Below are 52057 nucleotides of genomic sequence, written 5' to 3' on the forward strand. Positions count from 1 at the left end.
AGAATCGTCTGCATGCTCATTTCCTTCCAAGGATGGCTCTGACCAAATTGACCACGAACGCGCCGATAGAGCCTCTCGCGGGGTTCGTCAGTGAAGGCTTCCTGGAATCGTCGCCGGCCGGGCTCTTTGCGATTTTCGTTCCTGCAAAGCTGATCCCCGGATCGAGCTCCATCATCGCGATCATGAGCGCCGCGCATCCCAGTTGCGGATCGACCTTGCCGGGATCGTAAACGCCGTCCCGCACGTACTTGCCGGCGCGATATTGGTTGGTGCCCGCCCAGAGATAAGGCGAAGGCACGCCGCGGGCGGCGTAACCGATGCCGTTGTATGTCTCGAGGGCCGTCAGTGCCGCGGCAATCGACCAGTCCTTGTGACGGGCGAGAAACGGCGGACATTTGACCAGCGCATCGATTGCGGCGGCTTCCCACGACGCAAATGGTCCTCGTCCGGCCGGAACGTGAACCGAGACGCGGTTCCAGGGATCGCCCTGCGCCAGCGAAGCCCTCCAATCCTGGGAGGATTCCCTCTCGTGAATGACCGCGATGGCCGTCCAGGGGACTCCCGTCTCCCGCTCGACGGCTTGGTACCGCTGCCTGGCCTTGTAGAGGCGCAAGGCAACATTGGCGGCCTCGGCTTTCCGGGTCGGTTTGGCGCCCGCCCAGCGCTTCGCATTCGCCGCAGAAAGGGCGTTCAGGTCTACCATGGGTTGACTCGGTTGGGGGTTAAAGCGATACGTTCCGACGCAAATTGGAAATACTTCGACAAATGAGTGAGCGGACTAGATTCCTTTGGCGCGCACTTCGATCCAGGTTCCGCGATCACAGGGCGGAGCTATCCGCTATCCTCAATCACGTTCGGCCTGGTGATATCGTTTGCGATGTTGGAGCGAACAAAGGCAGCTTCCTCTATTGGCTTTCTAGATGGAGTGCCCATGGTCGAGCAGTCGCGTTCGAGCCGCAGCAGGATTTGGCCGATTATCTGACAAGAATGTGTGCAGTTTTGCCGCTGCAAAACGTCACGATCGAAGCCAAGGCAGTTTTCTCCCAAACAGGACGCGGAGAGCTTTTCGTTCCAAAGGGGCACAAGCCCGGCGCTTCCCTTTCTAAAAACGGCCTATCGTACGCTACGATCGAAACCGTTCCTGTGCCCGTGGTCGCGCTAGATGACTACTTCAGCACGAATGACCGAATTTCCGTCGTGAAGATCGATGTTGAAGGCGCAGAGATTGGTGTTTTTGAAGGAGCGGAACGTATAGTTAAAAGAGACAAGCCGCTTTTGGTCTTCGAATGTGAGAGCAGGCATCTCGTAGGGCGAAGCATCAGCGATGTATTTCTTTATCTAGAAAAGCTGGGTTATCGCGGCTCTTTCATACAGCGTGGAAGAGTATTTCCTGTCTCTCAATTTCGAGAGGATGTACATCAGAGCAATGACGGCCAATGGTTTTGGAAAAAGGCCGATTACTGCTCCAACTTCATATTCAACCCTGTCAAATAATCCGCAGTAGCTTATTGGCGATAATTGTGGGTGCGACAATAGTAAAGGGTGTACTCGTGCCTCCCTGCGCCGCACCAGCGAATGTCGATGCAACCTGCGATGCTGTCGGTGCGCTTCCATTGTTGGAGGTACCAACGCCATTGCCGTTAGAGAAAGTCGAGCCTGGAGAAAGCACGCTCGCAGGGCTGATAGTTATCGCTCCGTTAGTAATCGTACCGGCGGGCGTGTAAGGCGGCAAGTTCGTGGTAACCAGCGATTTCGTTTCGCTGCCTCCATAACCGCCGAGCATTGTGGCTCCTCCCGTCGTGATGCTAGTCGCACTTAGCCGCGAAGCAGCACTTCCGCCCATATCATCCCTCCCAGCCACAACGCGCCCACGAAGGTCTGGGATGTTGAAAGTGGTAGAACCGTCCCCCGGACCATAGGTCGTCCCGAGCAAACCAAACAGAGCGGCGTAAGTTGTCCGCGAGATTGCCTGCCCGTAGGCCAGAGCGAAGGAGCTGTTCGGTGCTGATGCTCCCCAGAAGTCGATGCTTGATCCAATCGGGATGAGATATGGATTGCCGAACACATTGTGGAAATTGAACTCCGACGTTGTTGGGCTATAGATTACCGAGTAGGGAGTGCTCTGAACCAATGTGCCGGCAACTAGCTCAGTGTTGCTGATTTGCCGAAGCGGAATTGCACCCAACCCATCAACGTTGAGAGTGCACGCTCCTCCGTTAGTCGTATGCGGCACAAATGCAATGAGCTGCCCCCGAAGTTGGCTCGGATTGCCGAAGCCTTGATAGCTTGTAAGCGTATAGGCCGTACTGGTGCCGCTCGTCACGATCGCGCCAGCGGTATCGTCTCGATATTTCGCGATCGCCGCCATCATCGCGCGCGCCGAGTCGTTGACGCTGGAGGGCGGCTGTCCTTCCGCCCAGTTGATCGTCGAATCCGCCGTGGCGTCGGCGGAGGCCAGTTGGGACCATTTGTAGAGAGTCATCTTGTATCCTCGATGTGGAGAGGCGGAGTCATGGACCGCCATCGCATGGTTCGAAGGAGTCGTTGCTGCGCCGTCAATCCGGCGCCTTGGCCTCTGTGCCGCACAGCTCGATGTACTGAGCGCAGCGGCAGGACGGCGCCCGGGCCGTCAGGAGGTTGCGGATCACGCCCGCGGGGACGCCGGGGCTCTCGCTGGCGATCCTGGACACACGCGCATCGATGATGCCGTCGATTTCGGCGCGCAGCTCCGAGATTCGGTCCTCAAGCGTTGTCGTGCGCTGTTGTTTCATTGCCGCTGACCTTTTCGTCCTTCGTTTGAGCTTCGCATGCCGCCAGCTTCTGCCGGGCGGATGCAGCGTCGTTCTGCGCACGCCGGAGCGCGCGCTCGCGTTGGGCTTCATGCGACGCGAGATGAAGCTGAATGTCGTGGGGCAGCTCCGCGAAGCGCAGCTTGAACCGCTCGGGCCAGGACCGTGGAGGCGGGATAGCCGCAATCACGTTCATCGCGGTAGCCGCCGAACCACCGAGGGTCGGATCTGCAAGTCCGAGCGACACATGCATCCGCGATATGTCCTGCACCGCGGGCCAAAGCCGGTTCATGCCCAGCGACGCGCAATCGGTTACAAAGCGCGCCACGGACGCAGGGGTGGCCGGGCACGCGGTCACACCGTTGAGTTCGCACCATTTGGCGAACATCGGCGCATCGCGCAGCCGGGCCTGCGCGAGCGCCGTAAGCAATGGATGGGTCATCGCCTGGCTTTGCGCAACGCCTCGTGAAGATCGCCCATGCGCCGGCGCAGATCGACGAGCTGGACGCGCTTCCGCAGGCTGTGCGGGCTCGAGTCGATGTCACCCTGCAGTTCGGCATCGAACCTCTCAAGCGCGGTCATGCGCTTCTTCAGGCCGTAGAGCGCGAAGTTCTCCGCGATCCGCTCCGTCGACATCGGATCACCGTACAGATTTGCGCTGATCGATTCGGCGCGTTCAATGAAATTCCGGTTGTCGTCACTCATGATACGATTTCCCTTGGCAATTTCGCTTTGAACGGTTGATCAGTACGTCGGGAAGAAGATCGGCGGAGCAATCCGATGCTCCGGTCGATCAACCGGCAGCGCTGGTGGCGCGGCCTGCCCTTCCGCCCCCGCCCGGACTCCAGTCGCGGCAACCGCGTTCATTTCGTCCATTGGATAGCCAAGCGCCGGGTATGGGTTGAGCTCGTGCCGGATCCTGTGATCCGGCAGGGACCAGATGAATTTCCCCTGCTCGTTCGGACCTGGAAGAATCCCTGTCCCGTACCCCTCCGTCACGACGTACAGATCGTCGCCTCTCTGGGCGATCGAGCGAAAGACGTTGCCGGGATGGAGAACATGATCAGGCATCGTGGTGTTCACGATCGTCAATCGGTCGTCGTCCACGTGCTGCCGGATCCGACCCAAGCCCGGGATATCCAAGACCGCTCCGTCGGTGCTATTCTGGTCGCCCTGAAAGGGTATTGCGTGCCTTTTGAGCGCTTCAAACGCGGATTGGGGGTTGTTGCCCTGCCGGGTATTTCCGACCCACTGTTCCCTTTGGTAGTGGTGCGGCCCGCTCGGCACCGTGATCTGCCGGCCGCCTGAAAGGGGAATTCCATATTGTGTTGGCGATTGCATCGTGGGATCCACGCGAAATACTCCGCTTGCTTGCAATAACAATTGAACGCGCAACGTCTCGATACGCGCGAGTTCGATAATCGACGATTGGAGATCGGTTATGTAAGTGGCCCGCCGGGACCTGATGGTTGGCAATGGCAATGTGTGGCCTCGCCATCAGGCCGATCACCGCAACGACATGCGGCTAACGAACCTCAGAACGCATCACATCATGCTTGAAGGTTGAACGTGAAGATCTCGGCGAAGGCGAGCACGATTGGCCAGCTTAACCGCATGACGCGGATTCATCGACGCGCCCTTCGGGTTTGAGCCGCCTGATCAGACGACCTGTGGCGGCAACCGCGAGTGGCCCTACGAGATTGGTCGCGGCCAGGACAAGAGCCACGACGATGGGTCCATCTGCGGTTCTGGGAATGTCGTTCGGGCCGGGCCACATCAACACGACAAGGACACCGACAAACAACATATTGGCGAGCACCACGCTGACTGCGAACTTCGGCATCGGCGACAATGAGACGCCAAACAGCTCTGGCGCCACGACAAGGGTTGCTCCCAGGAAGAGACAGACGAAATGTAACAGCGATAGAGAGATGGCTGCCATCGCGAGCGAAGCGATGGATATGAGACCAAAGGTCACGAACAGGCCCACAGCCGTCAGAAGCACGAACTTGATGACAACATCGACGAGAATGATCGAAATCCACTGAGACGCCGAGAAATTCAATTCGTCCTCCTCGAGTGCCATACCGACCGGGAGTGCAGCCGACCTTATCTCCGCTGAGACGGCTTGCAACGTTCAACATAGACAACCTCAATGAGGTTCGAACAAAACAAGAACAATGTCAAGTCTCTGTGGAGCGCTGAGAACGTCTCCCTCATTCTCCGCGCGTTCTCCTCGCTTGATACAGCGCGACCGCGTCCTTGAGATCGCCCGAACTCGAAAGGCGTGCGCTCAGCGTTCGCAAATCATGCCCGTCCCGTTCACCTCGGCCCGCCGCCATTCCCGGCCGCTGCACCGGCGGCATCGGCTTTGCCGTGACGGCATCCCTCGCTTTCATCATCAGGCGGTACTTGCCGGCGTCGTACATCATGCGTTGGAACGTTGCATTGCGCATCAACGGTTCGTTGTCGAAGAGGCGCTGGAGCTCCTCCGGAGCGACGCCGCTGGCCTTGGCGGAGGACATGATCTCCTGTGCGACCGCCTGCCGGACATCCCTCGCCTCCTCCTTCAGCATGGTTTCCAGCCGGGCGTCCTCCGCTTTCGCATAGTTCTGAAAGTTACGACGCGAGGCCTCGGCCGTTCGCTGCATCTCCTCGTTCTGCCGTGCGCGCAGCTGCTCGCTGCCCGCAACAATCGCCTGGATGCGCGACAGCTTTCCAGGATCCTGCTGCGCCATTTGTGCGAGAGCGTCCGGAAGCCGCTCCGGAGCCAGCCCGGCCAATTCGGGAAACTGGCTGATAAAGCTCGCTTGTGCGATCTGCATGGCCGCATCAAGCCCATCGACATAACCCCGCCGCGCCCGCTCCACCTCGCCGACCTTTTCTTCAAGTGCGAGGCGCACCTGCGGGTGCTGCATGATCTGCTCGATATCCGGATCGAGTTCGGCAGGGCGTTTTCCTTGTCCCTCAGCCACGTTCGAAGGATCTTCGATCGCTTCATCACGCTTATCGCGACCCTCGGCCTGCTCGAAGCCGTAAAACTCGGCCGCACCGGGATCGTTGGCCGCCACTTCCGTGCGTAGCGCATCGATCCTGGCGGCAAGGGCTTCCGAGGACTCGATCTCGGCGGTCTGCCTGTCACCGGCCGCTGCGCCCGCATAATCCCGCGCAGCGCGTGCAAGGGTTACAGCCTCGTTTGCAGCGGCGGGCTTTCCTTCTGCATCCGTGTATTGCCTGACCACGATGTCGGGCTGTGTATCGGACCGCCGGTCGGCGGCATCGCGCAGCGATGCACTGTCGCTATCGATTGACTCGCATTCTACTGCCTTGTCCGGGTCCGGCATTTCCGCATAGCCTGCATTGGCCAGGTCGAAAGCGGCGCCGGTCAATTCCGTATTGGTTTGCACCGTCATGTCTAACCTCCCCATGTGCCTTTGAACGGGGTAAGCAGGCTGCTGATACCGCCTGCGATCGTCGCGAACTGATCGGCTCCGGACTTCTGCTGTGTCCCCGTCGTCGTGCCGTTACTCTGAGTTCCAAGCTGAGCGATAGGCACGCCGATCTGCGCGAGCAGGCTCAACGCCTGCACGGGAATACCGCGGCGTTGTGCCTCCGCCGCGAGAGTGGCGTTGGCGCCGTAGTTCTGGGCATCGAGCGCCGATTGCGCGGCCGTGACACCCTGGCCGCGATTGACGAGATCGCTCTGCTGCATCTGCGTCAACGCATTGGCCGTCGTGTTGCCGGCATTGTACAACGCATTCGTAGCGGCAAGCTGGTTCGCCACATCCTGGTTGTATTGCGCAGCGATGATTGGTGCCTCGGCCGCCGTGACGCCCCTGCCAAGGGCCATCAGATTGGCGCCACTGAAATCGCGGCCGGCGGCCGCGAACTGCGAGTTCACGTCATTGCCGACGTCAGACCGGATCTGTGCAAGCTGCGCTGTCAGAGCCGGATTGTTGCCGATCATGCTGCCGTTCGCGTACGGGGTCAGCAAATTGCGATAAGCTGCGAGATTGTCCTGCACATTGCCGGCCTGCGCGGTGGCGCCGCCGCCGTTCAGAAGCGACCGCGCATTACCTGAGATCTGGTCCGCGTAGGGATTGCCCGCCGCAGCGTTGTTCTTCAACGTGTCAAGCGCCGAGCTCTCCGCCGACGTCAGGCCGGTGTTGCTGAGCCCCGTATTGATCTGGCCCAGCATCGTCTGCAGCGCGGGCTGCGCGGCTGCCCAGGGTGTAGTCTGCGATTGTTGGGTCTGTGTGGAGGTGGATTGTCCGCCCATTGACGATATTCCTTCTTCTGAGCCTGGATGTGTGATTTATCGTTGCGAACGATGTACGTCGTAGGCAAGCACATCGCGTCAACGCGTCTGCGGCAAGCGCTTGTCGATGATCGCGTGAGTTTCTTCGTACCCCTTGAGAACGCGTGTCCAGCCTTTCCGTCCGAAGATCCGTGTGCATCGGCACCCCTCCGCTTCGGCGTAGGCCTCGATGCCCTGGATCAGAGATAGCCAGCGCGTCATGCCGCCACCGGCGCAGGCTGTGATGACGCAGACTTTGCCCGCCTCGGTTTGCTGGAGACTCGTCGATGCGACCGCCTCGATGGCGCGGCCATTCCAGGCAACCCAGAGCAGCGACATGCCGGCAAGAATGTCGCGCTCGATCGGCGCGAACGCCGACAACCCTGTCTTGACGACAGCCTGCTTGAGCAGAGGAGCGACCATCGACCAGATCTCGCAGACGCGCGCAGGATCGACGCAGACGAGCTGGATGTCGCGAGCCCGCTGATCCCGCCGGAAATCGGCTGTACTCGGCATTTCAGAAGGGGCGCAGCGCCGCAAGCTCGTCCGGCGTCCCCTTCAAATCGGGCCGATGTCTTGCCAGCATGTCGAGCCAGGTCCCGCGAAGAAACTGGCCGGCATCCAAGGCGCTCGAAAGATCGTTCGTGGCATTTGCTCTGCCTCCGCTTTCCACTCTCACGATCTGGTTGGTCACCGGCCCCATTACCTTCATTGCACTCGGCCGATAGGCAGCTTGCTCTTGCTGAAAGTCGTGCATTCTGCCGATCAAGCCCGCCGCAGCACCGCCGAAGGCTTGCGGATCAAGCACGATCGGCTCGCCAGTCGTCGGATCGGCCCTATTGTCCATTTGCCCCGTGATGGCCAACAGTCTGCTAAGCAAACCGCTGGCACCCGAGTACGTTTCGCTAGCAAATGCGTTACTATCGCGGAAACCCATTTCCAACTCCGTATTGGGGTCCAAAAGCTAAAAGCAAGTCCGCGGCGTCAGCGCCAGCGGGCGCTGTTGCAATGTGGGGCGATCCATCTATAGCTCGGCGCCACCACTAAAAAATGTAACGGATAAATCTGCTACCCATCGCGCTCCCCCTGATCGTTAGTTGCACGGCTGTCTTGGCCGTCGATTTCCGCTGGACTCTCGGCTACGGCCAAGGGCCCCTCGAGGCAAACATCGAGAACGGTGTTGGATCCACCTTCAGCATCTATTGTCCGGCCGGCAGCGAAAACAAGACGCCGGGCATATTCATCTCTGTCGCGCGGATCAAGCCTCAGACCAAGGAAACAGTCACCGCGCAGATTATCATCGACGGCAAGAACCACCCCTTCCTGCTCGACGGAAGCCAGTTCAAGGCAGAGGGACGCCAGAACCAATCGGATTTCAGGCAACTCGTCATGGCATTGACCACGACCAGACAGAAATCCTTCGTCGTCGAATTCCCCGAGTATCAGACCCAGGAGACGTTTTCGCTGCTCGACGTCCGAAAGACCTCGGGAACTGCGAAGAAGACCATCGTCCGGGATTGAGACGACGGGGCGTGATGCGGCATGGCATCCTAAGTCGCTTCAAGTGGAGCGATCGTCGGAGTCATCCGGTGGCACAGCCATCGAGACAGGGAAAACGAAGAACGACGTGCCAAATCCTGGAATAGCCTAAAGCTTATCGGGCGCAGTCTCACAAGTCCTCGGCTCTCCAATCGACTCCATCAATAATAATCCTTGTTCCCGGAGGTACCTCGGCCTTCGCACGCTCGTAATCGCGTATCCTTCCGAGTTTCTTGAGACACAACGCTCGTCTCAAGCGAGCGTCGTGAAGAAAGAAAGCTTCATTCACGGCCAAGGATAAGCCTCCTCCTCTGTCATGGGAGCCGGGCCCGCAACAACACGAGAGGCATCGACCATATCTTGGATGGTTTGGGGTAAATCCCTCAATGCCTTGATTTGGGCGAAGAGGCTAAACGGGGTTGGATGGTCCCAAACATCTTGAAATCGCTCCGAGAATGAACGGCGCGGGCGTTCAGGTTGATCAACATACGACATCGAATTTTCCTCACAGGATTCTGTCAACGGGCTATGGACCGCAATCCAGATCGATCGTTTGGGTCAATCTTCCACGGTCGAAGTTCGAGCGTCCCTGCACGCGCGGGGATCAGAACTTGATGTTGGTTTGGCTACGCGCGATGAACGAACACTAGGGATCTGATGACGGGGAACCTCTCACCCCACCACGGCCCACAAAAACGTCCGCCCCGCCGTCGCGGAGTTCGCATGCGTGATCGTGAACGCACCATTCGTAACCGCGCTCACATACATCGTCCCGTTGCCGGCCTCCGCCGCAGCGTTCGCTGACGCCGGCACCAGGATCGGCACCGAACCGATCGCGCAATTCGCCGTCGTCACCGTCGTGCTCGGTGCGCTCGTCACCAGCGTCACGCTGCCAACGGCATTCGACCGTCCGGCTGCGAGCTGCTGGATCGCGAGCACGATCTTCTTCAGATCTGTTTCGGTGATTCCCGGAACGTAAGCCGTCATAGCGTGCCGTTCGGTGTGAGATCCGGAACGATTCCGGCACAGAAGGACCACGACGTCGCAGCGGGAATACGAACCTTGAAGCGCGAATAGCGGGTGTCGCGACGGACGTCGCAGCGGCCGGTCCGCGCATTGACCAGGACCTCCGCACCCGGCGTTGCCACCGCTGCCGGCGTATCGCGCCAGGACACCGAGCCGAACAGCGTCGCGGCATCGGTCACCGGGCGGAAGCCGCGGATGGTGATACGGTTTTCGTCCGTGCCCTGCTCCGGACTTTCCAGCGTCGCCTCGAGGCTGGGTCCGCGGAAGAAGCCGAGCACGTGGCCGTTCGAGAACTGCGCGATCTCCGGCTGAACCGCGGTCGCATAGGCATCGAGGCTCAGTGTCAGCGCATCCAGCGACGACGAAATGCTATCGAGGTTTTCGAGCGTCAGACCGGTCTGCGAGATGCCCAGCAGATACTCGCCGGTTACCGCGACCGGAAAGAAGCGATCGAGCACGAAATCATAACCGAGCAGCTTGTCGTAGGCGCCGACCGTACCCGACACCGATTTGTAGGCCCAATAGACGCGCGTGGAGCGCGGGTCGGCGGCGCCCATGAAGAGCTGGAGATTGCCCTTGTCGAGATCGGCGAGGAAACTTCGGTCGACCTTCTCGCGCCCGATCTGTTGCGGCACGCCGCCCGGCTCGATCGTGTGAAAGCCCTGGCCGGCATAGAAGAAGATGCGCTCGCCGGCGCGGATGATCGAGTAAGGAGCGTAAAGGCCCTTGTCTTGGGTGATGCGATCGATCTGGAAAATGATCGGCGAACCCGGCACATAGGACATGCGCCGGATTGCCTGATCCTGGAAGACGATGCCGGATTCGCCGCCGGCTACGCCGCGGACGATGCCGCCGTCCGGAAAGTCCTGGAAGTCGGACGACTTGACGCCGCTGGTCCAGCTGTCCGCGGCGTTGAAATTGTTCAGCCCCGACCACTGAATCCGGTACGGCGTCGACAACAGCCCCGACAGCACCAGGAAACGTCCGACGACGCTGATATAGGCGGCAGGCGGCGGCGAACCGAGCGCATCGGCAAAAGCCGTCGAGGACGAAAGGTCGAAGATCTGCAGGACCGAATTGGCCTGCGTCGCAAAGACGAAATTCCCGGTCTGGGCGAATTGCCAATTGGCAGCGATGGAGCCGAAGGTCGGCGCCGTGTACGTCCCGCCGCCTTTCGAGACATCGACCCAACTGAAGTCCGTGTTGTTCAATCGGTAGAGTTTCGTTGCCGTCGCCGCGAACGTAATGACCGATCCATCGGATTTGAGCGCATAGAACGCACCACGGCATGGCGCTGGCAATGCCGACGAGTAGGCCGAGAAAGATGGAAACGGTCCGTAACCATCGCCGCGCGGAATGACGTTGAGAATATTGCGCGTGGCCTGGCCTTCATAGTCGCTGACGTCGGGGCGATATTCGCCATAGGAAAGAAGCGGCATTATTTGGTCGTCCAAGGTTCGGGGTCAATCAAAGCAGGCGTCCACGCATTGGACGGCTGCACATCAGCTCCCCATACATTTGCGGGAGCTGCGGCATTGCTCCAGGCTAATGGCAGCAACGTCGCTTCTGTCTGCCATGACATCGTATCGAAAGGCCGTCGGACCCAGGCCTCGTGGTCGCGGTCGTAGGTCGAATCGCTGCCCGCCCAGCTAAACGCACCGCGTCCTGAGGCAAGCGATACCAAGAACGGGAGCAACGTCGCCGACATCAAAAACGCACCTGGTGCAGCAATTTCTCGAACTGTGTTCTTCGTCGCTGCGCCAGTCACCACGAACGACCCACTGAGACACGCCTGTGCCGGTTTGAATGCCGTTGCATTTCCAACGAACGCAAAGCCCGCTGGATTCACCGGTTCCGTCACTCTGAAGCCCGCCGCGATCCCCGTTCTCAGGAAGCCCGCCGCTGTTGCCGGCTCGGATATCGCGAATGTTGCCGCTTGCCCTGCGAGAGCGACTGAGCCCCGTACCGTCAAAAGCGCGAAATTGCCGTTGCCTGGGAGTTGCGCCAGCGCCCATCGGCCAAGCGCGTCGAAGCCGAGAAGGGACATGGCTATATTCTCGCATTAGCGGTCACCAGGCCCGGGTTGTACCAGGCGCCAGATGCGACCGAGCTTTGATACGACGTGATCGAATTGGGCGTGGCAATTTGCACTGCGCCGGTCGCAACGGCCCCTGTTGGCGTTGCGCGCATCAGCACAGGTAGCGGCGTAACGCATGACAACTGCACAGCACTGCCAGTGAAATTGTAGGCTTGCGGCGACGGAATGACCTTCACCCAATAGCGCTGGCACAACAGCAGCTCCGATGCATAGTCCGGGCACTGGAACGGCGGAGCCGTCGCGCCTTCGTAAAGTCCCGCGTCGAACAGCTCGAACACGTTCCCGTTGGTCGCAAAGATGTTCGCGCCGGTGTTCTGCATCAGGTAGACGTAGACATACATCCCATTGGTGTTGTCTTGCGCCCAGGTGCCCGACGTCGCGCCGGCGAACGTCACCGCCTTGACGACGTCGGTATTGAGCTCGCCCGCGGTGACCGTGAATGACCCCGACAATGTCGTATCCGTCGCATTGTTTTGCAGCAGGCACGAATAGGCGCCGGCAACGGGTGCCTTCACGCCGACCTGCAGGGTGACGGTCTTCGCATTCACCGTCCCGAATTTCAGATCCGCGGCGCGAAGGCCTTCGATCTTCTGCTGGAGAAAACAGACGCTGCTTCCCACCGTCGCCTGCGCCGCAGTAACCGTCACGCGAATGCGATGGGTCGACCCACCAGGCGTGGGCGATGCGACCTGCGCGCAACTATATGTTCCGCCCGAAAGCGTGTTCTGAATATACCACTGATCGGCCGGGTAGTAGATGTTCGAGCCGCTCGCCGTCGTGCCGTTCTCCTGACTGATCTGCATCCCGCCATTCACGAGGTAATTCTTCTTCGTCACGCCGATGTTGGCACGCGCCTGCGCCATCTGTGTCGCGGTGAAGGCGTTCGTCTCCTCGATCGAGATCAAATCTTCCTTCACGCCGACGATCGCGACGTTGGGCGCGACGGTGAAATTGATCTTGGCGCCGGCGCCGCTCTGACCCGAGGCCGCCCCCGAGCCAGATGAATTGTAGAGCACGGTGGTGCGCGCAAACGTTCCGCTAGCAGCCGTATAGCTGCCCTCCGCGATCTCCCATTGGGTCAGGTCAGTGCTGATCGCGAGAAATTTGTATTTGCGACCATCGACGGCGCCGGCGAGCGTCGGCGACTGGCATCCGCCGACCGTGGACGCAAAGACCCAGTCGGTCGTCCCGCCGGAGGCAGGAATGAATCGGCAGTTGTTGAGAAAAGCGGCCATGTCAGGTGATCGTCAAAATGCCGTTGGTCTGGTCGAGATCGATGGTGAAGGTATTGCCGTTCGTCAGCGTGATCGCGGTGCCGTAATCCCACCAGCCGATCAGCGGCTTCGTCGACGACGTCGAATTGTAGAGCACGGCATATTGAAACGGCCCGATCGAGCCGCCCGACGCCGTCCATGCCGGATCGGTCCCGCCGACGAACTTGAACGTGCCCGTGGTCTGCGCGCCACTGATGGTGCCGACGCTGTTGCCGCCCGCGGTATAGCCGTTGCCGGCCGCGAGATCCGCGGGCGTATTGTAGACGGTATTGGTGACGACAGGCGCGGAACTGGTCAGGTAGACCTTGTACACCTGCGCCGTGCCGGTCTTCATATCGTGCAGCGCGTTCGCGACATCCTGCACGAAGCAATAGAATTTATTGAAGCTTGCCATTGTCGCCTCCTAGACGATCTGCCCTGAAACGCGCACCGTCATCGGCCCCGCGTTGAATGTCGACGTCAGTCCGAGATTGTTCAGGTCGGCGAGCGCCGACGTGAACCCCAGCCCCCAGGTCTGGATTCGCGCGTCTTCCTTGATGTATGGCGCACACTCCAGCAGCGCGGCATAGAGATAGAGATCGGGCGCCATGGTCAGCAGCCAATTGCTGCCATTCGATGCGAGTGGCGGAATGCTCTGCCGATAGACCATTTCGATCGTGTAGGCTGCGTCAGGGGTTGGTGCGAGCTCGAGCTCGTTGCCGAATACGGTGAAATAGCGGGGTCGAGCGGCAATATCGGATGTCGCGAAGCGGTATTCGTCCATCTGCGTTCCCGACTTGAATTCGAGGCACGGCTTCCCTGTCGCACTCGACAGCCGAACCCTGCGCATGGACTGGAAGTCTGACGGCAGCGAAATGAATTCCGGTTCATCCGAGCCGAGGTCGACGAGCGCCGTCGCCCGTTGCTCCATCTGCCTCACGAAGAGCTGACGGTTGAACTTTGCTTCCGCAAGCTGAATGAAGGTCGGGATCCGTGCGATCAAGGTCGCATCCTGGTCGCGCGCAAGATATTCGGTCACCGCGACTTGCAGCGACGTGTTATCGGTTATCTCAGTCATTTGAGCTCCGCTGACCAGCCCGCTTGCAGTTTCGGCCTGTCGGTTCGCAAATAGGCCCATTCGGGATCGTCGAGCTTCCGCTGGACGATCGCATCGAATTCGGGCGTGAACAGCCGCAGCGAGGTGTTACCCCTCGCATGCTCCTCGTTGAGCCATTGGACGTAGATGACGTTGGGAATACGCGCGACGTGCCGCCCCCAGTCGCCGGATTGCTCGTCCTGGCGCGCCTGCCTGTTCCATTCCAGGATCGGCGCGACGTCCTGGACATGCTCGATCGCGAGCTCCCTGCCGTTGCTATCGAGATGGGGCCTGATCAGGACGCCGTCCATCACGACATCTCCGTCACCCATAAAGTGCCGGCGGTTGCGGTAACGAGGCCATTGGTCGCGGCCTTTAGCGCGGCAATGCGCTGGCCGGGACTGACCGTGATGTATTCGACGGCGTTGGCCGGCAGATAAGGATCGGAAATCGTCGCGGTCTGTGCGCCATCGCCGATCCGGTAGTAACAACCGGAATTGGCGACCAAGCGCAGCTGGTAGGTTTCCGGCCCGAACGGGTTGGTAGCACCGACGCTGGCATCATACGCGATCGTCTGGGTCGGCCCGACGCGCGAGGAGTTTTGCTTGGAGAAGAACGGCATGTCAGGCGGCCCTCACGGAGATTGAGAAGTGCATGGGGATCGTCGCGCCGGAGGCACCCGAGGGTGTCAGCACGATCACGTCGTCCTCGTTGAGATAGGTCGGTGACGGCGGTACGGCCGAGAACAGCTGGCCTGCGGCCGATCCCGCCTGCGTCACGGTGAACGTCGACAGCGTCGCCGCATTGGCCGAGACGGTGATGGTGCCATCGGTGGTCGTGATCGCGCCGCCGAGGATGCCGGCGACTTTCAGCATACGGCAACGAAAGGGAATGCGAACATAGGCGGCGACGGGGCTCGCGCCGCAGGACGGCGTGTAGGCCGTGAGATCGGCGGTATTGAGCGTGCGATTGCCGGGAAGCGGCATCATGGTTCTCCAAAAAGATGGGGCAGCCCGAAGGCTGCCCCAAAGGGTGGACAGGGGTGGACGGATGATCCTGATCGCTCAGGAGGTGGTGTTGTCGAACACGCCGCCGGAAGCCTTCTCGTTGCGGGCCACCAGCGAATATTCGGCCAGGATCTGCCGGCGATCGGAGTCGCCGGTCTTGGCCAGCGGGATCGAGATCATGTTGCGGCCGTTGAGATAGGCTACCGCCCATTTGTCCAGCTCGAGCACCAGCACGTCGCGCGGGCGCTGGAAACGGTTGGCGACCACCTTCAGCTTGCCGAAGTCGGATTCATAGGCATCGACGGATGCGACGATCTTCTTCGACTTGGACTCCTCGATCGCTGTGGAGCGGCCGGTAAAGGTCGAGAACACCTGCTTGTTGAAGGCGCCGGTCATGATCGTGCCGGGCTTGCCGCCATTGGTCCAGATCGAGGACAGCACCGTCTTCAGGCGCACTTCGGTGAAGGCGAGCTGAGTGCCGTCCGTTCGCGTGCCGGCGCCGTCGGCGGTGGCCGGGTCCGCAGCACCGCCCGCCGTTCCCTTCGAGGTGTTGGAAACGACCCAGGAGAGGACGGAAGCGGTCTTGCGCGCGGTCGTGGTGTTGCCAACCACCTTGGCCTGGTTGGCACCGCACAGGATGGTTTCGAGGTCGCGCTTGAGCTCGAGACCCTTCAGCATCTCCTGGTACGCCAATTCGTTGTCGCGGCCCGCGTGATCGACCGCCTGCTGCGTGCCCGAGACCCGCGCGACCTTGTAGGAGATCTGGCAGAGATTGCCGAGGCGAACGGTCGGTGTGGTCGTGTTGGTGTTGGGATCGTCGCCTTCGAGCTGGGCGTTGTTGGCATCGGCGCCGGCGAGAGCCTGCGTCTGCCATTCGTGGTTGACGGCAGTCGCCTTCTCCTTGTCGACGCCGCTCATGAACGGCGTGTCGACCGGATCGATGCGATAGATCATGTCGCTGAGGTCTTCGCGGTTGCCGACCGCGGAATAGGTAACGAAAGTGGAAGTCGGTAGAGTCATCGATGTTTCCTTGTAGTGGCCATGCGGTTCCGACAGCGCAGCGATAGAGCTGCGCCTGTCCTGGAAACGGCGGCCTGGTTGGCTGGTGGTCTCAGTTCTCGTTCATGCGATGGCGCGGAAACGGCAGCTTCCGGTTCGCGGGTTCACGAGACATCTCGGCCGGGAGCCTAGGCGGGTCGCACAGGGGCGGCGTCGTTACGAGCCTGGTCGGTAGCGTTGCGCCACATCAGCGCGGCTGCACACGTGTTAAGCGCCGGATGGGCGACTTGTCTTGAGAAGGATCGTGGGCAAGCGCCCCGTATCCCGGCGGGGCAAGCGCGGCTGTGGGGACGGACGGCAGGGATGCATCCCCGGTATCGAAAACGGATGATTGCGGTCGATCGCCGTTCGGCTGTTGCTGACGCCGGATATTGTCGATGATGATCCTCCGCCGGAAGTTAAAAATCCGCTCTCGTTGGAAGATCAGTCGGGCGCTTTGCAAGCCGGCGGCAGCAAGACGTACAGGCCTTTCGAGCCGTCCGGACTGAAACGTGCAACGGTCGCAATGTCGTCGTCACGGCTCAGCTCGAGCACTTGCCGGCAAAAATCAGAGTAAGGCGCACTCTCGGCCTTCCTGAGCGGCATCGTGAACCAGATATGACCAAAATGGTCGTAGGTACGACACGACGCGCGCGCGATGGCATCGTAGCCGTCCCCCAGTTTCGATGAGTCATCTCGGTTACAGGCAAATCGCCGTTTTGCCTTCTCATCGATGGAAAGCGTCTCGTCATGCCCCAAAAACAATCCGATCAGCGCCGCAATCCCGGCAGGCTCGCTATCAGCGGTCAGGACACCAGCAGGCATCCGAGGCGACGCCAGCGAGCTGATCGGCTGCAGGACCATTGGGTCGGGCACGGGAAGATCAAGTGCTTCCAGCAGCGTCTTTGAACCGCGGAAGGTAAATCTTCCCGCCTTGCGGTTGCGCTCGAGCCAGAGAGAAAATTCGTCGAAAGAGAGCGTCGCTATTGCGTTCCCATCAACCGAAAGCAACTGGTGGAGCGGCGAATGCTTTCGATAGATCGAGAGAAGCGCCATTCGTTCCGCAACTTCGTCTGCTCGTTCCGGGATCCTCGCGTCAAGCTCGTGACTTTCGCGTGCCAGGCGGACCCTGGATGCGTGAGCGGCGCGAAAATCAATTTCGGCGATGTCTTCGTGCATGACATAGCGGACCACGCCGCCAAGACATTTCACAAGCATGGCCGGATTGGAGTGTCGAGCAGACACGGCGAAATCGCCGAAGACGTAGTCGATTTGATAGGGTCGGGACAATTCACACGGCGCGACGTCGGGAAGCCGGCGGGCATTGAGCAACAACGCATCCAGTATTTCCTGATGGATATGCTGATCGTACATCGATAGTTCGGGAGACATGGCAAGATGGATGCCGAGAATTCTCGTTTCCGCCTCTTGTGACGAGACTGGCGGGCTCGCAAGGGCGAGCGACATGCAGATTGCGCCGATGCGCGTGAAGTTTCGTATGAGCATGCTATTCGCCTCGCCAAAGCAGCCAGGAGAAGAAGCCAGGCATGAAGTAGCCTGGATAGCCAAGGATCGGATTCTGCCGATCGCGGTCGGTCGGTATCTCATTCATCTTCAATACGCCACGCCTTCAATTCATGGGATGGAAAACGAATTGGTTCACTTCGCCGTCGAGCGAGCGCCCGGTCTACGGATCGTAAATCACCCTCATGTCGAGACGCAGCCGGGCGACCATCTCGTCCACCTCGGCCTGCCCTTCCGGATAGGACTCATAGACGATCTTGGTCTTGAACAATCTCGCGAAGTATCTGGGGTGAAGAGTCCACCCGATATGATGGTAAGCATGAGTATCGGGATAGAGGGATTTAACGACCCTTCGCAGATAGCGATTGTCCGGCGGCGGCTCAAAGTGCGGGTCGACCATACGCTCCTTGTAAAACCCGGTCTGGGCCAGCAAGATCTCCCGCCATTGAGCCTCGTCAGCCGGCAAAGGCCGACAGGAGCCGCGCTGCAGGCGATAATCTCCATCTCGCGTCTTTTCCATCGCAAATTTGGCGCATGACGGAAGCGCGGGATCGCTGCTTTCATAGTCCCAGGCGACCAGGGAGCCCTTGAGCACATAGGCCCGATCGGATGCGATCAGAAGATAGTTGGCGCAGCTCGACAGACACTGGTCATACACAACGACCGTCGCGCGCCGTTCACGTAGTTCCTCGGCAAGAGCAATTGCGAACGCTATGTCGCCTCCTGCGCTTCGGACGACGAAGAGACCGCCTTCCTTCAGCTTCTTCGCCAGCGATACGTCGACATCCTTCTCGATCCGGCCGTCGAGACACAGGATCGCCTGATCGTCGCTGAGCGCAATTGGGCGGACGACAACACTACGGCAATAGTCCGCCGCGCGATGGAATGCCTCCTTGTCGAACAAGTTCTCTTGGGCGCCTGACGGACCGAAAAGGAGGAGAGTGAAAGTGCAGAACAAGAGCAGTCCTGTGAGCGAACGAAAGACCGCGCTTTTGACCTGGAACATTCTCAAGCTCTCCCGATCGAACCATCGCCTCTTACAAACCCTGTCGCGGGACGATCGCATTGGCTGGCGCGACGACAATCGACGATTTGCAGACCGGGCGTAGCTGCCGGAATCGGAGTGCCAAGCGGAACCCTGAAATCCTGGCCCGCATGAAATTTTTCCTTGCCCTTAAACGGATCGCTTCGCATGCCATAACCGGAGCCTTGGCGAAACGGGGGCCCGGGGTTGTAGGGATTATTCAGCCTCCAAGACAGCACTGCCGTGGCGGCTGATGGGGACACATACAGCCGAGGGATGCTTCGACCGGCTAGCCGGGTGAACTCCTGTCGGAACAACAGACGAAATGAATCATCGCGAAGCTCCACCGCATAACGCGCATAGAGCACGCTTGAATCGTCGTCAGGCAGCCTCGGTCGATCGATCGGACCGACGATGCCAATCAATCCCTTGCCACCGCCCGCAGCCTGCTCAACGCGCTCCTTCAGTTGCACACATCGCCAATCTGCGATGCGGCATCTCACAAGATCACCGATGCCCTGAATGTCGTCCGAGACGAGAAACAGAAACAGTGACTTCTGTTCAGCGTCAAACCACCCTGCGGTCACACCCGCATATTTTCGAATCTTGCCTCCTCCGATGCTCTTGCCCTGCGCGTCCAGGACATCGACTGTATCGGAGTAAGCCACGAAGAACTTCGAGCTGTCGGGAGACCAAACGATTTTGTAGACTCGTTGCCCAAACGTCGCGGGGACTCTGATCGTGCGCAACTCTCCAGCTTCGGCCGTCAATTGCAGCAACTGGTCCGAAGCCACGGTCTTCATGTCCGGGGAGAATGCTATGCCAATGCCCTGACGTGACGGGCCGTCGAACGTCGCCAGGATCGCGCTCTTGCCGGTCTCGAGCTCGAACTTCCTCACACGCCCGTCATCTTCCTCGGGAAAAATGATGTATTGGCCATCCGCTCCGCATTGGACCCATCTGGACCCCGTAGGAGATGGGGCGGAGATCTTCGTGCTTCCATCGTAGGCGTCGATATACTGACCATCCGTCGCGAGCAAATAACGCTCCCGATCCCCGCACCACGCGATGAACTCGCCTTTCGGCAGCGGTGTGTGCGGCAGTTTCTCGAAGGTCGGAACGACTGGAGGCTTCGCTGACGGCGCAGGCAAAGCTCCCTCGGCGAGGCAGACGGTCGTCGTAGCGAGCAACCCGAACGCAATCCAAAAGAACGAAGAACGCAGATCAACATCAACCGGCCAGAAGCGCATGCATTCACTCAATCATTGGGCGAGGCCAAAAGTACGACGACCCGCCACCGGCCGCGGAACAAACAAGGAACATTCTTGACTACTCTCGCCTTGGTTGCAACAACTAAATGATCCCGAACCGCTTCCGCCGCTCCGCCGTCTCTGCAAGCTCCTTCAACTCCGCCCGCGCCAGCTTGCCGTTGGCAACCACGCCCGCGAGATGATCGCGCACCTTGCCGACGATGTTGATGGCGAGGAAGAGCTTCTCGCGGCCGACGGCATCGTCCACCGTGGTGGCGCGCCAGGCTGCGATATAGCTCTTCTCTAGTGTCGCGAACGCCTCGTTCAGAATCTCATCGTCGAGCAATGCTTCGGCCCGCACTGCCCTTGCCGCCGCCCGCTCCAGGGCGCTCTCGTCAGACATGGCTCCCCTCCCCATTGCTCGGGCGCGCCTTCATCTCGTGACGCGCCGCGGATGCCGCGAGCTCGAGCGCGGCTTCGTTCACATCCATCCGATGCTGCTCCTGCGCATGCTGAAGCTTCTGCTCGTGACCGAGTGCCTTCAAATGCGCGTCGAGCACCGCGATCTTCGCGTCAAGACCCGCCCTGATCCTCGCAATCTCGATTTCAGCCTGCATCTTCACCTGCTGGTGGATCGTATCGGCCTGCGCCTTCTCGCGCTCGATCTGCGCCTTGTGCGCGGCGGCGAGCTGATCGGCCTGGAGCCGCGCCTGGAGCGCAAGCAGTTTCGGATCTGGCGGCGGCTGCGGCGGTGCCGGCGGCGGATGCAGGAGCTGACCGGTCTGCGGATTGACGGCCGTGGGATCGTTGAAGAACTGGTCGGGATTCCTGTGTCCCATGATCCGCGTCAGCTCTGCCGCCGTGTTGTAGAGCTGCTGGTCGCCGACGAGGTTGATCTTGCCGCCGGCAAGCAGTTCCTTCTGCACGTTGGCGATCGCCATGGTCTGGGCGAATTGCTGCGCCTTGCCGCCGGAACCGAGGCCGACATTGATGGTCATGTCGTCGCGGGTCTTCCAGTTGCGCGGATTGACATCGACCCAGGCGTTGCGCAAGCGCACCGTCTCCTGGCGATGACCGTGCTTGTGAAGCGTCCCGTGCAGCAGCGCAAAAATGTCGCGCACGCCTTCGGCCATGATGCGCGCGATCAGCTTGATGCGCATCTGCGAGGCCGAGAACACCTGCGCGACCGCGGTCGCCGACTGGTTCTGCAACGCGTTGGCATCGATGCCCTGCGTCTGCTTGCCGAGACCGGTGCGGATCTCGAGCTCGGCGTCGATATATTGCAGCATCGGATAGATCGACGTGGTGATATCAGGCACCACCTGCCAGTTCAGCCCGCCCGCCGTCTTGGTACGCACGACGCCGCCGGGCCGCGACACCAGGAGATCGTCCAGCGTATTCGGCCCGGCATTCTGCTCGGCGACCTCGACGCGCGGATTGTTGTGCAGATAGAGATTGTCGAGCGCGCCACGCTTGAGGGCCGTCTTCTCGCGCTGTAGCGGCATCACGAGATCGGCGATCGAGCGGCCGAAGAAGCGATGGGTCACCGGCACCGGCGTGGTCGCGGCAAACGGCATCTCGTCGAACGGCGTGATGCAGTCCTTGCCGTCCTTGCGCAGGATCTCGGCCTGGTCGCCGCCGGTGATCACCTGGTAGAGGCAGGGACGGCCCGAGCCTTCAAAATCCATTCGAACATAGTGCTCGGTGATGCGCACCAGCCGCGCCGCCGAATTGGCGCTGCCGCCGCCGGCGGTCGCGGACAGATGCTCCTCCACGGTGTCGCGCGCCAGCGTCTCGATCTCGGTCGTTCCGGTATGCGGCCGCAACGCCCTGACCTGGCCGGCATCAAAACCTTCCGCGATCAACTGCGCCTCGGTCTTGGTGACGACCTCGTGGAAGCAATAATTGCAATCGCGGATGCTGCGCGCACCGCGTTCGATACCGAATTCTTCCGGCGGCACACCCATCACCCGCGCCTGCGCAAGCTTGCGCGTGGTGACGATGGTGACGTCGTGCGTGACGGGAGACCCCATCGGCGCGGGTGGCGCCGGGGCTAGCAAGGGAACGGGCATGTTGATTGAACTTTCAGTTCGGTATGCGGGCGCCCGACGCGGGGCGGAAAATCGCGCTAGTAGGCGTTGTTGCGCATATAGTCCTGGATCATTCCGAGCAATCCGCCGACTGATCCGCCAGTCGCGCTCATCGCATCGCTGCGAGCATCAAATCCTCGCATTGACGATGCCATGGCAGAGTTGGGCTCATTTGCGAACACACCGATTGGCCCGCTGGCCTGCGACGGTTGCGGTTCGCCAGGCGGTCCGCCCCAGTCGCCAAATCGATCGTTAAACGCTGCGGAAGGATATGCCGCCGGCGCGCTTCCTGATACAGGGGCAGCGCCGGTGCTTGATGCATTCACGCGCGTGAGACGTCGAATATCTCCCCGAGGAACGGGACCTGCTTCCGCATTCCTTCCACCCTCTGGTTCGGGATAGCCATACTCCCACACGTTTCGCGGGCTCGGCAGACCTGCTCCGTCAACGGAATCTCTGATCAGCCCCTTGATCCATGGTTGCGAGTAGTCCTGTGAGAAATCGAGTGGGCCAAATCCATAGGTGACGCCCACGCCGGGCGTGCCAAAGCCGACGCCGGTTTCGCTGCCTACCGTCGCCACGTTCGCGCCAATCCACCCTCTCCCGATGCTTCCCGCTGCCGATGGTCCGGTCAGCAGAGCGCCCAGATCATTGGTATATCCTGCCGACGCACCGAACCGAGGCGTACCGTAATAGAGCTGCGGATAAAGCCTGCCGGAATTGTCCATATAGGCTCCAAAGCCCACTCCTCCCAACGGGGTCGGAAATCCAACCGTGAACCCGCCATAAGTCCCCTTGTCGCTCATTGGTTCTGCTCATCATCCTGGGCCTGGGCCCGCTTGCAATTCTGCTCGTAAATTCTCGAACACCTGATTGCGTCAAATACGCTGTAGACAAAGGCCGCCGATAACAACACGCCGAAGACCATCGCGTCTGCCCGACCAGATGAGAGGCAGGCCAATGCGCCGGCGAGCACCGTAAGGCTGGATCCTTTGACAAATCGGACATACTCCGCCTGCACAGGAAGCGGAGTCGGATGCCGCAACGCCCACACCGAAAATGCATAACGCGCATTCTCGTAGTCCTGAAACTGAGGTGGAAGATACTCGCGTACGGCGTTGGACACGTGCAGGCCCGTGGCGGTTGTCCAGATGAGGCCGATACCCGCCAAAACCGTGAAGAGCGCTACCATGATGTCCTCTTGTGGGCCATTGATGTCCTCTCCGTAAACCAAGCTTCACAAGACAAACGTAAGTGCCCCGCTCTTTGCCGACAAGCCAGCTTGGTTGGCCTGCCGCCAGGGAGTGGGACGGCTCTGCGCACCGTGGATGCCGCCGTCACGTTGAATCGCCGGGAAGCGAGTACTTGATATTCTGGGCGGGCAAGTACTGCTCCAGGTTAGCCAGGCCAGATTATTGGCGTTCATCCGACGGAAACAACGGAATTGACATCGTTCCGACGAACGGTGGCTCGACCGAGCCTGCTTTTCATGACCGGCCTGATCAATACGAGCTTTGGGAATATGTCGGCTGGGAAGCCGACGATCGTCTATCGCTCAAAGTGACCTGGCGCCCCAAGGCCGAGTCCGAACTCGTCGACTGGCCCGCGGAAGCCGTTCGCGTCAACGGACAATGGCAATTGCGTCGGTGGCCTCCGGGTTCGCCGCGACCTTGAACATCTCGCAAAAAATCCCCCTCGTTCATTTTAGCCAGCCAGCGGGATTGTCGGCCCAAACCGATGCGATCCCCACGTTCATCTTGCAAATGCTACCTGGCATGATCGCTCGGCGCTCGACTTGATGGTCGCTGGTATCGTGACCATTATCCTGCTCTGCTCCCGGTCCTTGCGTTGTTAGGCGTCACGCGAGTGTCCGCAGTCCTGCCAGTCTAGTAGCCGTTGCTGCGCATGTAGTCCTGGATCACGCCCAGCAGTCCGCCGGCAGGTACCCGATCGGGGCTGGACGGATCGCCTCCAGCGACTGAGGCCTTTGGATTCGCCAGACCGATCGCGACACCTTGCACAGCTGAAGGAGCACTCCTCCCGCGCAGAGACGATGCCCATTCGTTCAATCCGCGGCTGGGGTCAGGCGCAAGCAATGCCTCGAGCGGAAAACGCGCAGGTGCGAGCGACGGCGTACCGCCGCTGATCTCCGATGCCGTCCCACGCTGCATCAGCTTCGAGGGATCGACATCCATCCGCGCAAATTGCTCGTTGCGCACGCCGAAACTATTGCCGTCGCCGGTCCGACCAAGGCCGCCACTTCCGCCCGAGTTCGCCGGTCCGAACACACCGCTAACTCCGCGCCAATTGCCGAAGCGATCGGAAAGGCCCCAGGGTGCGGACCCCGGAGCCGGAAGCGAATTGTCGAGCGCCTGTTGCGCCCGCGTCGCTCCGTCAACGAAGGGGACGGGCGCGGTGCTCGGTGCTCCGGTAATGCGACGGGCCGCATCCGGCGACAATACGTTGGGCGAAGCGGGACGCCGCATGTCCCTGGCTGCTCCATCAGGGAAACCAGCACCAGTAGCATCCAGATATCGCTGATGCTCTTCGAGGTATTGCTCCCAGACACTATGCGGGTTCAACACGTTCCCCGCAGAATCTCCGATCTCGTAATGGACGTGATGATCTTTTGTTCCGCTGTTGCCCATCGTGCCGATCTTTTCGCCGGCAAAGACCTTCTGCCCCGCAGTTACAAACTGATCTTTTGTATGAAGTATGTCATGGACGATTCCGTTTGCGTCCTCGATGGAAATGCGTTTGCTCTTTCCATACCCGGCCTTCCTCACAGTTCCGGACACCGGCGAGTGCACATCCGGGTGCCTGAGATTGATCCCCGATTGCCCGCCGAAGTAATTCATGTCGACCCCGGTGTGGGGTATTGATGATGGACTATGTCTGCCTTGCGCCTCTCCGGCTCCAAAATCTCCGGATGGCACGGTGGTGTGAACTCCCACGCCGTTGATCGGCGGGAGCATCAGATCCTGAACGTCTTTGAACCGCATTCACAATATCCTCGCAAAACCGACCCGCAATCTGATTCAAGTTGACCGATCGGAAATGAAATAGAGAAACCAGCATCCGTTCATGCGCTTAAAAAGATAGAGGACATTGACTCCGGTGTCCGGGACCCACGCGCGGACGACCACTTGAGCGGCGTCGCTTACGATCTCTTCCGGAAAAACGTTTTCGTCATTGGCCGCCTTGGAATTCTTGATCGTGATGATTTCCGTCTTGATTCCATGCTTTCGCATATACAATGGCGTTGGAAGCACCGTCCGGTTCTTCGAATCATAGTTCGGTATCTTTTCGAACGAATACATCATGCTGGTCTTATAAACTTCGTCCGCCCCCCAAACCCCGAACTTGAACGGTAAGCGCGTGTACCGCCGCTGCAAATCGGGGCTCGCAGAGAAGATAGGCAAGAATTTCGTGAAATCGGCAGCAGGACACGTCTCGCTCGCCGCAACGGCCTTGACGCCTGATACTGAGGGCTGGGCTACAGCGTGGTCAAACGAGAAGAGCAGCCCTGTGAGCAGACCTGCTGCCCACCAAACAAGGCCGAAACGCCACTTCCGTTGGTGCCAGATGGAGATAATCTCATGGGCCGTCTCCATCAGGCTGCTTAGAACCGTGACCGAACCATCGTCGTTTGTGTAAACTCGCGTAAGTCCATTCTGAACTACGGATACTGCCCTTTCCATTCGAAACCTCTAAAGAGTTCACTGCTGCGACGTGACCGAGCTTGCCTTCCATTACAGACCTGATCAATACGAGCTTTGGGAATATGTCGGCTGGGACGGCGACGATCGTCTATCGCTCAAAGTGACCTGGCGCCCCAAGGCCGAGTCCGAACTCGCCGACTGGCCCGCGGAAGCCGTTCGCGTCAACGGACAATGGCAATTGCGTCGGTGGCCTCCCGGATCACCGCGGCCTTGAACAGCGTGTAAGAGCTCCACTCGTACATTTTGTGCCAGTCGGCGGAATTGTCGGCCCAGCCAAATCCAGAAAGCACGTCGCCGCTTACTCCTGCCGCAGGAGCGGCTTGATCCAGCGCGCGAACCATTCCTCGGCTTCGTTTTGGCCGCCGCCACGGTTCTCAAATCCAAATCCCCAGATCGGCGGCGAAATGGAATGGCTCGGCTCTCGCGCGAACATTCCATCGGCCTCACTGGCCGGCGCATTTCCCGGCGCGAGAGCGTTGCCCGAATTCGAAGCATTCATGCGCGTGAGGCGCCGCACCTCGTCCGCAGGCGCGGCGCCCGCAGAACCAGGAGAAAAGCGCAACGACTGCGGAGGGGCACGCAACGAACCCGGATCGAACATCAATTGAGGAACGCTCGGCAGCCCGTAGCCGCGCGAGGGAGGTGCAGCGTCCCCCGGAGTTGCCGGATGGCCACCTTGTCCCAACGCGTTCCAGCGATCCTCGAATAAGAGGGGCGCCCTACCCGCGCCCGGAGCAACGCTAGCTCTCCAATCACCGCAACCATTGCCGCTGCCGGTCGAACCGATCCCTCCGAGCTCGGCGGGGGCTGGCACGACCGGAGACGCAATTGGTCCACCGAATGAAGGCGGCAGTGGTGGGGCGGCAGTTGGCCCTGAACGCGCGGGAGCACGCGAACGCACAGCAGGCTCCAATGGAGCTTGACCATCTGGCCCGCCAAGCGACGTAGGGCCCGCTGCACGAGGGACGGCCTTGCCCGGCAAGCCTCGCGGCGGTGCGACCGCGGCGGGACCGCTTGGCGCTCCGACAGGACCGAATGGCCACCTCGCTGAATCGAGAGGGTTCGGCTGATCGACATCTTCAGGACGCGCACTTGCATTCGGCGCATCTCCAGAGCGGGGCGCACCGATGTTGAACTGACGCTGGATATCCTGAATGTCCCTGGGGTCCAGCAACATGCTCCCTGCGCCTGGCATCACCGAAGCGCCGCCAGGCATCGGCGGCTCGGACCGCCCCATGGCAGCAATCAACGTGCTGTTAACTGAATTGCTGTTTTGCCCGAGCCCCATCCATGGATAATGGAGGCTCCGCGCGTTTATCTTGTCGAGGGCAGCCCTGCCGGCATTCCATATCTTCGTGATCTCGGCCTGATCGCCGGAGGCCAACTCGGCCTGAGCATAATCGGGCCGGTAAAAATGCTGGTCGACATACCCTCTCAATTCATCCGACGGCAAATGTCCGATCGGCTTGGGACGTCCGTCGGCGCCCGTTGCGAGGCCGTGCAATTCTTCGACGACTTTGCCATTGGGATCAATCAGCACAAGGAAATTGTGGCCGGCAAGTCCGCCAATGAGAGGATGCTGCGCTTTGACAATGCGATATTGGCCTTCCGACATCATTCACCTGCTCATTCGTCGGGAACGTAGCGCTTGTAAGCTTGCACGACGGCGTCATGCGGCTTCAGATAAGAGAGTCGCACGTCGACGTGATAAACTGCTCGTGCTCCGTAGGCGGGACTATCTCGCCGGACATATCGCTGGTCGCTTCGAACCCAGTATTCGCCCGAATAGCTGCACTCCTTGCTGGGCGCCGGGGCGCACCGCAAACCGAGGGCTTGCGCATCTTCCCGAGAGATGCCCTTGGCAGACGTCTGCTTGATGACGAACTCTTTCGTCAATTCCCGCAGGTGATCGGCGCCATAGTAAGTGTTGCGGCCGATGAATTCTGCCAGCTCGCCTTCGCCCAAGCCCTCCGTATTGAGGTCGATGCGAGGCCACGGCCCGGACCAGAAACATCCTGATGTCATGAGGGCGAGTGCAAGCAACAGGGCGCTCACGATCGGACGCATCGGCATTTGGTCGACCCTCCCGGCGAAGATAGCTCTCGTCCGCCATTTCTCTACTGCTCACCCGGCATGCCGTACTCATCGCTCTGCGCGTCTCGCTTGAAAAGAAGCTAGGGGCGATGGCTTCGAAACATTCCTACGAGTACCTATACAATGATGCTATCTATGATAGATTTAGAACATAATAGGAACATTGTCAACAAGGCTCTGCTCTTTCGCATCGCCTGGATGAAATCAGGGATCCCTGTGAAAGCTCCCGACGTGAACACCCAAAGACGTCGTCTGCGATGTGTCTCGCGGATCGGTCATGTCATGTACCGTGTGTGCGACGATCTTCATGGCGCCGTTCGATTCCGCGACATCCTGTGCCAGTAGCGCGAATTGATCGTCGGTGAGATCGTAGTAGGTCTCGCGGCTCTCTTCCTCCCGCTCCTCCCACCAGACCTTGACGATGCCGGCCTTCGACAGCAGCGCGTCCTTGATGAAGGAATAGAGCACCATGAAGCCGCCGTTCTGCTGCATGAAGACGTGATTGACGTAGTCCGTCTCCTGCTGCGCGGCCGCGACGTCCTCCGGACCGACCGGTTCGAAGCGCACGACCTCGTCGGAGCCCGCAAAGATATCCATCAGCGACGGCATCAGGCCCTCGACGGTGTCGGCGACATCGGTCGACACCGCGCGCGAGCGGCCGTCCTGCGCCGGCATGTCCTTGCGCATGTCGCCGAGATAATAGTCCATCGCATCGGCCCGCTCCTCGGCAAGCCGTGCCGCCGACATTGCGGCGAGCGCGTTGGCCTTCTCGGAGGCGAGCATGGACTTCACTTCGGAGATTGACATCTTTGCCATGCATGATCTTTCGGCTAGCAATGTTGGTATGTTGGTTCTACGATTTTCGGCGGCACACCGGTTGCCATGCCTGCCAAAGAAGTCGCCGGATCCGCACCTCGCCTCTCGTCAGCGCCCTGTCGGAGGCATCCGGGTCAAACGACGGATATCCGCGGGCCGAACGGAGCCCTCGCCGCCGGCTCATCATCGGCTTCGCCGCGAGCGGGTTCGGTCCCAACCTAAGACGCCGCCCAGTTTCCAAAACGGCCGGCAAAGGATGGGCCACTACCGGACGCTCGATCAGGTTGGCTGCCATCCGCGGACGTCGATCGGGCATCAGGCTCGGGGTAGCCATACTCAAAGACATTCCTGCGGCTCGCAATGTCAGCCCGGGCCGCGGAATCGCGAACCAGTTCATCCTTCGCGTCGAGAGCGTTTGACGGCGGATTGTAGTATCGCGCCCAATAGGCGGGATCTGAATTGTAGAGCTGCCAGGCGTCGTAGTAATCGGGTATCCGAAAATCCCTTCTGATGCGGTCGACGTAAACCTCCCGTGGGTTTGTCTCCCTGATGAAGGGAAGTCCCGCAGCAGTCGTGCCAGCTCTCGCCAAAAATTCCACATGGGTCATCTCCGAAATTGGACCCGAGGCGCGGCGCAGACCTCGCCTCTGTCGGTAGACAGGGTCCTTGGTAAGCACGCACCTTCAAGCGCAGGAATCAGAGTCAGAACAGATCGGTGCTAAAGACGATCGCGAGAAATATAACGATCATGACGATGACCCCGATGAAACCAGCAACGTCTCGCGCGATCATAACGCGACCGTCCTCGTCACGGCGATAGCCAAGCCAGTTGAAGCGTTCTGGAGATGCGTTCAGTGGATGGACATAGACTTGACCGAACGACAGTGCCGGCATGACAATTCGTGCGATCGAACGTCCGATGAATTCAAAGAAGAGCCAGTACAGCAAGTATTCCATTTGCCGATCTTTCCAGCCGTACTCAGAAAAATATGCCGTGAAATATGGCGACGATCGCGAGCAGCACCAAGAGGCAGATCCCGAATCCGATCCAGCCGGCGGCCCCTTGTCGCAATTCGATCCGCCCATTCGCATCGCGCCGATACCACGGCCACCGCAATGGCTGCGGAGTTGCACTGAACGGTTCGACGTAGATCCAACCGAGTGAAAGGAATGGCAAGGCGGCTCGCGCGACCGAATATCCAATCAGGTCGACCAGTATTCCAAACGCTGACATTGCAAAACTCACGCAGCGGCAGAGATTACACTTCATAGAACATAACGCGAACGATTGTCAACCACAGGTTTTATGGCGAGCAGCCTGGCACTCACACCCAGCCCTGCTCAGCGTAGCGGATCGGCCGGTTGAACGCAGTCGCCTTCCCCGGCTGCTCGTAGCAGATCGCCATCAGCCCCAGCGCATCCGCGGCATGGCTCGACCAGTCGTGCTCGGGGCCGAGCCCGATGTTGCGCGTCTCGTCCTTGCGCTCGTGATAAAAGCCGAGCGCCTCGCGGCCGGGCTCGGTCGTATCTGCATTGAACCAGAGCTGCGATCCGAGCCGCCGCAGCGCCTCGATCCGCATCGTGGCCGCGCCCGGTCCCTGGTTCTTCACCGGCGGCTCCACCGTAAAGCCGGCGTCGCGCAAATGATCCTCATAGCGCTTGCCGGTGATGTTGTTGGCGGCGATGCCGTCATGCGGCAGATAGAGCACGGCACTTTCGTAGCCGCGCGATCGCAGCCAGTTGACGTGAAACGCCAGCACCTGGCCGACACTTTCGTAATAATCCAGAATACGAATTTCGCTGCCGATCCACTGCACGACCCAGATCGCGAAGGCATCTGCCGCGGCACCCGCCCCGCCAATGTCGATGAAGGCGCGCAGCGGCAGGAGCGGATCCGCGGCAACCTTTCCGATCCGTCCCTGCGCACGCGCTTCCGACAATAGCGAAGCGAAATAGGCGCCCTCGAAGGCGCGCGCATAGTCGCCCTCCCAGATGTGGTCGTATCGCTCCGGATAGAGCTTTTGGTCGAGCAAGCGCTCCTCCTCGAGCACCTCGGGAAACCAGGGATTGTCACGCCAATTGGCTTTCACCACTTCGGCCCCATCCGGCCGGCGCCCGCGCAGAAAATCGTCGATCGCATCGCTCTTGCGGCGCGGATTCCAACTGGCCCACAGCTCGGAATCCTTGGCACGGATCGTCGGCCGCAGCAGGGCGAGGCTGCGTGCGCTGAGAGATTGTGCCTCGTCGATCCAGGCGATGCGAAATCCCTCCAATGATTTGATCGAGTCGGCCGTATGATCCTGAAGCCCGCGGAAGATGATCAGTCCGTCTCCGGGCGTCTCGATCTTGTCACTGAAGAGCCTGAAGCCGTGGCCGAGCCCGAGACTTGCGATCTTGCCCTCGATCAGCCGCTTCGAGGATTGCGCCAACGTCCGCTGCGCCTCGCGGATGCAGACCGCGAGTGTGCCGCGTTCGGCCTGGCAGGTCTCAACCAGGAGCTCGCCGAAGAAGTGAGACTTGCCCGAGCCGCGCCCTCCGTAAACACCCTTGTAACGCGCCGGCTTCAGCAGCGGTTCGAAAATCTTGGCGGTTGGAATTTTCAGGATGGACAATGGATCTGCTCGCTCACCCTACGGCAGGCCGATACGCCTTCGCCACATCGCGGACCAGTCTTCGTTGTTTGGTGTGTCGGGTCGTCCCTGCCGGGTTTGGCTCAGATCAGGAGACGGGCGACCGCACCGCCGGATTGCTCTTGTTCAGACGAGCCTCTCGTCCGCCGACATAGTCGAAATCGATACCTCGATGCGGATTGGATGGACCAACCGGCCTGTTCGTCCTGTCTCCATACCCACTCTTAACATGAGGTGCCACGCGCCCGACGGGCTACGAAATGCGCCGCATCATGTCTTCCCAGGACATATCCAACTTTCCATTTCAAGAGACGCAAGCCAACACGTCGTGCCCGTACGCTGCGGTCCGCAGCCTCGGCCGGCCTTGCTCAACTCAGGATAATTTCTTAATCATCTCACCCGCAGGGGTGCAGACGCGGAATTCGATCTGATGAGGCACGGGAGATTTGCGTGAGGAAGTCGCCAGCCCTCAGAATTCTGAATTATGCGATGCTGGTGCTCACACAAGCTACGTTCACGCCCGGCGCCCTCGCACAGGACCAGCCTGCACCAGCATTCGGCAAATGGCGTCCCAAAGCCGGCGTCTATGCCGAGCCCGGCAAGAATTTCCACTCGTCCTGTGACGATAGCGGCGGCCTTACGATTGATCTCGGCGAAAAGTCGGACAGCGCGCAGCGCATGTATAGCGACTCCAAGAAGGAGAGCTGATCTGAACTCCGGCGATTTTCACGGCCCGCCGGTTCAGGCGTCGCGCCCGGCAGCACCATCGCCCGGGCTTCCCGGATACACGATGATGCGCTCGATCCGATGAACTAGCTCCAGCACACCGTCCTCGCCGTTCTCGACCGGCTGTGCCGCCTTGCCCCAGCCGCGATCGAGAATGGCGTTGGCCGCCGAGACGCGCGCCGCCGGCGTCGCATCCTCGCTGCGCATGATACCGACCAGCACCTTGAGCGCGGTCCTGGTATGGCTGCGCGCAAGCGAGCGGATCTCGGTCAGGGTGCGCGCACTGGACGTCTTCCTTCGCGCAGGGACCCGGACCGGCTCGCTCACAAGCGCAATTTCCATTTCCTCGCTCACGCCAACATCTCCCACAGCACGATTGCGACGAGGCCCGCGAGCGCGAGCGATATCAGGTAAGCGGTCATGGTCTCTCCACGAAAGAAAATGCGCGGCAGATCGCGTGACGAAGCGCGATCGTTTCGGGCGCGAACCCTATCTCCGTAAAAACCGGAGACCGCAGCGGCGCGAGCGAACAGCGCTCACGCCGCAAGGCCGGCACGTTCGCGCGTGCACGGCCAGCAAGAGGTACGGACGGCGGCACGCCGATCGGCGCTCCCTCGACGCGTGTCAGGTGAGTGCGTGGCCGCGTTGCGTGGGCCGCCGTCCGATTGGAATTGGAAACGAAAAAACCCGCGGCGGATATCTCCGCGCGGGCGTTACGAACTTTTCGATGATGCCACTATGCCAGTGTTTTGCCCGACGGGTCAACCGATATTTCGATTTCGGCGAAATCAGGCCTCGTTGAGACCGGCGCCGCGATCGACCACGGCCGCTTCGCCCTTCGCGGTCAGCTTGAATGTATCGCCGTCCTTTTCGACGTATCCGTCAGTGATCAGCCGCATCAGCTCCTGATGCTTGTCATCACTGAAAGCCATCGACTGGCCGATGTCGCAGAGCACGGCAACCTGAACGTCTGTCAGCATGGGAGCCTCCAGATCATACAAGAGCCGAGCTGGCAGACAGTTCCTGGCGATACCGGGTGTGCGGACGATCACGCCAGTACGGCGCGGACTGATTTAGGGTTCGGGACACGGTACCGGGACATCACCCCATGAAGACCATTGCGACCTTGCTCTTGCTCCTGACCACCCCGGCCCTCGCGGAAGGCTCCATGCCGGATTTTTCCGGTGCCTGGAAACGCGATTGCGAGAAGAGCTACGGCCTCCAGATCTCGCATACCAAGGACAACCAGTTCTCGATCACGTTCTGCTTTCCCGCCGGCTGCAACGACCACGCCTGGATTGCCGGAACGGCGATCGCCGGCGATCCGAAATTCAAGGTCGTCTCGGAGTCCAAGATCGGCGTGCGACGCGTGGACCGTCCCGATGCCTGGCTGACGTATCACCGCTGCTCGCGCGATCCCGCGTCGTGGAAGGGAACGAGTTCTGTCGATCGCCTCGGCGAAGCCAATTCCGACCCGAGCCCCAAATGAAAAAGCCCGCCGCGGATTGTTCCGCGCGGGCTGAACCAAACTCTTTCGATGATGTTACTCTGCCAGTGTTTTGCCCGACGTGTCAACGAACGAACCTGATCGGCACGCGTTAGCCGATCAGGAGGACCACCCATGACACCAAAGACATCGCGAAATATCCCGGGGCCCAAGCCGCGGATCGACAAGGAGCGCGACACGCAAGAGGCGATCAGCGAGGACGCCGGCGAGACCGAAGATAGCGGCCGCGATCTCTTGCACGGCGATGGCGGAACCATCGACCTGCCCACGAAGCCCGGCGATATGTCGAAGGACGATTAGGCGGATCGGCAAGGACCGGCACATCTCGACGATGCCATTCGGCCGGTGTTTTGCCCGACGAGTCAAACTCCGGTCGAGCGTGAGAGAAGACGCCCCTCCTCCCAACTCAATATGTGGTGCGCAACGGGCTTGCTTCAAGTCCCCGCCCTTCGCGTAGAACCCCCGACCCAAACCACAAGTCGAGGGGTCACACATGCCAATCCTGATTCCGACATCCCGCGCACACGGCCGAGCCGGCGCGAACAAGGCCGATCACGCCGTCATCATCGCCGGCGGCGGCCCGACCGGGCTGATGCTGGCCGCGGAGCTTGCGCTGGCGCAGATCGACGTCGCCATCATCGAGCGGCGCGCGAACCAGGACCTCGTCGAGCCGCGCGCCGGCGGGCTGCATGCCCGTACGCTCGAGGTCCTCGATCAGCGCGGTGTCGTGGACCGCTTCCTGCGCGAAGGCCAGAAGACCCAGCTCGCCGGCTTCGCCTGGACCCGTCTCGACATCAGCGACCTTCCGACGCGGCACAATTACGGCCTCGCGCTGTGGCAGAGCCACATCGAACGCATCCTCGCCGATTGGGTCGATGATCTCGGGGTGACAGCCCATCGCACCACCGAGGTCACCGGCTTCACGCAGGACGGGACCGGCGTCGACGTCACGCTCTCCAGCGGCAAGACGTTGCGCGCAAACTATCTGGTCGGCTGCGACGGCGGCCGCAGCGTGGTGCGCAAGACGGCGGGCATCGACTTCTCCGGCTCCGATCCCACGCTCAGCAACCTCATGGCCGAGGTCGAGATGCGCGAGGAGCCCGCATGGGGCCTGCGTCACGACGCGCTCGGCTTTCACGGACTCAGCAAGGCAGAAAGCGGCCGCGTGCGGGTGCTCATGACGGAGCGATATCTCGATCGCACCGGCGAGCCCGATCTGCGCGATCTCGGCGACGCGCTCATCGATGTGTACGGCACCGACTTCGGCGTTCACAGCCCGGCCTTCATCTCCCGCTTCACCGACGCCGCCCGGCAGGCCGTGTCCTATCGCAGGGGACGCGTGCTGCTGGCCGGCGATGCCGCGCACATCCATCATTCCGTCGGCGGCCAGGGCCTCAACACCGGCATGCAGGATGCCGTCAATCTCGGCTGGAAGCTGGCGCAAATCGTCAAGGGCATCGCGCCCGAAAGCCTGCTCGACAGCTACCATGCCGAGCGCCACCCCGTCGCCGCGCGCGTGCTGCACAACACCATGGCGCAGATCGCCCTGCTCCGCCGCAACGAGCCCGGCCTCGACGCCGCGCGGAAAATCGTCGCCGGGCTGCTTGCGATGGACGCACCGCGACAGCGCTTTGGCGCGATGATGAGCGGGCTCGACATCCGCTACGATCTCGGCGAAGGCCGACCTCGATTTGATGATCGAGGACCGGCCGCAGAGTTTGTTCACGCTGCTGCATGGCGCGCGAGGCGTGCTGCTCAGTTTCGGCGAGGCGCAGAGTTTCGACGTCGCGCCCTGGACAGATCGCATCAAGCTCGTCGACGCCGGTTACGACGGCCCGTGGGAGCTTCCGGCGATCGGACCGGTCGCCGCTCCCATGGCGGTGCTGGTGCGACCCGACGGGCACGTGGCTTGGGTCGGAGATGAGAGCCGGCACGGACTAGCGGATGCGTTGACGATTTGGTTCGGACCGGCTGCGCCGGTGTAGCGCACGAAGACGACCGATCTTGATTGGTATGAAGCCAGCAGGCGCCGCCTACGGTCGGAGGAGTGGTCCTATCCATCGCGAAAACCACTCCTCGGCACTGTTGCGCGGATTGCCCGGATCATCCGTCCCGAAGATTGGCGGAGGAACGCCATAGCCCGGCTCATCCGCAAACGTGCCGATTGGCCGGCCCGTTTGCGGCGGCTGGCCGTAGGCGGTTGGCGTGGTCCAGTGGCCAAATCGATCATTGAATTCGGTGGATGGCAGATATGGGACCGGTGCACTCCCCGATGCGAAGACACTCCCCGCGTTCGCAGCGTTGACGCGAGTGAGACGGCGCACCTCCTCGGGCGGGGCCGCTCCAGCGGCGGGAGCCGTCGGCACTTGTACGTCCTGAGCAGACATAGTTCCGGCCGGCGTGTCGATCCAGTTTCCAAAGCGATCTGCAAAGGTGCCGGCGTCTGCGAAGGCTTGATCGAACGGTTTGCCTGCGGCTTCGAATGTAGCAGGCCGAGATCCGGCCGGGCGATCGTTGCCACGGCCATTCGGATGAAATAGAGGAGCATTCGGAGACGGCTCCGTGGCGGATGGGCCACCCTTTATGTTGCCCGTTGGCTCTGCACGAGCTGCCGTTGCGCCCGCCCATCCCAACCCGAGTATTGGAGCCAACGCCGGCAAGAGCGGCCACAATGCCGGTGCTGCCGTTGCCGCTCCGAATAATGCCATGCCACGCAGAACCGCTGGAACGTCAGACGGATCATGGGGCAAGTTGTGCGGATCCGGCCCCATCAACGGCGATCCATCCGAGCGCTTGAGTAGATCGCCTGTCTCGCTATTGAATTGCAGGACTAGCGGCGGCGGCGGCATCGCTGTGCTGGGAGGCAATTGACCAAGTCGCCGTTCATTCGGATCTGGCGCAGGAAATGCGGGCAGCGCGCCCGTGAAACGCGGATCACTCTGCCTGAACCCTTCTGGTTCGTTCTGGCCTGGGTAAGGAGGCGAGTTGTAACCCTGCAGCGGAGGAAAGTCGTTGGGGTTGACTGGTGTTGAGCCAGGTATCTGAAAAGTGCCTGAAGAGGGATCAACGGCTGCGGCTTTGGGACGCCACGGCGTCCCGTCCAAGTCCCGATTACCTGACGTCACGTTGACGCCGGGATTTTGGTCCATCACTTCAGCTAACAGTTTCTGCCTCTCCGGGTTGTCCAGGTAGAGCAACCATTTGATCAAATGGTCCATGCCGGCATCGCGCCCTCTTTGCTCGAGGTCTTTGATCGACGCGAGTTGATCGGGGTGCAGGCCAAGATAGGCTTTGTGATCCGCAAGAACCCTTGCGTTGCCGAGATCCACCTCCTCTCGCGTTTTTCCGATCGGCATGTTTGTATAGAGATCGCCGTTGACGAATCCGACGCGCATTGCATCGATCAAAGTTCTTATTTCCACAGCTCTATCGGCTGAGTCCGGAATCGCTGCGATGCGGTTGAGCGCCCTGCAGACGCCTTCAACATACGAGAGGACGTGTCTGCTTGGATGGGGCGACACATTCATTCTCGACGCAAGCTCGATATCGCCCGGCAAGTAGATTCGATTTGCAGGAGAATCAATGTCGAATGCTTCCTTGTCCATATCGCGAAACGCTTGATGGCCGCGAAAACGTTCAAGAATAATGTGATGGCCATAGAAAATCGACATGCACACCCTCACGAGATGGGTCTCATTAGGAAACGGGGGACGAGTTCTGATCTGAAGGACGCATTGAGGCGATGAGCGCGACCGCTCGCGCAAGCGCCGAGCGCGAACTCAAACCGGATCGCAATGCTTCCGAGATGCCCGGGCTTGCAAACGAAGCCGTCGCCCGGATTGTCTGTGGCTTGCGCGAATCAAGAGAGGTGAGCCATTCGCTGGCTGAAACGTCGCTTTGCGCTTATGATCTGGAATGTTCGCAGAGATATCGAGATCATAGCCGCTACCGAAATAGCAGCTGTTGGGCTAACGAAGCCCGACGGTGCGCAGATCGCGAGCTATCGTAAGCGGAAACCGCGAGCCACATCGATCGGCCGCGGCATTGATCTGAAGTTTGCGTCTTGCGAGAACGATTGATGGTGCGATCGTCGCACTCTTACCCGATGCGGGACGCTCGACTTATCGAGGCATCGGGTCCGAGCATGAGTACGGCTAGCGCTTCGCAACGTCGCGAAACCGTATTCTCCTAAGTCCTGCCGACCTGCAGGCATCCTTCATTTCTTGGTCGCATATGACCTCGGCCTCACTATGAGCCATGCGGAAGATATGCGCTTTGCCAATCTCGGCCTCCGTGAAGACCAGTTTGGAGCCCATGGTCAAGTAGACCTTCTTTCCAAAGTTGAGGGAGCGCGTATCGTCCTCAATTCGGATAATCAAGCTCGATTGCAGTTCATCCAGCGCATCGAGCACGCGAACAACATCGCAGAGCCAATAGTCCGACCCGCGGTAGATACCATTAGGCACTCGCACATGGCATGGCACAAAAACAAAGGCCTCCGGGTCAAGCCGTTCAAATACAGCCTTTGTTCGATCTGAAATGAGCCACCAGTTGTAATATAACTCGAGGTCATACGGCAAACTGCCTAGCGATTTATCAAAAACGAAGGGTGCAGGCGCGGTAGAAGCCGGCAGACGAAATACCTCGTAGGGAGGAAGGATGCTTTCGTCCTCCAGACGATAGCCCGGCCTGCCCCCCAGACTGTAGTCGGGACCCATTCCGTAATAGCGGCGCTTTCGCGCCCTGGGTCGGCTCTCGACAGGACCTGTCTTTTCGTCACCCATGACTGCGCCTATTGAATTTCTTGGCCCTGACGATGCCGTGCAGAGAAGCGGTATCAACCACCCAACAAAAAAGCCCGCAGCATCTCCGCGGGCTTTGGCCAAATTCATCTCGATGATACCATTCTGCCAGTGTTTTGCCCGACGTGTCAAACCATCGATTCCGAGCGTGACGCGCGCAACTCTCTTCGTGTCGGCGCAGTTCATCACGCAGAACCATCGCTGCAGAAAAACACGGGCAGACCACCGAACCGATCGGAGTTCTTGTGACGAACCGAAAAGCGCTCGCGCGCGTCGCCACCGAACGTATCTCCGTCTTTGACCACGGCTCCGTGCTCGACCAGATAGACGGAAAGACCGTCCACCTTCTTGAGCAATGTTCCAAGGGGCAGCTTGTGGGTCTCGAACTGGATTTCACGTTCGGCGAACGCCGACAGTCCCATCGTCACTGCACCGATGCCCGTTTCTGATCGGAACGGGAGGATGTCGATCCATAGCGAGGAGGGATAATCCGGGAACGACGCGAACGATCGGCTGGACAGGTCCCGCCAAAGATCGGCGGATCGCGCGACCTTACCGTTCCACACAACGGCGCAGCATTGCGGCATGGTCGCAATAAGTGCGCCGATGACAGCGGTCGTCAAACGCGCCCTGGGCAGCGGTCGCTGATTTTGCCCAAGCACCGAAATGATCAAATGCCCTCGGTGCCGCGCCGCGACCGCTTCGGCCTGGGGCCATATCGTGGAAGCCCGCGACCACAGCCCCGGATCCGCCGGAGCAGGTGCAGGCATCGCCATCACCGCAATGAGTTCGTCGCCACAGCGGATGAGTGGCGAACCCTGGCGAGCGCTCCCCGCGCTGCCTCCCTCGATCTCCATTGGCAGCTCGGGATGCCGTGCGCGAATGGCTTCCGAAAGCGCAACCATGTCCGGAGTTGCGGGAGTCTCCAGCAAGACCAGGGCAAGAAACGATTTACTCATCGGTCGCCTCTCGGAAATTGCGAGGCGCGCCCAGACGAAAGCTCTGTCACGGCTCGCTCACAGGTTGCTTGACCAAAATAGAACAAATCAGGAACATTGTCAACCGGTGGTTGCTTTGCGGACCGCTCTTTTGATGTCCCGTGTGTGTTGCGCGCCCCCGCAGGGACTCGTCCCATGTCGTCAATCCATCCCGACGACCTCACTAGCGAGCCACCCGTCGCCTGTTCGCGCTTCACCTCGCCGACATGCACGCGAGCTCTCCTCCGCTCCCGCACGCGCGCTGCGACACCATTTCCGCGCGCACGAGTCCCTTTCGCAGGAACGGCACCTCTGCTGTCCCGTTGGCTCCTCATCACCAACCAAGGAGGAGACCCCATGAAGACCATCATCGCCGCCACCGCTGCCCTCGCCCTGATGTCCGGCGCAGCCTTTGCCCAGAGCGGCACCGGCCCCGCGCCGCAGTCCAACACCATGGAGAAGCCCGGCATGTCGAAGGACATGAACAAGGGCTCCATGAGCAAGGACGGCACCACCGGCATGAACTCCGGCAGCTCCACCGGCGGCGCCAGCGCGCCGGCCACGCCGAGCGGCGGCAGCTCGAATGCGGGCGGCCAAGGCAAAGCCGGCGTAGCCGGCGGGAAGTAACAAGGCCGGCGTTGCCGGCGGAAAGTAACAAGCCCGGCGTCGCCGGCGGAAGGTAGATTTCGAACACGGAGCGGCCTTCGACGAAGGCCGCTCCATCGCTCCGCGACGTGCGGGGGGAGACAGATGAGCAAACGGCTCAAAGCACTCATCCTGCTTCATCGACCGAGCTGATAATTCCTGGCCCGCCCAACATATGATAGTGCCCCCTCTTCGTCGCGGGCCTACAGTTAACCATCACCGCAAGGTCCCTGGCATTCATCGGTGATGAGAACGCCGGTTGCGCTCCCGCCCCACCCAACGAGGGAGCAGCGCCATGCTGAAGCGGCGACGCATCAAACAGACCCGAACCCTTCACGAACGTCTCGCAGACGAGGCCGCAAAACTTCGCGAGCAGGCGCGCAAGCTTGCGCCGGGACGCCAGCGCGAGATGCTGCTGCGCCGGGCGCGGCAGGACGAGACGGCGATGCAGATCGACACCTGGCTGCATTCGCCCGGCTTGAGGAGCCCGACCTGATGCAGCAATATCGCGCCTATCTGGTCGGCGACAACGGCGTGTTTCAATCCGCCGAGGCGTTCGAGGCGTCCTCAGACGCATCCGCGGTTACGGTCGCGGAGCGGTTCACGCGCCGCGGCAACGTCGAGGTGTGGCAGCTCGGGCGGAAGATCGGGTTGCTGAAAAAGGACGAGCCACCCCCACCGAGAGTGCTCAATCGTCAGTGATCGCCGAGGTGCGCTCCAGTTGATTTCCCGGCCGAGTTGCGATTGAGTTGTGCCGGCCGGGGGGGATCAGAATGCGGGTTTTGGCGATTTGGACGATTTGCGCCGTCCTGGGCGGCTGCGCGGCATCAGCGCCGGAAGTCAAAGCGCGGCTCGGCCAGGAGTATGTCGGCAAGAACGTCGATACGCTGGTGGTGCAATGGGGGCCGCCGACGACCACGTTCAGGATGAACAGCGGCCAGACGTCCTATGTCTGGCAGTTGGCGTCGGAGACGACCGTGAGTATGGACCGGAGCGGCTCCGGTTTGGCGAAGAACTATGCCTGCAAGGTGAACGTCATCGCGTCGCCGACAGGCGTTATCCAGCAGCTCGATACCGAAGACTACAACGCCGGCCAGGGCATCTGGAGCATGACCGGCGCCTTGGGCAGCATGTGCGGCGAGCGGCTCAGGATGAAGCCGCAGGGATAACCTCGGCCGCTGCTTCTCGGGACCACGCCGACCGGCATCATCTGAGCCGCAGGTGCGCTTACGCCGCCTGCGACACCTGCGCCGGGCGCGGAATGCGCGCTTCCAGCACGGCGATCGAGGTGCGCAGATTGTCCCGGCGCGCGCGCAGGGTCAGGGCCAGCATGGAATAAGTGGGGCTGCCGGGATCGTCATTGCGGGCATTGCGCTCCTCCTCGGCAATGTCGCCCTCGAGCATCTGCAGCCGCCAGTTCAAATCGGCAATCAGGGCATGGAGCTGGAGGGACGCGGTCGCTTCGAAACGGGACGTTGACTGCATGGGATCGCCTCAATCTGGATCAGCCCGAAACGCCGGGCCGGGATTGAGTTGCTGTCCAGCAAGAGGGATGCCAACCGGATCGCGACACGGCGCGCGCAAAGGCGACCGGGTGGAACCAGCCTCACTCCTCCGCGAGCTTCGCCTCGATATAGGCATCAACCGTCTCGGCAAAGGAGCGCTGCACGCCGACGGCGGTGCCATGCTGGTCGAGCGCATCGCGCTGGAGCACGCGCAGGCCGCGCCCGTGGAAGCTCGCCGGCGCCGTGTTGAGATATTGATCGATCGCGCCCTTGGCGAGCGGGATGGCCCGGGGATCTCCCCTGGCGATCAACAGTCGCAGCAGGCTCTGGCATTCGGCCAAACCGGGCATGGGATCAACTTTCGGCTTTGCTGCGATCTCGGTTTGAGCGGACGTTCAGCCGTTCGGCTGCCACCACCCGATGAAGACGGCGACGAGGCACAGGAGCGAGGTGAAGGCCGTGCCGACGAGCTGCATCCAGTAGCGGACCGGCATGGTGTCGCGATCGAACATCTGGCTCGACCATCTCGACCAGTCCAGCCAGTCGTCGCTGACGAATTGTATCTTCCGCTCGACGAGGCCGTAATAGGCCTGGCGGGCGCAATAGACGGACATCCCGCCCGCAACGAGACGGTAGCCGAGATCAAGAGCGGGGCTCACGCGAACCCCCTGCTCAGCCGCGCGCGGATTTCGGCTTCGGCCGCTTGACCGGCTGGGTGTGGGTGCCGAACAGCGCCAGCAGGAACGCGACTTCTTCCTTCGAACCGATCTGGATCATGATGATCTCCTTTTCGCTTCATTGGTCGAGGCGAGCGGGCACGGCGTTCAGGACAATCGGGTTTCCGGATTGTTTCAGGGGTGTTTCGTGGGCCGCTCGGGGCCGCGAGCGGTCGTCAAAGCGACCCCTGAATGATATCTGATTTCCCGCAAGAGCAGCGTCGTGCCTAAGCGCACGGCATCGAACGACGAATGCGGAAGGACTGCCGAGCCATGGGAATACCAACCGATAGGTTACCAACTGGGGGCTTTGCCCGGCTCGTCCCTGAGCTGGACGTTTTTGACTTGGAACAGAGTCAGAATTTTTGGTGCAAGATACTCGGTTTCGAGATCGCCTATCAGCGACCCGAAAATCGCTTCGTGTACATCGAGCGACAAGGATCTCAGGTCATGTTGAATCAACAAAATGGCAACTGGGAAACCGGGGCTCTGCAACGACCACTGGGACGCGGGATCAACTTCCAGATGTTCGTCGACTCCGTGGCACCTCTTCTCGATGCACTAAAGCACGAGAAATGGCCTCTTTTCAGAGAGTGTCATGACGCGTGGTATCGGATCGCGGGAGAGGAGCGCGGCAACAGGCAATTCCTGGTCCAAGACCCTGACGGCTACCTCCTGCGTTTCGCAGAGGATTTGGGCAAAAGGTAATCTCCTCGGCCGGTGCTTTCGCGGGGCAGCCGCGTCGAGCGGCCCCCGTCCGCTTCGGGTCACAAGCCGGCATCCGCGTGATGCACACGCCCATTTCGCTATCATGCCTGTATTGCCTGACGGAGCGAACTTTATTCAAATGCCCCGTGCCGAATTCGGCGGAATGAAATCTGTTCGCGCCACGCTGGGACATGTCGCCACGACATGAACGAGCTGGAGACCACCGATGTATTACGTCGCCGCTGCATTGATGGTGCTGTCGGGACTGTTCTATTCCGCGAGCCATCACGAGCTCGGCCAGTTCGGCGCGAACATGTGCAGCTACGGCAGCACGTTCTGCCAGAGCCCGGTGATCGTGTTCACCGGGGGCGCGCTGGCCGCCGCCTGGGGCATGTTCGTCAGCGTGAAGTAACGGCGTCAATAAGTCTGGCGCAGTTCTACTCCATCGGCCCGCAGCTAAGTGCCTTGATCTGCCCGGCAGCATTGAACGCGAGCAACGCGCTCACCACACCATTGCCAGTGACGTACGAGATCGACGTGCCACTGTCCGAAGGCTGCAAATTATCCAGCTCTGACGCAGGATAGTCCCGCAGGCGCTGGACCCAATACGCACGCAGGGCGTCTCTGCCTGTAATTGTCAGATTGTCGCAACCGCAATGAACGACGGCGTCATCCGCATACATGTTCAGGATCGTTTCAATGTCACCGGCGCGGTAGGCATCGAGCCAATCCACCGCAGCGGCCATCGGGTCAAAGGACATATCCTCACCACCTTGCCGTTTCGGCGCGCGGTTTAGAAGTGCTCCAGTGAACGTGGCGTGAAGACCGTGTTCAGTTTCCGGTTAACAAGCGCTTGGCGGTGGAACCGAAATCAAGGACGGCGCTTCTGCGTAACGAGACGCAACGCGATATCGTACTGCCAGGCACGCACCCTTACCGCTGCCTCGCTGCGCTTCAATTCAGCGGCAATCTCGTCAGGTCGGCGCCCTGCCTCGGCCATTGCCCTCAGCCGCTCATGGTCTTCCACTGTCCATTTCTTCAACAGCGGATAACGTGACTGCATGATCGCTCAGGGGAGAATAAAGCGGGAAAGACGGGCAACCGTGTAGAAGGGTTCGAGTTCCTGGGCCGCTCACTCCCGCTCAAGGGCACGGAGGTCGTCCAGCAGCTCGTTCTCAAGCTGACGGATATGTTGGGCCGTCGGCCCGCGCGTGAAGTCCTGGGCGAGCCTCCGGCAGCGCTCAAGCCGCTCCAAAAGAATTCGTCGGTCTCTGTCGCGGTTCATGGCGTAATCGAGCAAATCACGAAACGACTCCAGCGACCGTCCAATAGTGAACGCATCTGATTGCTGATGCTACCAAGTCACTTGAACGGGAAATAGTGGCAATCGTTCCTCCGCGGCTCACCAAATCCGAAATCGATCGACAGTGACCGGGACGCCTGCCCACGCAGGACGGAGCACGGCGCTCGTTTGTCGGGCCGGAGCAACCAATTGGAGTCTCGCTTGTTATCGGCGGCACATCAACTGCCGGAGGACAAACATGTCACGTCTACCTCTACTGCTCGCAACTTTGCTGGTGATCGGATCGGCACCCGCAATTGCACAGTCCCAGCCAGCGCAAAGCGGGCCGGGAAACAACGCCGTCAACAGCTCGGACCAGAAGAACTCGAACGCACCCGTCGCCGGGCGCAACAGCTTCACCGAGGGGCAGGCCAAGTCGCGGATCGAAGAGGCCGGGTATTCCAACGTATCGGGCCTGCAGAAGGACAATGACGGGGTGTGGCGCGGAAAGGCCGACAAGGGCGGCGCCAAGACGGAAGTCTCCATCGACTTTCAAGGCAACGTGAACCCGTCCAAGTAAGGAGGATCCAGAATGACCAAAACCATCTCTCGTCTCTATGACAATTATTCCGACGCCCAGCAGGCCGTAACGCGGCTCGAGGGCGCGGGCATTCCGCATGCGGATATCAGCATCGTCGCCAACAATTCGGACAATTGGTACGGCTCCACGACCGGCAAGGTCGATCGTGACCGCGATGGCGTCGACGATCGTGCCGAGGGTGCTGGCACGGGCGCGGGCATCGGCGCAGGCGTCGGAGGCGCGGCGGGTCTTCTCGCCGGTCTCGGCCTCCTGGCGATCCCAGGCCTGGGTCCCGTGGTGGCCGCGGGCTGGCTTGCCGCGACCGCCGTTGGTGCGGCCGCGGGCGCCGCGACCGGAGGAATTGTGGGCGCCTTGACCGAGGCCGGCGTCTCCAAGGAGGACGCGTCGCGTTACGCAGAGGGTGTGCGCCGGGGTGGTACGCTCGTTTCCGCAAGGGTGCCCGACCAGGACCAGGCGCGCTTCGATGCTCTCCTGCATGAGTCGTCCGTCAACCTTCAGGACCGCAGCGCCGCGTGGCAGAAGTCCGGCTGGACCAGCTTCGACGCCGCAAGTCCGCCGCTGTCGCCCGAGGATGTCGGCCGCGAGCGCCAGCAATACGGAGTGAGACGCTAGGTCACGTCGATTCCAAGACAGAGAGCCCCGCCACGCGGGGCTCTCTTTTGCGAGCAGATCCGATTCGGGAAAAATAGGAACGGGCCCCAGATGGATGTCGACCTTCTTTGACCGCCTTCTTCGCAGACGACGCCGAGCGGCGCGACTTCTTCGCCTCGTAGCCGACCTCGTGCGTCTGCCCGCCGGCGACGGGAGCGCGGTGCGTGAAGTCCCCGTCAGTAGCGGTGGATGTTGCCGCGTCGCTGCTGGCCATACGCCGCCCGCGGATTGATCCCGCAACCGACGTTGCGGCCTGAGGCCGAAGCCTGGCACTGGGCGCGGGTTCGGTAACTGCAATCTCCGGGATAGCCTACGCCTTTCCCCTGCACGCACCAGGGATAGTCCTGCGCCGTGGCCGGTGGCGCAGTCACAAAGCTCATTCCGAATAGCAATCCGATGGCTAAAAGATATTTCATGACATTGCGCTCCAGAGACAGGTTGCCAGACCTCAACGACACCTTCGAATGGTTCGATCCTAGCCGTAAAGAGCGTAACTTCGAGTGAGGACCACCCCGCTCCGCGGTAGCTTCGGTCGACGTGCGCAAATTCAGGTCTCGTTGTTCTTGTAACGCTCGCGCACGATGCTGTCGGAGACATGCCGCTCGATGCGGCTGCGAGAACGATTGCGCAGGATGCCATAGATCAGCGCCACGAGCAGGATGAAGGCGCCGACGAAAAAGACTGCTTCCAGACCCATGATGTCCTCCCTCGATTACGCCTGACCGAGCTCCTTGCGGACGGTGGCGGCCGAATTGCCGACCTTGTCGACGGCCTTCTGCAACTGTTCCTTGGATACGCCGAGCGCGTGCGTCCAGTACTTGACCTCGTGGGCCTCGTGCATGTTGATCTTGCTGCGGTCCGGCTGCTCGCGCTTCGTCAGATTGTCCATGTTCGTTTCTTTCCTAGCTGGATGAGAAACGCGGTGATGGATGCGCTGTTCCTCAGGGGCGTTAGGGGACGCGAATCTAACAAAGGATAAGGACGCGTGCGCGTGAACGGCGGCATGCTGGCCGCTCACCGGGGAGAAGCACCGTGGACGAGCAATTCATCAGGGGACGCGTCGTGGACATCCGCGAGCTGGCGACGAAGGCCGATCCGTTCACGAAGCAGCGGCTGCTTGCCCTGGCGAACCGCTATGAGCGCGGCCTTTCCGGCGGCGCGCGCACCGCGCCGAAACGTTCGGGAGAGCCGGTGCGACAACCAACGCGGCGCTGACGCCGGCTTAGATGTTGAGCCACAGCATCGAGGCGAGTACCGCCGAAAACAGAAACAGTCCGACGATTGCAACTCTGAAAACCCAGTCGGCGGCCAAGTGTGCCCCCTCTGTCATTGCATTTCCTTCCCAGCGCACATTCCCTCGCCCGCCCCATGGAGGGCCTCTGCCTTGGGCAAAGCAGGGACCGCACCGTGACCTCGCTCGCGGGGTCGCGTCGGGAACAGCCCATCGAGCGGCAGCGCAACGCGTGAATCCGGCGCCTGTTCCAATTTTGAAACATGATAAATGTTAAGTGGCGCGGCCTGCGAACCTCACGACTTAACATTTGTTGTGCCGAGGCGGTTTTGGAAACGCTTCGTCCACAATGTTGAGAACCTGCCGCGGCCCGATTTAACCTTTGTTGTCAACAGCAAGGGCCCCTCTGTGCTCTTTGCCCCCACACGCTGAGCCGTGCGGGGATCAAGTGAAGTGACAAGCGACAGAATCTGGCCGCCGTTGTTCGAGCGCCTGGAGGCGACGACGGGCGCGGACAGCGGGGATCTCGAAGCCCTCGCGGCGCTGCCGTTCATTTTGCGCCATTACCGCGAGAACGAGTCCGTGCTGCGCGACGGCGAGCAGCCGAGCGAGTGCTGCCTGATCGTCGACGGCTTCTGCGTCCGCTCCAAGACCATCCCCGACGGCCGGCGGCAGATCCTGTCGATCCACATTCCCGGCGATCTTCCGAACCTGCAAAACCTCCACTATGGGACGGTGGACCACGACCTCGTCGCGCTGTCCGATTGCACGCTCGCCTTCATCGGCCACAAGGCGCTGAAAGACCTCATCAGGGAGCGCCCGGGCGTCGGCGATATGTTCTGGCGCGATACGCTGGTGGATGCCGCGATCTCACGGGAATGGATCGTCAATGTCGGCCAGCGTTCGACCTACAACCGGCTCGCACATCTGATCGTCGAGCTGCGCGAGCGGCTGCGCCTGGTCGGCCGCGTCATCGACAACACGTTCGCGATTCCCTTGACGCAGGAGCAGCTCGGCGAAGCCATGGGCGTCACCAGCGTTCACACCAACCGCATCCTGCGCGATCTCCGCGTCGACGGCGTGCTGGAGCTTCAGCGCGGCACGGTGAAGATCCTCAACGAGCACAAGCTCCAGGAGCTGGCGCAGTTCGACGGCCGCTATCTGCGTCTTTCGCCGTCGTCCTGAGCGAACGGATCGCTCAAGGAATGAAGACCTCGCTGGTGTCCATGCGCACGTTGCGGATGGTGCGGCAGGCCTCCATGGTCGCGCGATGGCCTTCCGGCATGAAGCTCAGCAGCAGCGATCGCCGCCGCGCGCCGGAGCGGTTGCAGGTCGCGCCATGCGGGAGATCAGCGTCGAACACCAGGATGTCCCCTGCCTCGCCCGCCGTGACGAACGACATGGCCTCGTCCGGCTCACCACCATCGCGATGACGCGGCACGACGCGCGTTGCGCCATTGTCCGGGCCGTAAGCGTCGAGGAAGACAAGCGCGGCGACGGAGTTCGTGCCTACGCCGTCGCGATGCAAGGGCTGATGGCCGCCATCCTTCAGCGGCTCGCGGCCCTCGATCTGGGCGAGAAAGAACGGACCGCCCAGCATCCGCGCCCCCGCTGCCAGCAACAACGGCAGGCGGCAGGTTTGCTGCACCACAGGATCGAGATCGACGAGCGCATGGCGCCATCCCGCGCCGCGCGGCGCCGCCCATTGGTCGCCGGTCCCGACGCCGGCATCGAAGGCGGTGCGCAGGCCATCGCGCCAGGCCTCAGGCACGGCGCCGCGCAACAGCAGATGGCCATCGCGGTCGAGCGCGACAGCCAGCTCCGCGTTCAGCGGCGCGACCTTGGTGGGAGGCTGGGCAAGGCGCGGCACAAGGCTCATGCCGCTCCCTACAATCTCAGCGTGTTTTTGACAAGAGCGTCGCTCAGATCCACAAGCGCGTATGCGACCCATCCGACCCAGGTCACGGCGCGACACTGGCCGGGATTGGAACTTTGCACCTATGATCGCGCTTGAGGCCTGAATTCGTAATTCCGGAAGGTGAACCCCTGTCGAACCGATCGAAACCCCGCCCCGGCAAGCACGACGCCGCCGACGCGCCGACGAAATCCGGGCCGATGTTTCTCCAGCGGCTCGGCCCGGGTCTCATCACGGGCGCTGCCGACGACGACCCGTCGGGCATCGCCACCTATTCGCAGGCCGGCGCGCAATTCGGCTACGGGCTGCTCTGGACGGTGTTTCTGACGCTGCCGTTCATGATCGCGATCCAGCTCGTCAGCGGGCAGATCGGCCGGGTCACCGGCAAGGGGCTGGCCGCCAACGTGCTCCAGCTTGCGCCGCGCTGGGTCGTGCTGGGGCTCGTGTCGCTGCTCCTCATCGCCAACATCTTCAACATCGCCGCCGACATCGCCGCGATGGCGGAGGCCCTCTCGCTGGTCATCGGCGGGCTCAATCACGAGCACGCGCTGATCTTCGCGGCCGGCTCGACGATCCTTCAGGTGTTCGTGCCCTACCGCCGCTATTCGCCGGTGCTGAAATTCCTGACGCTGACGCTGTTCGCCTATGTCGCGACCGCCTTCACCGTGAAGATCCCGTGGAGCACGGCACTGCTCGCCGCGGTGTGGCCGAAGGCGACGATCAGCGCCGATTATTTCCTGATGGTGGTCGCCGTGCTCGGCACCACCATCAGCCCCTATCTGTTCTTCTGGCAGGCCTCGCAGGAGGTCGAGGAGATGAACCAGGGCAAGCGCGACAAGCCGCTGCGCGATCTTCCCAGCGGCGGCGATCCCGAGATCGCGCGCATCCGGACCGACACAATCCTCGGCATGCTGCTGTCCAACACCATCGCCTTCTTCATCATCCTGACGACGGCGTCGGTGCTGAACGCCAACGGCGTCACCAGCATCAGCTCGGCAACGCAGGCTGCCGAAGCGCTGCGGCCGCTCGCCGGCGACTTCACCTTCGCGCTGTTCGCAATCGGCATCATCGGCACGGGTCTTCTGGCGATCCCGGTGCTGGCGGGCTCGGCGGCTTACGGCGTTGCGGAGATTTTCGGCTGGCGCGCGACGCTGGAGGCGAGGCCGGAGAAGGCGGTCGGCTTCTATGCGATCATCGCGGCCGCGACCATCATCGGCTTCGGCCTCGGCTTTACCGGGATCGACTCCATCCACATGCTGGTCTGGAGCGCGGTGCTGAACGGCATCGTTGCGGTCCCGATCATGGCGATGATGATGCTGATCGTCTCGAGCCGCGCGATCATGGGCCGCTTCAAGGCCCGCCCGTGGCTGGTCGCGCTGGGCTGGCTCGGCACCGCGATCATGGCGCTGGCCGTGCTCGCACTGCTCGGCTCGTCCGTGGTCGGATGATCAGACCGGCGCGAGTGCCGCCGAGATCTGCGAGGCGATGATGAAGGCCGCGAACACGGCCGGTACGCTGATGAACCGCAAGACCTGATCGACCGAAAGCATCGCTGTCTCCCCCAAGACGAACGCAAAGACGAACTGCAACCGCCGCGCTACTCCACCCCTTGCGCGACGTGCTGATCGGCCGTCAAAAACCGATCGGAAACGGCGGCCCCACTTATCGTGAGGATCGCCAGAATCGAAACCATGGCCAAAAACTGCATGCCTCCTTGTTCGGTCCCGATTGTGGCCAAAAATGTCTGAGGTCGGCACGATTTCGCGACGATTCCGGAAAACATCATGACCACCAACACCGGATTCCACGGGATTTTCCAGCAAGATAGACCGCAAGGCGCTTCCGCGCGGTCCCTCGGCGGGCTTCACGGCGCAATGCCGCTAGCCTAACAATTGCGGCTGGGGCCGGGCTTGTGACGGTCCCCACAAGAACAACAAGGCCCGGCCGGGCCACAGGGGAGCGACATGTCGACATCATCAAAAGCAACACATCTCGAAATCCTCGCCTGCGATGCCGGCTGGCGAAACTACCACTTCGTCAAGCTGACGACGGAAGACGGCATCGTCGGCTGGAGCGAGTTCGACGAAGGCTTTGGTTCGCCCGGCGTCGGCGCCGCGATCCAGCGCCTGTCCGCCCGCGTCATCGGGCAAGACGTATTCCGACACGAGCGCATTTTCGCAGAGCTGTTCGCGGCCACCCGTCCTGCGGCCGGCGGCGTCGTGGCGCAGGCGCTCGGAGCAATCGAGAACGCGCTGCTCGATGCCAAGGCGAAATGTCTCGGCGTTCCCTGCTATGAGCTGCTCGGCGGCAAGATCCGTGATCGCGTCAGGGTCTACTGGTCGCATTGTGCGACGTGGCGGATCAACCATCCGTCCTGGTACAAGCCTTCGATCGAAAATCTCGACGGCGTCAAGGCGATGGGACGCGAGGTGCGCGAGAAAAAATTCACCGCGCTCAAGACCAACATCTTCTCCTATGACGACGGCAAGCCGACCGGCTGGCGACCGGGCTTCGGCTCTCCCTTCGCGCCCGAGATCAATGTCGACCGCAAGGTCCTGCACGACCTGCGCTTGCATCTCGAGGCGATGCGCGACGGCGCAGGTCCCGACGTCGACATCCTGCTCGACTGCAACTTCAACGCCAAGACCGAAGGCTATCTGAAGATCCTGCGTACCATCGCAGACCTCGACATGTTCTGGATCGAGATCGACAGCTTCAATCCGGAGGCGCTCGGTTACGTCCGAAGGCAGAGCCCGCATCCGATCTCGTCCTGCGAGACGCTATTGGGCCTGCGCGAATTCCTGCCCTATTTCCATCAGCAGGCGATGGACGTCGCAATCATCGACACACCCTGGAACGGCGTCTGGCAATCGATGAAGATCGCCGCCGCAGCGGAAGCCTTCGAGGTCAACGTCGCCCCGCATAATTTCTACGGCCATCTCTGCTCGATGATGAACGCGCACTTTTGCGCGGCAGTGCCGAACCTGCGCATCATGGAGATCGATATCGATCGCTTGGCGTGGGATTGCGAGCTCTTCACGCATGAGCCCGATATCCAGAACGGCCACCTGGTCATTCCAGACCGCCCTGGCTGGGGCACGGAGCCCAACGAGGAAGCACTGCGCGCGCATCCACCCAGGACGAGCAGCGGGCTTCTCAACTACGGTCGCAAGAGCTGATGAGAATTATGGTGTGACGGGATTGACGGTCGGGGATGTCTTGGGCCCCGGCCGCTCCGGCTCGACCGACGATTTCGGCTCGGTCGGAAGCACCTTTGCACCAGCAGCGTGCGCAGCCTCGCCCGTGTTCGCATACATCGCGACATGAGCCGGCTGCGTCTTGGCACGATTCCACGGCCCGTGATCGACGATCAACATCGCAGCGATCGTCACGCCGGCCACAATCAGCGCGATCACGCCGGGGTGGCGAAGCGCTGAGGACATCGAGTTCGCGAAGCGATCAGTTGCCATCGTATGACCCATGGTTTTTCCTCTCGGA

The 52057-nt window shown here is 61.1% G+C and carries 71 protein-coding genes and 1 pseudogene (1 of these 72 cut by a window edge); 20 read left to right on the forward strand and 52 right to left on the reverse strand.

Features of this window, described 5'->3' with window-relative positions:
• Both AB7532_RS25630 and AB7532_RS25635 read right to left on the reverse strand, forming a co-directional pair.
• A protein-coding gene (locus tag AB7532_RS25630) for a hypothetical protein (RefSeq protein WP_441237473.1) crosses the window boundary here: on the reverse strand, positions 1 to 14 show its 5' end (the start). It extends 136 nt beyond the left edge of the window; only the first 14 of its 150 coding nucleotides appear in the window; the start codon lies at positions 12 to 14; its stop codon lies beyond the left edge, outside the window.
• A 2-nt stretch (positions 15 to 16) separates the two neighbouring features.
• Complete coding sequence (locus tag AB7532_RS25635; RefSeq protein ID WP_441237474.1) at positions 17 to 703, reverse strand: hypothetical protein; 687 nt, start codon at positions 701 to 703, stop codon at positions 17 to 19.
• Positions 704 to 765: 62 nt separating this feature from the next.
• Between AB7532_RS25635 and AB7532_RS25640 the strand changes: the two genes are divergently transcribed.
• Positions 766 to 1494, forward strand: coding sequence for an FkbM family methyltransferase (locus tag AB7532_RS25640; protein ID WP_441237475.1), 729 nt, complete (start codon positions 766 to 768; stop codon positions 1492 to 1494).
• Here the strand turns inward: AB7532_RS25640 and AB7532_RS25645 are convergent.
• From AB7532_RS25645 to AB7532_RS25660, 4 genes are all read right to left on the reverse strand, one after another.
• On the reverse strand, positions 1487 to 2482 hold the full coding sequence (locus tag AB7532_RS25645; RefSeq protein WP_441237476.1) for a phage tail protein: 996 nt from the start codon (positions 2480 to 2482) through the stop codon (positions 1487 to 1489). The two genes, AB7532_RS25640 and AB7532_RS25645, sit on opposite strands and share 8 nt — an antisense overlap.
• Positions 2483 to 2555: 73 nt before the next feature.
• On the reverse strand, positions 2556 to 2771 hold the full coding sequence (locus AB7532_RS25650) for a hypothetical protein (protein ID WP_441237477.1): 216 nt from the start codon (positions 2769 to 2771) through the stop codon (positions 2556 to 2558).
• Positions 2743 to 3231: a hypothetical protein gene (locus tag AB7532_RS25655; protein ID WP_441237478.1), complete on the reverse strand. Its 489-nt coding sequence runs from the start codon at positions 3229 to 3231 to the stop codon at positions 2743 to 2745. The genes AB7532_RS25650 and AB7532_RS25655 overlap by 29 nt, the downstream gene beginning before the upstream one ends.
• Entirely contained in the window at positions 3228 to 3494 is a 267-nt protein-coding gene (locus AB7532_RS25660; RefSeq protein WP_441237479.1) for a hypothetical protein, read from the reverse strand. Before AB7532_RS25660 ends, AB7532_RS25655 begins: the two co-directional genes overlap by 4 nt.
• 75 nt (positions 3495 to 3569) lie before the next feature.
• Between AB7532_RS25660 and AB7532_RS25665 the strand changes: the two genes are divergently transcribed.
• Entirely contained in the window at positions 3570 to 4097 is a 528-nt protein-coding gene (locus tag AB7532_RS25665) for a hypothetical protein (RefSeq protein ID WP_441237480.1), read from the forward strand.
• A 298-nt stretch (positions 4098 to 4395) separates the two neighbouring features.
• Here the strand turns inward: AB7532_RS25665 and AB7532_RS25670 are convergent, their stop codons facing one another.
• The 5 genes from AB7532_RS25670 to AB7532_RS25690 form a co-directional block, all read right to left on the reverse strand.
• Complete coding sequence (locus AB7532_RS25670; protein ID WP_441237481.1) at positions 4396 to 4854, reverse strand: hypothetical protein; 459 nt, start codon at positions 4852 to 4854, stop codon at positions 4396 to 4398.
• Positions 4855 to 5005: 151 nt separating this feature from the next.
• Positions 5006 to 6202, reverse strand: coding sequence for a hypothetical protein (locus AB7532_RS25675; protein ID WP_441237482.1), 1197 nt, complete (start codon positions 6200 to 6202; stop codon positions 5006 to 5008).
• A gap of 2 nt (positions 6203 to 6204) precedes the next feature.
• A complete protein-coding gene (locus AB7532_RS25680) occupies positions 6205 to 7068 on the reverse strand; it encodes a tail fiber domain-containing protein (RefSeq protein WP_441237483.1) in 864 nt (287 codons plus the stop codon).
• 78 nt (positions 7069 to 7146) lie between these two features.
• Positions 7147 to 7626 (reverse strand): hypothetical protein, encoded by a 480-nt coding sequence (locus AB7532_RS25685; protein WP_441237484.1) that lies wholly within the window; start codon positions 7624 to 7626, stop codon positions 7147 to 7149.
• Complete coding sequence (locus AB7532_RS25690; protein WP_441237485.1) at positions 7604 to 8023, reverse strand: hypothetical protein; 420 nt, start codon at positions 8021 to 8023, stop codon at positions 7604 to 7606. The genes AB7532_RS25685 and AB7532_RS25690 overlap by 23 nt, the downstream gene beginning before the upstream one ends.
• A gap of 173 nt (positions 8024 to 8196) precedes the next feature.
• Here AB7532_RS25690 and AB7532_RS25695 point away from each other — a divergent pair, with 173 nt between their 5' ends.
• Together AB7532_RS25695 and AB7532_RS25700 are read left to right on the forward strand one after the other, a co-directional pair.
• Complete coding sequence (locus AB7532_RS25695; RefSeq protein ID WP_441237486.1) at positions 8197 to 8607, forward strand: hypothetical protein; 411 nt, start codon at positions 8197 to 8199, stop codon at positions 8605 to 8607.
• 751 nt (positions 8608 to 9358) lie between these two features.
• On the forward strand, positions 9359 to 9604 hold the full coding sequence (locus AB7532_RS25700) for a hypothetical protein (protein WP_441237487.1): 246 nt from the start codon (positions 9359 to 9361) through the stop codon (positions 9602 to 9604).
• 4 nt (positions 9605 to 9608) lie between these two features.
• Here the strand turns inward: AB7532_RS25700 and AB7532_RS25705 are convergent, their stop codons facing one another.
• The 25 genes from AB7532_RS25705 to AB7532_RS25825 all read right to left on the reverse strand — a co-directional run bounded on the left by AB7532_RS25705 (position 9609) and on the right by AB7532_RS25825 (position 31275).
• Positions 9609 to 11090 (reverse strand): hypothetical protein, encoded by a 1482-nt coding sequence (locus AB7532_RS25705; RefSeq protein ID WP_441237488.1) that lies wholly within the window; start codon positions 11088 to 11090, stop codon positions 9609 to 9611.
• Positions 11090 to 11698: a hypothetical protein gene (locus tag AB7532_RS25710; protein ID WP_441237489.1), complete on the reverse strand. Its 609-nt coding sequence runs from the start codon at positions 11696 to 11698 to the stop codon at positions 11090 to 11092. The genes AB7532_RS25705 and AB7532_RS25710 overlap by 1 nt, the downstream gene beginning before the upstream one ends.
• Positions 11699 to 11700: 2 nt before the next feature.
• Positions 11701 to 12984 carry a hypothetical protein gene (locus tag AB7532_RS25715; protein ID WP_441237490.1) on the reverse strand — a complete coding sequence of 428 codons (1284 nt, stop codon included), beginning with the start codon at positions 12982 to 12984 and terminating at the stop codon, positions 11701 to 11703.
• Between the two features lies 1 nt (position 12985).
• Positions 12986 to 13417: a hypothetical protein gene (locus AB7532_RS25720; protein ID WP_441237491.1), complete on the reverse strand. Its 432-nt coding sequence runs from the start codon at positions 13415 to 13417 to the stop codon at positions 12986 to 12988.
• A 9-nt stretch (positions 13418 to 13426) separates the two neighbouring features.
• A complete protein-coding gene (locus AB7532_RS25725) occupies positions 13427 to 14080 on the reverse strand; it encodes a phage adaptor protein (RefSeq protein WP_441237492.1) in 654 nt (217 codons plus the stop codon).
• Positions 14077 to 14409, reverse strand: coding sequence for a hypothetical protein (locus AB7532_RS25730; RefSeq protein WP_441239352.1), 333 nt, complete (start codon positions 14407 to 14409; stop codon positions 14077 to 14079). Before AB7532_RS25730 ends, AB7532_RS25725 begins: the two co-directional genes overlap by 4 nt.
• Complete coding sequence (locus AB7532_RS25735) at positions 14409 to 14720, reverse strand: hypothetical protein (RefSeq protein ID WP_441237493.1); 312 nt, start codon at positions 14718 to 14720, stop codon at positions 14409 to 14411. Before AB7532_RS25735 ends, AB7532_RS25730 begins: the two co-directional genes overlap by 1 nt.
• Before the next feature lies 1 nt (position 14721).
• A complete protein-coding gene (locus AB7532_RS25740; protein WP_441237494.1) occupies positions 14722 to 15087 on the reverse strand; it encodes a hypothetical protein in 366 nt (121 codons plus the stop codon).
• 75 nt (positions 15088 to 15162) lie between these two features.
• Positions 15163 to 16125: a DUF5309 domain-containing protein gene (locus AB7532_RS25745; RefSeq protein ID WP_441237495.1), complete on the reverse strand. Its 963-nt coding sequence runs from the start codon at positions 16123 to 16125 to the stop codon at positions 15163 to 15165.
• A 462-nt stretch (positions 16126 to 16587) separates the two neighbouring features.
• Positions 16588 to 17649, reverse strand: a complete 1062-nt coding sequence (locus tag AB7532_RS25750; protein WP_441237496.1) for a hypothetical protein — start codon at positions 17647 to 17649, stop codon at positions 16588 to 16590.
• Between the two features lie 181 nt (positions 17650 to 17830).
• Positions 17831 to 18673: a hypothetical protein gene (locus AB7532_RS25755; RefSeq protein WP_441237497.1), complete on the reverse strand. Its 843-nt coding sequence runs from the start codon at positions 18671 to 18673 to the stop codon at positions 17831 to 17833.
• A 2-nt stretch (positions 18674 to 18675) separates the two neighbouring features.
• Positions 18676 to 19941, reverse strand: a complete 1266-nt coding sequence (locus tag AB7532_RS25760; protein WP_441237498.1) for a hypothetical protein — start codon at positions 19939 to 19941, stop codon at positions 18676 to 18678.
• A gap of 103 nt (positions 19942 to 20044) precedes the next feature.
• On the reverse strand, positions 20045 to 20344 hold the full coding sequence (locus AB7532_RS25765) for a hypothetical protein (protein WP_441237499.1): 300 nt from the start codon (positions 20342 to 20344) through the stop codon (positions 20045 to 20047).
• Positions 20337 to 21974, reverse strand: a complete 1638-nt coding sequence (locus AB7532_RS25770) for a portal protein (RefSeq protein WP_441237500.1) — start codon at positions 21972 to 21974, stop codon at positions 20337 to 20339. The genes AB7532_RS25765 and AB7532_RS25770 overlap by 8 nt, the downstream gene beginning before the upstream one ends.
• 95 nt (positions 21975 to 22069) lie before the next feature.
• Positions 22070 to 22837, reverse strand: coding sequence for a hypothetical protein (locus AB7532_RS25775; RefSeq protein WP_441237501.1), 768 nt, complete (start codon positions 22835 to 22837; stop codon positions 22070 to 22072).
• The gene (locus AB7532_RS25780; protein ID WP_441237502.1) at positions 22834 to 23223 is read right to left on the reverse strand and encodes a hypothetical protein; all 390 of its coding nucleotides are present in this window, start codon (positions 23221 to 23223) and stop codon (positions 22834 to 22836) included. Before AB7532_RS25780 ends, AB7532_RS25775 begins: the two co-directional genes overlap by 4 nt.
• 694 nt (positions 23224 to 23917) lie before the next feature.
• Positions 23918 to 25033: a M23 family metallopeptidase gene (locus AB7532_RS25785; RefSeq protein WP_441237503.1), complete on the reverse strand. Its 1116-nt coding sequence runs from the start codon at positions 25031 to 25033 to the stop codon at positions 23918 to 23920.
• 36 nt (positions 25034 to 25069) lie between these two features.
• Positions 25070 to 25645, reverse strand: coding sequence for a hypothetical protein (locus tag AB7532_RS25790; RefSeq protein ID WP_441237504.1), 576 nt, complete (start codon positions 25643 to 25645; stop codon positions 25070 to 25072).
• Positions 25646 to 25914: 269 nt separating this feature from the next.
• Positions 25915 to 26043: a hypothetical protein gene (locus AB7532_RS25795; RefSeq protein ID WP_441237505.1), complete on the reverse strand. Its 129-nt coding sequence runs from the start codon at positions 26041 to 26043 to the stop codon at positions 25915 to 25917.
• Between the two features lie 8 nt (positions 26044 to 26051).
• Entirely contained in the window at positions 26052 to 27371 is a 1320-nt protein-coding gene (locus AB7532_RS25800; protein WP_441237506.1) for a hypothetical protein, read from the reverse strand.
• A gap of 8 nt (positions 27372 to 27379) precedes the next feature.
• A complete protein-coding gene (locus tag AB7532_RS25805; protein ID WP_441237507.1) occupies positions 27380 to 27826 on the reverse strand; it encodes a hypothetical protein in 447 nt (148 codons plus the stop codon).
• Positions 27827 to 28051: 225 nt separating this feature from the next.
• The gene (locus AB7532_RS25810) at positions 28052 to 28663 is read right to left on the reverse strand and encodes a portal protein (RefSeq protein ID WP_441237508.1); all 612 of its coding nucleotides are present in this window, start codon (positions 28661 to 28663) and stop codon (positions 28052 to 28054) included.
• A gap of 702 nt (positions 28664 to 29365) precedes the next feature.
• On the reverse strand, positions 29366 to 29620 hold the full coding sequence (locus AB7532_RS25815; RefSeq protein ID WP_441237509.1) for a hypothetical protein: 255 nt from the start codon (positions 29618 to 29620) through the stop codon (positions 29366 to 29368).
• Positions 29621 to 29642: 22 nt separating this feature from the next.
• Positions 29643 to 29897 carry a hypothetical protein gene (locus AB7532_RS25820; protein WP_441237510.1) on the reverse strand — a complete coding sequence of 85 codons (255 nt, stop codon included), beginning with the start codon at positions 29895 to 29897 and terminating at the stop codon, positions 29643 to 29645.
• Positions 29898 to 29988: 91 nt separating this feature from the next.
• The gene (locus AB7532_RS25825) at positions 29989 to 31275 is read right to left on the reverse strand and encodes a PBSX family phage terminase large subunit (RefSeq protein ID WP_441237511.1); all 1287 of its coding nucleotides are present in this window, start codon (positions 31273 to 31275) and stop codon (positions 29989 to 29991) included.
• Between the two features lie 468 nt (positions 31276 to 31743).
• On the opposite strand from AB7532_RS25825, the gene AB7532_RS25830 reads away from it, so the two are divergent.
• A complete protein-coding gene (locus AB7532_RS25830) occupies positions 31744 to 32001 on the forward strand; it encodes a hypothetical protein (protein ID WP_441237512.1) in 258 nt (85 codons plus the stop codon).
• Positions 32002 to 32034: 33 nt separating this feature from the next.
• Here the strand turns inward: AB7532_RS25830 and AB7532_RS25835 are convergent, their stop codons facing one another.
• Together AB7532_RS25835 and AB7532_RS25840 are read right to left on the reverse strand one after the other, a co-directional pair.
• Positions 32035 to 32373, reverse strand: a complete 339-nt coding sequence (locus AB7532_RS25835; protein ID WP_441237513.1) for a hypothetical protein — start codon at positions 32371 to 32373, stop codon at positions 32035 to 32037.
• Positions 32374 to 32807: 434 nt separating this feature from the next.
• Positions 32808 to 32999 carry a hypothetical protein gene (locus AB7532_RS25840; RefSeq protein ID WP_441237514.1) on the reverse strand — a complete coding sequence of 64 codons (192 nt, stop codon included), beginning with the start codon at positions 32997 to 32999 and terminating at the stop codon, positions 32808 to 32810.
• 128 nt (positions 33000 to 33127) lie between these two features.
• Between AB7532_RS25840 and AB7532_RS25845 the strand changes: the two genes are divergently transcribed.
• The 3 genes and pseudogenes from AB7532_RS25845 (at position 33128) to AB7532_RS25855 (ending at position 35511) form a co-directional block, all read left to right on the forward strand.
• Positions 33128 to 33508 (forward strand): hypothetical protein, encoded by a 381-nt coding sequence (locus tag AB7532_RS25845; RefSeq protein WP_441237515.1) that lies wholly within the window; start codon positions 33128 to 33130, stop codon positions 33506 to 33508.
• A 132-nt stretch (positions 33509 to 33640) separates the two neighbouring features.
• On the forward strand, positions 33641 to 33826 hold the full coding sequence (locus tag AB7532_RS25850) for a hypothetical protein (RefSeq protein WP_441237516.1): 186 nt from the start codon (positions 33641 to 33643) through the stop codon (positions 33824 to 33826).
• 193 nt (positions 33827 to 34019) lie between these two features.
• Positions 34020 to 35511 (forward strand): annotated as a pseudogene (locus AB7532_RS25855) (FAD-dependent monooxygenase).
• Between the two features lie 48 nt (positions 35512 to 35559).
• Here AB7532_RS25855 and AB7532_RS25860 read toward each other — a convergent pair.
• From AB7532_RS25860 to AB7532_RS25870, 3 genes are all read right to left on the reverse strand, one after another.
• Positions 35560 to 37197: a hypothetical protein gene (locus AB7532_RS25860; RefSeq protein WP_441237517.1), complete on the reverse strand. Its 1638-nt coding sequence runs from the start codon at positions 37195 to 37197 to the stop codon at positions 35560 to 35562.
• A 483-nt stretch (positions 37198 to 37680) separates the two neighbouring features.
• Positions 37681 to 38514, reverse strand: a complete 834-nt coding sequence (locus tag AB7532_RS25865) for an imm11 family protein (RefSeq protein ID WP_441237518.1) — start codon at positions 38512 to 38514, stop codon at positions 37681 to 37683.
• Positions 38514 to 39287: a DUF4261 domain-containing protein gene (locus tag AB7532_RS25870; protein WP_441237519.1), complete on the reverse strand. Its 774-nt coding sequence runs from the start codon at positions 39285 to 39287 to the stop codon at positions 38514 to 38516. The genes AB7532_RS25865 and AB7532_RS25870 overlap by 1 nt, the downstream gene beginning before the upstream one ends.
• A 375-nt stretch (positions 39288 to 39662) precedes the next feature.
• Here AB7532_RS25870 and AB7532_RS25875 point away from each other — a divergent pair, with 375 nt between their 5' ends.
• The 4 genes from AB7532_RS25875 (at position 39663) to AB7532_RS25890 (ending at position 41119) form a co-directional block, all read left to right on the forward strand.
• Positions 39663 to 39932: a hypothetical protein gene (locus AB7532_RS25875; protein WP_441237520.1), complete on the forward strand. Its 270-nt coding sequence runs from the start codon at positions 39663 to 39665 to the stop codon at positions 39930 to 39932.
• A gap of 313 nt (positions 39933 to 40245) precedes the next feature.
• On the forward strand, positions 40246 to 40446 hold the full coding sequence (locus tag AB7532_RS25880) for a hypothetical protein (RefSeq protein ID WP_441237521.1): 201 nt from the start codon (positions 40246 to 40248) through the stop codon (positions 40444 to 40446).
• Positions 40446 to 40652: a hypothetical protein gene (locus AB7532_RS25885; RefSeq protein WP_441237522.1), complete on the forward strand. Its 207-nt coding sequence runs from the start codon at positions 40446 to 40448 to the stop codon at positions 40650 to 40652. The genes AB7532_RS25880 and AB7532_RS25885 overlap by 1 nt, the downstream gene beginning before the upstream one ends.
• 71 nt (positions 40653 to 40723) lie before the next feature.
• A complete protein-coding gene (locus AB7532_RS25890) occupies positions 40724 to 41119 on the forward strand; it encodes a hypothetical protein (protein WP_441237523.1) in 396 nt (131 codons plus the stop codon).
• Positions 41120 to 41177: 58 nt separating this feature from the next.
• On the opposite strand, the gene AB7532_RS25895 is transcribed toward AB7532_RS25890, so the two are convergent.
• The 3 genes from AB7532_RS25895 to AB7532_RS25905 form a co-directional block, all read right to left on the reverse strand.
• Entirely contained in the window at positions 41178 to 41435 is a 258-nt protein-coding gene (locus AB7532_RS25895; RefSeq protein WP_441237524.1) for a hypothetical protein, read from the reverse strand.
• 121 nt (positions 41436 to 41556) lie between these two features.
• Positions 41557 to 41805, reverse strand: a complete 249-nt coding sequence (locus AB7532_RS25900; RefSeq protein WP_441237525.1) for a hypothetical protein — start codon at positions 41803 to 41805, stop codon at positions 41557 to 41559.
• 45 nt (positions 41806 to 41850) lie between these two features.
• Positions 41851 to 42114, reverse strand: a complete 264-nt coding sequence (locus AB7532_RS25905) for a hypothetical protein (protein WP_441237526.1) — start codon at positions 42112 to 42114, stop codon at positions 41851 to 41853.
• Between the two features lie 330 nt (positions 42115 to 42444).
• Between AB7532_RS25905 and AB7532_RS25910 the strand changes: the two genes are divergently transcribed.
• Both AB7532_RS25910 and AB7532_RS25915 read left to right on the forward strand, forming a co-directional pair.
• A complete protein-coding gene (locus AB7532_RS25910; protein ID WP_441237527.1) occupies positions 42445 to 42879 on the forward strand; it encodes a bleomycin resistance protein in 435 nt (144 codons plus the stop codon).
• Positions 42880 to 43105: 226 nt separating this feature from the next.
• Entirely contained in the window at positions 43106 to 43291 is a 186-nt protein-coding gene (locus tag AB7532_RS25915) for a hypothetical protein (protein WP_441237528.1), read from the forward strand.
• A gap of 25 nt (positions 43292 to 43316) precedes the next feature.
• Here the strand turns inward: AB7532_RS25915 and AB7532_RS25920 are convergent, their stop codons facing one another.
• The gene (locus tag AB7532_RS25920) at positions 43317 to 43640 is read right to left on the reverse strand and encodes a nuclear transport factor 2 family protein (RefSeq protein ID WP_441237529.1); all 324 of its coding nucleotides are present in this window, start codon (positions 43638 to 43640) and stop codon (positions 43317 to 43319) included.
• Positions 43641 to 43750: 110 nt separating this feature from the next.
• Positions 43751 to 43942 carry a hypothetical protein gene (locus tag AB7532_RS25925; protein WP_441237530.1) on the reverse strand — a complete coding sequence of 64 codons (192 nt, stop codon included), beginning with the start codon at positions 43940 to 43942 and terminating at the stop codon, positions 43751 to 43753.
• A gap of 478 nt (positions 43943 to 44420) precedes the next feature.
• Here AB7532_RS25925 and AB7532_RS25930 point away from each other — a divergent pair, with 478 nt between their 5' ends.
• The gene (locus AB7532_RS25930) at positions 44421 to 44741 is read left to right on the forward strand and encodes a hypothetical protein (RefSeq protein ID WP_441237531.1); all 321 of its coding nucleotides are present in this window, start codon (positions 44421 to 44423) and stop codon (positions 44739 to 44741) included.
• Positions 44742 to 44753: 12 nt separating this feature from the next.
• A complete protein-coding gene (locus AB7532_RS25935; protein ID WP_441237532.1) occupies positions 44754 to 45374 on the forward strand; it encodes a hypothetical protein in 621 nt (206 codons plus the stop codon).
• Position 45375: 1 nt separating this feature from the next.
• On the opposite strand, the gene AB7532_RS25940 is transcribed toward AB7532_RS25935, so the two are convergent.
• The 4 genes from AB7532_RS25940 to AB7532_RS25955 form a co-directional block, all read right to left on the reverse strand.
• Complete coding sequence (locus tag AB7532_RS25940; protein WP_441237533.1) at positions 45376 to 45627, reverse strand: DUF3606 domain-containing protein; 252 nt, start codon at positions 45625 to 45627, stop codon at positions 45376 to 45378.
• On the reverse strand, positions 45590 to 45829 hold the full coding sequence (locus AB7532_RS25945) for a DUF3551 domain-containing protein (protein ID WP_441237534.1): 240 nt from the start codon (positions 45827 to 45829) through the stop codon (positions 45590 to 45592). The genes AB7532_RS25940 and AB7532_RS25945 overlap by 38 nt, the downstream gene beginning before the upstream one ends.
• 131 nt (positions 45830 to 45960) lie before the next feature.
• Positions 45961 to 46110 carry a hypothetical protein gene (locus tag AB7532_RS25950; RefSeq protein WP_441237535.1) on the reverse strand — a complete coding sequence of 50 codons (150 nt, stop codon included), beginning with the start codon at positions 46108 to 46110 and terminating at the stop codon, positions 45961 to 45963.
• A 15-nt stretch (positions 46111 to 46125) separates the two neighbouring features.
• Positions 46126 to 46302 (reverse strand): DUF3606 domain-containing protein, encoded by a 177-nt coding sequence (locus tag AB7532_RS25955; RefSeq protein WP_441237536.1) that lies wholly within the window; start codon positions 46300 to 46302, stop codon positions 46126 to 46128.
• Between the two features lie 143 nt (positions 46303 to 46445).
• On the opposite strand from AB7532_RS25955, the gene AB7532_RS25960 reads away from it, so the two are divergent.
• Both AB7532_RS25960 and AB7532_RS25965 read left to right on the forward strand, forming a co-directional pair.
• Entirely contained in the window at positions 46446 to 46628 is a 183-nt protein-coding gene (locus AB7532_RS25960) for a hypothetical protein (RefSeq protein ID WP_441237537.1), read from the forward strand.
• A gap of 469 nt (positions 46629 to 47097) precedes the next feature.
• Complete coding sequence (locus AB7532_RS25965; protein ID WP_441237538.1) at positions 47098 to 47829, forward strand: Crp/Fnr family transcriptional regulator; 732 nt, start codon at positions 47098 to 47100, stop codon at positions 47827 to 47829.
• Between the two features lie 13 nt (positions 47830 to 47842).
• Here AB7532_RS25965 and AB7532_RS25970 read toward each other — a convergent pair whose 3' ends face one another.
• Positions 47843 to 48523: a phytanoyl-CoA dioxygenase family protein gene (locus AB7532_RS25970; RefSeq protein WP_441237539.1), complete on the reverse strand. Its 681-nt coding sequence runs from the start codon at positions 48521 to 48523 to the stop codon at positions 47843 to 47845.
• 236 nt (positions 48524 to 48759) lie between these two features.
• Between AB7532_RS25970 and AB7532_RS25975 the strand changes: the two genes are divergently transcribed.
• Together AB7532_RS25975 and AB7532_RS25980 are read left to right on the forward strand one after the other, a co-directional pair.
• The gene (locus AB7532_RS25975) at positions 48760 to 50007 is read left to right on the forward strand and encodes an NRAMP family divalent metal transporter (protein WP_441237540.1); all 1248 of its coding nucleotides are present in this window, start codon (positions 48760 to 48762) and stop codon (positions 50005 to 50007) included.
• 516 nt (positions 50008 to 50523) lie between these two features.
• Positions 50524 to 51738, forward strand: a complete 1215-nt coding sequence (locus AB7532_RS25980) for a mandelate racemase/muconate lactonizing enzyme family protein (protein WP_441237541.1) — start codon at positions 50524 to 50526, stop codon at positions 51736 to 51738.
• A gap of 6 nt (positions 51739 to 51744) precedes the next feature.
• On the opposite strand, the gene AB7532_RS25985 is transcribed toward AB7532_RS25980, so the two are convergent.
• The gene (locus tag AB7532_RS25985) at positions 51745 to 52041 is read right to left on the reverse strand and encodes a hypothetical protein (RefSeq protein ID WP_441237542.1); all 297 of its coding nucleotides are present in this window, start codon (positions 52039 to 52041) and stop codon (positions 51745 to 51747) included.
• Positions 52042 to 52057 lie beyond the last annotated feature (16 nt).

Origin of the sequence: Bradyrhizobium sp. 930_D9_N1_4, from assembly GCF_052076015.1 — a bacterium.
GTDB lineage: Bacteria > Pseudomonadota > Alphaproteobacteria > Rhizobiales > Xanthobacteraceae > Bradyrhizobium.

Bases quoted from the DNA above. Each gene is read 5' to 3' on its own strand.
- AB7532_RS25840 (WP_441237514.1), bottom strand. From the start codon at position 32,999: ATGCTGACAGACGTTCAGGTTGCCGTGCTCTGCGACATCGGCCAGTCG.
- AB7532_RS25900 (WP_441237525.1), bottom strand. From the start codon at position 41,805: ATGCCCGGTTTGGCCGAATGCCAGAGCCTGCTGCGACTGTTGATCGCC.
- AB7532_RS25895 (WP_441237524.1), bottom strand. From the start codon at position 41,435: ATGCAGTCAACGTCCCGTTTCGAAGCGACCGCGTCCCTCCAGCTCCAT.
- AB7532_RS25790 (WP_441237504.1), bottom strand. From the start codon at position 25,645: ATGGAGACGGCCCATGAGATTATCTCCATCTGGCACCAACGGAAGTGG.
- AB7532_RS25860 (WP_441237517.1), bottom strand. From the start codon at position 37,197: ATGTCGATTTTCTATGGCCATCACATTATTCTTGAACGTTTTCGCGGC.
- AB7532_RS25735 (WP_441237493.1), bottom strand. From the start codon at position 14,720: ATGCCGTTCTTCTCCAAGCAAAACTCCTCGCGCGTCGGGCCGACCCAG.
- AB7532_RS25660 (WP_441237479.1), bottom strand. From the start codon at position 3,494: ATGAGTGACGACAACCGGAATTTCATTGAACGCGCCGAATCGATCAGC.
- AB7532_RS25805 (WP_441237507.1), bottom strand. From the start codon at position 27,826: ATGCCGATGCGTCCGATCGTGAGCGCCCTGTTGCTTGCACTCGCCCTC.
- AB7532_RS25815 (WP_441237509.1), bottom strand. From the start codon at position 29,620: ATGGAATACTTGCTGTACTGGCTCTTCTTTGAATTCATCGGACGTTCG.
- AB7532_RS25760 (WP_441237498.1), bottom strand. From the start codon at position 19,941: ATGCGCTTCTGGCCGGTTGATGTTGATCTGCGTTCTTCGTTCTTTTGG.
- AB7532_RS25715 (WP_441237490.1), bottom strand. From the start codon at position 12,984: ATGGCCGCTTTTCTCAACAACTGCCGATTCATTCCTGCCTCCGGCGGG.
- AB7532_RS25665 (WP_441237480.1), top strand. From the start codon at position 3,570: ATGCTCCGGTCGATCAACCGGCAGCGCTGGTGGCGCGGCCTGCCCTTC.
- AB7532_RS25970 (WP_441237539.1), bottom strand. From the start codon at position 48,523: ATGAGCCTTGTGCCGCGCCTTGCCCAGCCTCCCACCAAGGTCGCGCCG.
- AB7532_RS25655 (WP_441237478.1), bottom strand. From the start codon at position 3,231: ATGACCCATCCATTGCTTACGGCGCTCGCGCAGGCCCGGCTGCGCGAT.
- AB7532_RS25710 (WP_441237489.1), bottom strand. From the start codon at position 11,698: ATGTCCCTTCTCGGCTTCGACGCGCTTGGCCGATGGGCGCTGGCGCAA.
- AB7532_RS25690 (WP_441237485.1), bottom strand. From the start codon at position 8,023: ATGGGTTTCCGCGATAGTAACGCATTTGCTAGCGAAACGTACTCGGGT.
- AB7532_RS25880 (WP_441237521.1), top strand. From the start codon at position 40,246: ATGCTGAAGCGGCGACGCATCAAACAGACCCGAACCCTTCACGAACGT.
- AB7532_RS25645 (WP_441237476.1), bottom strand. From the start codon at position 2,482: ATGACTCTCTACAAATGGTCCCAACTGGCCTCCGCCGACGCCACGGCG.
- AB7532_RS25775 (WP_441237501.1), bottom strand. From the start codon at position 22,837: ATGAGCGACAAGGGGACTTATGGCGGGTTCACGGTTGGATTTCCGACC.
- AB7532_RS25890 (WP_441237523.1), top strand. From the start codon at position 40,724: ATGCGGGTTTTGGCGATTTGGACGATTTGCGCCGTCCTGGGCGGCTGC.
- AB7532_RS25870 (WP_441237519.1), bottom strand. From the start codon at position 39,287: ATGAGTAAATCGTTTCTTGCCCTGGTCTTGCTGGAGACTCCCGCAACT.
- AB7532_RS25950 (WP_441237535.1), bottom strand. From the start codon at position 46,110: ATGGGTCTGGAAGCAGTCTTTTTCGTCGGCGCCTTCATCCTGCTCGTG.
- AB7532_RS25845 (WP_441237515.1), top strand. From the start codon at position 33,128: ATGAAGACCATTGCGACCTTGCTCTTGCTCCTGACCACCCCGGCCCTC.
- AB7532_RS25865 (WP_441237518.1), bottom strand. From the start codon at position 38,514: ATGAACTGCGCCGACACGAAGAGAGTTGCGCGCGTCACGCTCGGAATC.
- AB7532_RS25635 (WP_441237474.1), bottom strand. From the start codon at position 703: ATGGTAGACCTGAACGCCCTTTCTGCGGCGAATGCGAAGCGCTGGGCG.
- AB7532_RS25945 (WP_441237534.1), bottom strand. From the start codon at position 45,829: ATGAAATATCTTTTAGCCATCGGATTGCTATTCGGAATGAGCTTTGTG.
- AB7532_RS25985 (WP_441237542.1), bottom strand. From the start codon at position 52,041: ATGGGTCATACGATGGCAACTGATCGCTTCGCGAACTCGATGTCCTCA.
- AB7532_RS25980 (WP_441237541.1), top strand. From the start codon at position 50,524: ATGTCGACATCATCAAAAGCAACACATCTCGAAATCCTCGCCTGCGAT.
- AB7532_RS25850 (WP_441237516.1), top strand. From the start codon at position 33,641: ATGACACCAAAGACATCGCGAAATATCCCGGGGCCCAAGCCGCGGATC.
- AB7532_RS25885 (WP_441237522.1), top strand. From the start codon at position 40,446: ATGCAGCAATATCGCGCCTATCTGGTCGGCGACAACGGCGTGTTTCAA.
- AB7532_RS25940 (WP_441237533.1), bottom strand. From the start codon at position 45,627: ATGGCCAGCAGCGACGCGGCAACATCCACCGCTACTGACGGGGACTTC.
- AB7532_RS25765 (WP_441237499.1), bottom strand. From the start codon at position 20,344: ATGTCTGACGAGAGCGCCCTGGAGCGGGCGGCGGCAAGGGCAGTGCGG.
- AB7532_RS25780 (WP_441237502.1), bottom strand. From the start codon at position 23,223: ATGGTAGCGCTCTTCACGGTTTTGGCGGGTATCGGCCTCATCTGGACA.
- AB7532_RS25730 (WP_441239352.1), bottom strand. From the start codon at position 14,409: ATGGACGGCGTCCTGATCAGGCCCCATCTCGATAGCAACGGCAGGGAG.
- AB7532_RS25720 (WP_441237491.1), bottom strand. From the start codon at position 13,417: ATGGCAAGCTTCAATAAATTCTATTGCTTCGTGCAGGATGTCGCGAAC.
- AB7532_RS25935 (WP_441237532.1), top strand. From the start codon at position 44,754: ATGACCAAAACCATCTCTCGTCTCTATGACAATTATTCCGACGCCCAG.
- AB7532_RS25875 (WP_441237520.1), top strand. From the start codon at position 39,663: ATGAAGACCATCATCGCCGCCACCGCTGCCCTCGCCCTGATGTCCGGC.
- AB7532_RS25810 (WP_441237508.1), bottom strand. From the start codon at position 28,663: ATGGCAAAGATGTCAATCTCCGAAGTGAAGTCCATGCTCGCCTCCGAG.
- AB7532_RS25800 (WP_441237506.1), bottom strand. From the start codon at position 27,371: ATGATGTCGGAAGGCCAATATCGCATTGTCAAAGCGCAGCATCCTCTC.
- AB7532_RS25925 (WP_441237530.1), bottom strand. From the start codon at position 43,942: ATGCAGTCACGTTATCCGCTGTTGAAGAAATGGACAGTGGAAGACCAT.
- AB7532_RS25650 (WP_441237477.1), bottom strand. From the start codon at position 2,771: ATGAAACAACAGCGCACGACAACGCTTGAGGACCGAATCTCGGAGCTG.
- AB7532_RS25910 (WP_441237527.1), top strand. From the start codon at position 42,445: ATGGGAATACCAACCGATAGGTTACCAACTGGGGGCTTTGCCCGGCTC.
- AB7532_RS25930 (WP_441237531.1), top strand. From the start codon at position 44,421: ATGTCACGTCTACCTCTACTGCTCGCAACTTTGCTGGTGATCGGATCG.
- AB7532_RS25750 (WP_441237496.1), bottom strand. From the start codon at position 17,649: ATGCTCATACGAAACTTCACGCGCATCGGCGCAATCTGCATGTCGCTC.
- AB7532_RS25785 (WP_441237503.1), bottom strand. From the start codon at position 25,033: ATGCGGTTCAAAGACGTTCAGGATCTGATGCTCCCGCCGATCAACGGC.
- AB7532_RS25770 (WP_441237500.1), bottom strand. From the start codon at position 21,974: ATGGGGTCTCCCGTCACGCACGACGTCACCATCGTCACCACGCGCAAG.
- AB7532_RS25680 (WP_441237483.1), bottom strand. From the start codon at position 7,068: ATGGGCGGACAATCCACCTCCACACAGACCCAACAATCGCAGACTACA.
- AB7532_RS25705 (WP_441237488.1), bottom strand. From the start codon at position 11,090: ATGCCGCTTCTTTCCTATGGCGAATATCGCCCCGACGTCAGCGACTAT.
- AB7532_RS25915 (WP_441237528.1), top strand. From the start codon at position 43,106: ATGTATTACGTCGCCGCTGCATTGATGGTGCTGTCGGGACTGTTCTAT.
- AB7532_RS25745 (WP_441237495.1), bottom strand. From the start codon at position 16,125: ATGACTCTACCGACTTCCACTTTCGTTACCTATTCCGCGGTCGGCAAC.
- AB7532_RS25975 (WP_441237540.1), top strand. From the start codon at position 48,760: ATGTTTCTCCAGCGGCTCGGCCCGGGTCTCATCACGGGCGCTGCCGAC.
- AB7532_RS25640 (WP_441237475.1), top strand. From the start codon at position 766: ATGAGTGAGCGGACTAGATTCCTTTGGCGCGCACTTCGATCCAGGTTC.
- AB7532_RS25820 (WP_441237510.1), bottom strand. From the start codon at position 29,897: ATGTCAGCGTTTGGAATACTGGTCGACCTGATTGGATATTCGGTCGCG.
- AB7532_RS25955 (WP_441237536.1), bottom strand. From the start codon at position 46,302: ATGGACAATCTGACGAAGCGCGAGCAGCCGGACCGCAGCAAGATCAAC.
- AB7532_RS25675 (WP_441237482.1), bottom strand. From the start codon at position 6,202: ATGACGGTGCAAACCAATACGGAATTGACCGGCGCCGCTTTCGACCTG.
- AB7532_RS25920 (WP_441237529.1), bottom strand. From the start codon at position 43,640: ATGTCCTTTGACCCGATGGCCGCTGCGGTGGATTGGCTCGATGCCTAC.
- AB7532_RS25755 (WP_441237497.1), bottom strand. From the start codon at position 18,673: ATGTTCCAGGTCAAAAGCGCGGTCTTTCGTTCGCTCACAGGACTGCTC.
- AB7532_RS25740 (WP_441237494.1), bottom strand. From the start codon at position 15,087: ATGATGCCGCTTCCCGGCAATCGCACGCTCAATACCGCCGATCTCACG.
- AB7532_RS25725 (WP_441237492.1), bottom strand. From the start codon at position 14,080: ATGACTGAGATAACCGATAACACGTCGCTGCAAGTCGCGGTGACCGAA.